Annotated in this window: 54 protein-coding genes, 2 tRNA genes and 2 pseudogenes; 35 read left to right on the forward strand and 23 right to left on the reverse strand. The window is 41.9% G+C overall.

Annotation, left to right across the window (positions count from 1 at the left end; translation table 11 throughout):
* Window positions 1–387, reverse strand: a 387-nt coding sequence (locus ACFFAP_RS01965; RefSeq protein ID WP_375509648.1) for a glycogen debranching enzyme N-terminal domain-containing protein, incomplete at its 3' end; no start/stop codon positions are given.
* A gap of 131 nt (window positions 388–518) precedes the next feature.
* On the opposite strand from ACFFAP_RS01965, the gene ACFFAP_RS01970 reads away from it, so the two are divergent.
* From ACFFAP_RS01970 to ACFFAP_RS01980, 3 genes are all read left to right on the forward strand, one after another.
* Window positions 519–1,130, forward strand: a complete 612-nt coding sequence (locus ACFFAP_RS01970; protein ID WP_322651784.1) for a peroxiredoxin — start codon at window positions 519–521, stop codon at window positions 1,128–1,130.
* 332 nt (window positions 1,131–1,462) lie between these two features.
* Window positions 1,463–2,005: a peroxiredoxin family protein gene (locus ACFFAP_RS01975; RefSeq protein WP_375509649.1), complete on the forward strand. Its 543-nt coding sequence runs from the start codon at window positions 1,463–1,465 to the stop codon at window positions 2,003–2,005.
* Between the two features lie 49 nt (window positions 2,006–2,054).
* Window positions 2,055–2,720 (forward strand): glutathione S-transferase family protein, encoded by a 666-nt coding sequence (locus tag ACFFAP_RS01980; RefSeq protein ID WP_375509700.1) that lies wholly within the window; start codon window positions 2,055–2,057, stop codon window positions 2,718–2,720.
* A gap of 45 nt (window positions 2,721–2,765) precedes the next feature.
* Here the strand turns inward: ACFFAP_RS01980 and ACFFAP_RS01985 are convergent, their stop codons facing one another.
* The 3 genes from ACFFAP_RS01985 to ACFFAP_RS01995 all read right to left on the reverse strand — a co-directional run bounded on the left by ACFFAP_RS01985 (window position 2,766) and on the right by ACFFAP_RS01995 (window position 5,823).
* Window positions 2,766–3,806, reverse strand: a complete 1,041-nt coding sequence (locus ACFFAP_RS01985; protein ID WP_375509650.1) for a DnaJ C-terminal domain-containing protein — start codon at window positions 3,804–3,806, stop codon at window positions 2,766–2,768.
* 144 nt (window positions 3,807–3,950) lie between these two features.
* Window positions 3,951–4,499, reverse strand: coding sequence for an AAA family ATPase (locus tag ACFFAP_RS01990; protein ID WP_375509651.1), 549 nt, complete (start codon window positions 4,497–4,499; stop codon window positions 3,951–3,953).
* Window positions 4,500–4,533: 34 nt separating this feature from the next.
* Window positions 4,534–5,823, reverse strand: a complete 1,290-nt coding sequence (locus ACFFAP_RS01995; RefSeq protein ID WP_375509652.1) for a glucose-1-phosphate adenylyltransferase — start codon at window positions 5,821–5,823, stop codon at window positions 4,534–4,536.
* A 102-nt stretch (window positions 5,824–5,925) separates the two neighbouring features.
* On the opposite strand from ACFFAP_RS01995, the gene ACFFAP_RS02000 reads away from it, so the two are divergent.
* Window positions 5,926–6,051, forward strand: a complete 126-nt coding sequence (locus ACFFAP_RS02000) for a hypothetical protein (protein ID WP_375509653.1) — start codon at window positions 5,926–5,928, stop codon at window positions 6,049–6,051.
* A 27-nt stretch (window positions 6,052–6,078) separates the two neighbouring features.
* Here ACFFAP_RS02000 and ACFFAP_RS02005 read toward each other — a convergent pair whose 3' ends face one another.
* From ACFFAP_RS02005 to ACFFAP_RS02015, 3 genes are all read right to left on the reverse strand, one after another.
* Window positions 6,079–6,378, reverse strand: coding sequence for a hypothetical protein (locus ACFFAP_RS02005; RefSeq protein ID WP_375509654.1), 300 nt, complete (start codon window positions 6,376–6,378; stop codon window positions 6,079–6,081).
* A 113-nt stretch (window positions 6,379–6,491) separates the two neighbouring features.
* Entirely contained in the window at window positions 6,492–8,219 is a 1,728-nt protein-coding gene (locus ACFFAP_RS02010; RefSeq protein ID WP_375509655.1) for a S8 family serine peptidase, read from the reverse strand.
* A gap of 902 nt (window positions 8,220–9,121) precedes the next feature.
* Entirely contained in the window at window positions 9,122–10,048 is a 927-nt protein-coding gene (locus tag ACFFAP_RS02015; protein ID WP_375509656.1) for an NADP-dependent oxidoreductase, read from the reverse strand.
* A gap of 551 nt (window positions 10,049–10,599) precedes the next feature.
* Here ACFFAP_RS02015 and ACFFAP_RS02020 point away from each other — a divergent pair.
* Both ACFFAP_RS02020 and ACFFAP_RS02025 read left to right on the forward strand, forming a co-directional pair.
* Window positions 10,600–10,995: a hypothetical protein gene (locus ACFFAP_RS02020; RefSeq protein ID WP_375509657.1), complete on the forward strand. Its 396-nt coding sequence runs from the start codon at window positions 10,600–10,602 to the stop codon at window positions 10,993–10,995.
* A gap of 441 nt (window positions 10,996–11,436) precedes the next feature.
* The gene (locus ACFFAP_RS02025; RefSeq protein WP_375509658.1) at window positions 11,437–12,903 is read left to right on the forward strand and encodes a glycoside hydrolase family 13 protein; all 1,467 of its coding nucleotides are present in this window, start codon (window positions 11,437–11,439) and stop codon (window positions 12,901–12,903) included.
* A 112-nt stretch (window positions 12,904–13,015) separates the two neighbouring features.
* Here the strand turns inward: ACFFAP_RS02025 and ACFFAP_RS02030 are convergent, their stop codons facing one another.
* The gene (locus tag ACFFAP_RS02030; protein ID WP_375509659.1) at window positions 13,016–13,435 is read right to left on the reverse strand and encodes a fasciclin domain-containing protein; all 420 of its coding nucleotides are present in this window, start codon (window positions 13,433–13,435) and stop codon (window positions 13,016–13,018) included.
* A 157-nt stretch (window positions 13,436–13,592) separates the two neighbouring features.
* Here ACFFAP_RS02030 and ACFFAP_RS02035 point away from each other — a divergent pair, with 157 nt between their 5' ends.
* The 5 genes from ACFFAP_RS02035 to ACFFAP_RS02055 all read left to right on the forward strand — a co-directional run bounded on the left by ACFFAP_RS02035 (window position 13,593) and on the right by ACFFAP_RS02055 (window position 17,088).
* Window positions 13,593–13,829 (forward strand): DNA-directed RNA polymerase subunit omega, encoded by a 237-nt coding sequence (locus tag ACFFAP_RS02035; protein WP_100900204.1) that lies wholly within the window; start codon window positions 13,593–13,595, stop codon window positions 13,827–13,829.
* Between the two features lie 23 nt (window positions 13,830–13,852).
* Window positions 13,853–14,461, forward strand: coding sequence for a hypothetical protein (locus tag ACFFAP_RS02040; RefSeq protein WP_375509660.1), 609 nt, complete (start codon window positions 13,853–13,855; stop codon window positions 14,459–14,461).
* Window positions 14,462–14,541: 80 nt separating this feature from the next.
* Window positions 14,542–14,907 carry a DUF1818 family protein gene (locus ACFFAP_RS02045; protein WP_375509661.1) on the forward strand — a complete coding sequence of 122 codons (366 nt, stop codon included), beginning with the start codon at window positions 14,542–14,544 and terminating at the stop codon, window positions 14,905–14,907.
* A gap of 50 nt (window positions 14,908–14,957) precedes the next feature.
* Window positions 14,958–15,031: transfer RNA gene (locus ACFFAP_RS02050), tRNA-Pro, on the forward strand.
* A gap of 416 nt (window positions 15,032–15,447) precedes the next feature.
* The gene (locus ACFFAP_RS02055; RefSeq protein ID WP_375509662.1) at window positions 15,448–17,088 is read left to right on the forward strand and encodes a metallophosphoesterase; all 1,641 of its coding nucleotides are present in this window, start codon (window positions 15,448–15,450) and stop codon (window positions 17,086–17,088) included.
* A gap of 178 nt (window positions 17,089–17,266) precedes the next feature.
* On the opposite strand, the gene ACFFAP_RS02060 is transcribed toward ACFFAP_RS02055, so the two are convergent.
* The gene (locus tag ACFFAP_RS02060; RefSeq protein WP_375509663.1) at window positions 17,267–18,199 is read right to left on the reverse strand and encodes a serine hydrolase; all 933 of its coding nucleotides are present in this window, start codon (window positions 18,197–18,199) and stop codon (window positions 17,267–17,269) included.
* 9 nt (window positions 18,200–18,208) lie between these two features.
* On the opposite strand from ACFFAP_RS02060, the gene ACFFAP_RS02065 reads away from it, so the two are divergent.
* The 3 genes from ACFFAP_RS02065 (at window position 18,209) to ACFFAP_RS02075 (ending at window position 21,520) form a co-directional block, all read left to right on the forward strand.
* A complete protein-coding gene (locus ACFFAP_RS02065; protein ID WP_375509664.1) occupies window positions 18,209–18,961 on the forward strand; it encodes an NlpC/P60 family protein in 753 nt (250 codons plus the stop codon).
* Between the two features lie 14 nt (window positions 18,962–18,975).
* Complete coding sequence (locus tag ACFFAP_RS02070) at window positions 18,976–19,989, forward strand: glycosyltransferase family 2 protein (RefSeq protein WP_375509665.1); 1,014 nt, start codon at window positions 18,976–18,978, stop codon at window positions 19,987–19,989.
* Window positions 19,990–20,266: 277 nt separating this feature from the next.
* Complete coding sequence (locus tag ACFFAP_RS02075) at window positions 20,267–21,520, forward strand: MFS transporter (RefSeq protein WP_375509666.1); 1,254 nt, start codon at window positions 20,267–20,269, stop codon at window positions 21,518–21,520.
* A 29-nt stretch (window positions 21,521–21,549) separates the two neighbouring features.
* On the opposite strand, the gene ACFFAP_RS02080 is transcribed toward ACFFAP_RS02075, so the two are convergent.
* Window positions 21,550–21,623: transfer RNA gene (locus ACFFAP_RS02080), tRNA-Arg, on the reverse strand.
* 34 nt (window positions 21,624–21,657) lie between these two features.
* On the opposite strand from ACFFAP_RS02080, the gene moaC reads away from it, so the two are divergent.
* Window positions 21,658–22,167 carry a cyclic pyranopterin monophosphate synthase MoaC gene (gene moaC / locus ACFFAP_RS02085; protein ID WP_375509667.1) on the forward strand — a complete coding sequence of 170 codons (510 nt, stop codon included), beginning with the start codon at window positions 21,658–21,660 and terminating at the stop codon, window positions 22,165–22,167.
* Between the two features lie 65 nt (window positions 22,168–22,232).
* Here moaC and ACFFAP_RS02090 read toward each other — a convergent pair whose 3' ends face one another.
* Window positions 22,233–22,925 (reverse strand): Uma2 family endonuclease, encoded by a 693-nt coding sequence (locus ACFFAP_RS02090; protein WP_375509668.1) that lies wholly within the window; start codon window positions 22,923–22,925, stop codon window positions 22,233–22,235.
* Between the two features lie 124 nt (window positions 22,926–23,049).
* Between ACFFAP_RS02090 and ACFFAP_RS02095 the strand changes: the two genes are divergently transcribed.
* The 3 genes from ACFFAP_RS02095 to ACFFAP_RS02105 all read left to right on the forward strand — a co-directional run bounded on the left by ACFFAP_RS02095 (window position 23,050) and on the right by ACFFAP_RS02105 (window position 24,235).
* Window positions 23,050–23,307, forward strand: a complete 258-nt coding sequence (locus tag ACFFAP_RS02095) for a hypothetical protein (protein WP_375509669.1) — start codon at window positions 23,050–23,052, stop codon at window positions 23,305–23,307.
* 119 nt (window positions 23,308–23,426) lie between these two features.
* Window positions 23,427–23,735, forward strand: a complete 309-nt coding sequence (locus ACFFAP_RS02100; RefSeq protein WP_375509670.1) for a DUF3181 family protein — start codon at window positions 23,427–23,429, stop codon at window positions 23,733–23,735.
* A gap of 284 nt (window positions 23,736–24,019) precedes the next feature.
* Complete coding sequence (locus tag ACFFAP_RS02105) at window positions 24,020–24,235, forward strand: acetyltransferase (protein ID WP_375509671.1); 216 nt, start codon at window positions 24,020–24,022, stop codon at window positions 24,233–24,235.
* Window positions 24,236–24,302: 67 nt separating this feature from the next.
* Here ACFFAP_RS02105 and ACFFAP_RS02110 read toward each other — a convergent pair whose 3' ends face one another.
* From ACFFAP_RS02110 to ACFFAP_RS02120, 3 genes are all read right to left on the reverse strand, one after another.
* On the reverse strand, window positions 24,303–24,773 hold the full coding sequence (locus ACFFAP_RS02110) for an ABA4-like family protein (protein WP_375509672.1): 471 nt from the start codon (window positions 24,771–24,773) through the stop codon (window positions 24,303–24,305).
* A gap of 125 nt (window positions 24,774–24,898) precedes the next feature.
* A complete protein-coding gene (gene cobW, locus ACFFAP_RS02115) occupies window positions 24,899–25,960 on the reverse strand; it encodes a cobalamin biosynthesis protein CobW (RefSeq protein WP_375509673.1) in 1,062 nt (353 codons plus the stop codon).
* Between the two features lie 612 nt (window positions 25,961–26,572).
* Window positions 26,573–27,289 (reverse strand): heme oxygenase (biliverdin-producing), encoded by a 717-nt coding sequence (locus tag ACFFAP_RS02120; RefSeq protein WP_375509701.1) that lies wholly within the window; start codon window positions 27,287–27,289, stop codon window positions 26,573–26,575.
* 574 nt (window positions 27,290–27,863) lie between these two features.
* Between ACFFAP_RS02120 and glmM the strand changes: the two genes are divergently transcribed.
* From glmM to hpsP, 7 genes are all read left to right on the forward strand, one after another.
* Window positions 27,864–29,336 (forward strand): phosphoglucosamine mutase, encoded by a 1,473-nt coding sequence (glmM, locus tag ACFFAP_RS02125; RefSeq protein WP_375509674.1) that lies wholly within the window; start codon window positions 27,864–27,866, stop codon window positions 29,334–29,336.
* Between the two features lie 453 nt (window positions 29,337–29,789).
* Window positions 29,790–30,530, forward strand: a complete 741-nt coding sequence (locus ACFFAP_RS02130) for a glycosyltransferase family 2 protein (RefSeq protein ID WP_375509675.1) — start codon at window positions 29,790–29,792, stop codon at window positions 30,528–30,530.
* 66 nt (window positions 30,531–30,596) lie between these two features.
* On the forward strand, window positions 30,597–32,243 hold the full coding sequence (hpsL, locus tag ACFFAP_RS02135) for a hormogonium polysaccharide biosynthesis protein HpsL (protein ID WP_375509676.1): 1,647 nt from the start codon (window positions 30,597–30,599) through the stop codon (window positions 32,241–32,243).
* Window positions 32,244–32,254: 11 nt separating this feature from the next.
* The gene (locus ACFFAP_RS02140) at window positions 32,255–33,409 is read left to right on the forward strand and encodes a glycosyltransferase family 4 protein (RefSeq protein WP_375509677.1); all 1,155 of its coding nucleotides are present in this window, start codon (window positions 32,255–32,257) and stop codon (window positions 33,407–33,409) included.
* 250 nt (window positions 33,410–33,659) lie between these two features.
* Window positions 33,660–34,640 (forward strand): hormogonium polysaccharide biosynthesis glycosyltransferase HpsN, encoded by a 981-nt coding sequence (gene hpsN, locus ACFFAP_RS02145; RefSeq protein WP_375509678.1) that lies wholly within the window; start codon window positions 33,660–33,662, stop codon window positions 34,638–34,640.
* Between the two features lie 83 nt (window positions 34,641–34,723).
* On the forward strand, window positions 34,724–35,899 hold the full coding sequence (gene hpsO, locus ACFFAP_RS02150) for a hormogonium polysaccharide biosynthesis glycosyltransferase HpsO (protein ID WP_375509679.1): 1,176 nt from the start codon (window positions 34,724–34,726) through the stop codon (window positions 35,897–35,899).
* Between the two features lie 63 nt (window positions 35,900–35,962).
* Window positions 35,963–37,147 carry a hormogonium polysaccharide biosynthesis glycosyltransferase HpsP gene (gene hpsP / locus ACFFAP_RS02155; protein ID WP_375509702.1) on the forward strand — a complete coding sequence of 395 codons (1,185 nt, stop codon included), beginning with the start codon at window positions 35,963–35,965 and terminating at the stop codon, window positions 37,145–37,147.
* Between the two features lie 120 nt (window positions 37,148–37,267).
* Here hpsP and ACFFAP_RS02160 read toward each other — a convergent pair whose 3' ends face one another.
* The gene (locus tag ACFFAP_RS02160) at window positions 37,268–37,885 is read right to left on the reverse strand and encodes a hypothetical protein (protein ID WP_375509680.1); all 618 of its coding nucleotides are present in this window, start codon (window positions 37,883–37,885) and stop codon (window positions 37,268–37,270) included.
* A 404-nt stretch (window positions 37,886–38,289) separates the two neighbouring features.
* Here ACFFAP_RS02160 and ACFFAP_RS02165 point away from each other — a divergent pair, with 404 nt between their 5' ends.
* Both ACFFAP_RS02165 and ACFFAP_RS02170 read left to right on the forward strand, forming a co-directional pair.
* Window positions 38,290–38,928, forward strand: a complete 639-nt coding sequence (locus ACFFAP_RS02165; RefSeq protein ID WP_229457775.1) for a peroxiredoxin — start codon at window positions 38,290–38,292, stop codon at window positions 38,926–38,928.
* 110 nt (window positions 38,929–39,038) lie between these two features.
* The gene (locus ACFFAP_RS02170) at window positions 39,039–39,623 is read left to right on the forward strand and encodes a Uma2 family endonuclease (RefSeq protein ID WP_375509681.1); all 585 of its coding nucleotides are present in this window, start codon (window positions 39,039–39,041) and stop codon (window positions 39,621–39,623) included.
* A gap of 7 nt (window positions 39,624–39,630) precedes the next feature.
* Here the strand turns inward: ACFFAP_RS02170 and rppB are convergent.
* From rppB to ACFFAP_RS02200, 6 genes and pseudogenes are all read right to left on the reverse strand, one after another.
* Window positions 39,631–40,623 (reverse strand): annotated as a pseudogene (rppB, locus tag ACFFAP_RS02175) (two-component system sensor histidine kinase RppB); the annotation flags it as partial.
* Window positions 40,617–40,811, reverse strand: a pseudogene (locus ACFFAP_RS02180) (efflux RND transporter permease subunit); the annotation flags it as partial. The pseudogenes rppB and ACFFAP_RS02180, both read right to left, overlap by 7 nt.
* A 315-nt stretch (window positions 40,812–41,126) precedes the next feature.
* Window positions 41,127–41,822 (reverse strand): DUF305 domain-containing protein, encoded by a 696-nt coding sequence (locus tag ACFFAP_RS02185; protein ID WP_375509682.1) that lies wholly within the window; start codon window positions 41,820–41,822, stop codon window positions 41,127–41,129.
* A gap of 118 nt (window positions 41,823–41,940) precedes the next feature.
* Entirely contained in the window at window positions 41,941–44,184 is a 2,244-nt protein-coding gene (locus ACFFAP_RS02190; RefSeq protein ID WP_375509683.1) for a dynamin family protein, read from the reverse strand.
* Window positions 44,185–44,421: 237 nt separating this feature from the next.
* Entirely contained in the window at window positions 44,422–46,503 is a 2,082-nt protein-coding gene (locus tag ACFFAP_RS02195; protein ID WP_375509684.1) for a dynamin family protein, read from the reverse strand.
* A 15-nt stretch (window positions 46,504–46,518) separates the two neighbouring features.
* Window positions 46,519–46,845: a DUF3040 domain-containing protein gene (locus ACFFAP_RS02200; RefSeq protein ID WP_375509685.1), complete on the reverse strand. Its 327-nt coding sequence runs from the start codon at window positions 46,843–46,845 to the stop codon at window positions 46,519–46,521.
* A 279-nt stretch (window positions 46,846–47,124) separates the two neighbouring features.
* Between ACFFAP_RS02200 and ACFFAP_RS02205 the strand changes: the two genes are divergently transcribed.
* From ACFFAP_RS02205 to ACFFAP_RS02230, 6 genes are all read left to right on the forward strand, one after another.
* Window positions 47,125–47,709: a Uma2 family endonuclease gene (locus tag ACFFAP_RS02205; protein WP_375509686.1), complete on the forward strand. Its 585-nt coding sequence runs from the start codon at window positions 47,125–47,127 to the stop codon at window positions 47,707–47,709.
* 212 nt (window positions 47,710–47,921) lie between these two features.
* Window positions 47,922–48,896, forward strand: coding sequence for a cysteine synthase A (locus ACFFAP_RS02210; RefSeq protein ID WP_375509687.1), 975 nt, complete (start codon window positions 47,922–47,924; stop codon window positions 48,894–48,896).
* Between the two features lie 101 nt (window positions 48,897–48,997).
* Window positions 48,998–49,336 carry a ferredoxin gene (locus ACFFAP_RS02215; RefSeq protein ID WP_375509688.1) on the forward strand — a complete coding sequence of 113 codons (339 nt, stop codon included), beginning with the start codon at window positions 48,998–49,000 and terminating at the stop codon, window positions 49,334–49,336.
* Between the two features lie 48 nt (window positions 49,337–49,384).
* Window positions 49,385–50,344 carry a DUF5331 domain-containing protein gene (locus ACFFAP_RS02220; protein ID WP_375509689.1) on the forward strand — a complete coding sequence of 320 codons (960 nt, stop codon included), beginning with the start codon at window positions 49,385–49,387 and terminating at the stop codon, window positions 50,342–50,344.
* A 54-nt stretch (window positions 50,345–50,398) separates the two neighbouring features.
* A complete protein-coding gene (locus ACFFAP_RS02225; protein WP_375509690.1) occupies window positions 50,399–50,599 on the forward strand; it encodes a hypothetical protein in 201 nt (66 codons plus the stop codon).
* Window positions 50,596–50,838 (forward strand): hypothetical protein, encoded by a 243-nt coding sequence (locus tag ACFFAP_RS02230; protein ID WP_375509691.1) that lies wholly within the window; start codon window positions 50,596–50,598, stop codon window positions 50,836–50,838. The genes ACFFAP_RS02225 and ACFFAP_RS02230 overlap by 4 nt, the downstream gene beginning before the upstream one ends.
* A 111-nt stretch (window positions 50,839–50,949) precedes the next feature.
* On the opposite strand, the gene ACFFAP_RS02235 is transcribed toward ACFFAP_RS02230, so the two are convergent.
* Together ACFFAP_RS02235 and ltrA are read right to left on the reverse strand one after the other, a co-directional pair.
* Window positions 50,950–51,945 (reverse strand): YgfZ/GcvT domain-containing protein, encoded by a 996-nt coding sequence (locus ACFFAP_RS02235; RefSeq protein ID WP_375509692.1) that lies wholly within the window; start codon window positions 51,943–51,945, stop codon window positions 50,950–50,952.
* A gap of 167 nt (window positions 51,946–52,112) precedes the next feature.
* The gene (gene ltrA / locus ACFFAP_RS02240; RefSeq protein WP_375509693.1) at window positions 52,113–53,966 is read right to left on the reverse strand and encodes a group II intron reverse transcriptase/maturase; all 1,854 of its coding nucleotides are present in this window, start codon (window positions 53,964–53,966) and stop codon (window positions 52,113–52,115) included.
* Between the two features lie 1,042 nt (window positions 53,967–55,008).
* Here ltrA and ACFFAP_RS02245 point away from each other — a divergent pair.
* Both ACFFAP_RS02245 and ACFFAP_RS02250 read left to right on the forward strand, forming a co-directional pair.
* Window positions 55,009–55,143: a hypothetical protein gene (locus tag ACFFAP_RS02245; RefSeq protein ID WP_375509694.1), complete on the forward strand. Its 135-nt coding sequence runs from the start codon at window positions 55,009–55,011 to the stop codon at window positions 55,141–55,143.
* Window positions 55,144–55,302: 159 nt separating this feature from the next.
* A complete protein-coding gene (locus tag ACFFAP_RS02250; RefSeq protein ID WP_104907206.1) occupies window positions 55,303–55,791 on the forward strand; it encodes a pentapeptide repeat-containing protein in 489 nt (162 codons plus the stop codon).
* The last annotated feature ends 81 nt before the right edge of the window (window positions 55,792–55,872 follow it).

Genomic DNA, 55,872 nt, shown 5'->3' on the forward strand with positions numbered 1-55,872 from the left:
AATCCCCACTCCGTGGGGGCCCCGAGTTCCCCAGCCTCCAGTCCCCACCAAACCATAGGGCATCAGCAATTGTCTAGTTAACTCCCAGTTATCTTGACCCCAAATCCATTTTGGAACTGGGTTAATATCAAAACAGCGTAGCAGTTCGTAGCCTGTCGGCTCAATCTGACCGTTACCCCAAAAATTTGTCCCTAGTGCGACAACGCTCCCTAATACTTCCAAGCTAGCTTCTAGGTGCGAAAACAGCAGAGTCCGCTCACAAGGAGGGTTTGTAGCGGCAAACAGCCAACCGTGATAAGTACGCGTGCGGACATCCGAAATTGTACCACTGGCAAAACTTCCTAAGCCATTGGTAAGCAACCATTCTCTTGTATCTAAATCAAGCATTTGCTACTCAAAATCGTTATGAGTATGATATATTCGTAACAGATCGTAATTAAACTGTGAGAGCGTGGATGGGTGAGTTTTACTTGACCCAGATTCCAACGCTACTAAACCGATAAAGGAGAATTAGGTTAATGTCCCTTACTTACGGAACCGAAGGAAGCCTCCGCGTTGGTCAACAAGCTCCCGATTTCACAGCAACGGCTGTGGTAGATCAAGAATTTAAGACAATCAAACTTTCCGATTATCGCGGTAAGTATGTCATCCTGTTTTTCTACCCACTAGACTTTACCTTTGTTTGTCCCACTGAAATCACAGCATTTAGCGATCGCTACGAAGAATTCAAGAAAATCAATACTGAAGTCCTTGGGGCTTCTGTTGATAGTGAATTCTCCCACCTCGCTTGGATTCAAACAGATCGTAAGTCTGGTGGCGTCGGCGACCTGAATTATCCTTTAGTCTCCGACATCAAAAAAGAGATTAGCGCCGCTTACAACGTTCTTGATCCAGCAGCAGGCATTGCTTTGCGTGGTCTGTTCATCATAGATAAAGATGGTATCATACAGCACGCCACCATCAACAATCTCGCTTTTGGTCGCAGCGTTGATGAAACCTTGCGGACACTGCAAGCAATTCAGTATGTTCAGTCTCACCCCGATGAAGTTTGCCCAGCTGGTTGGCAACCTGGTGACAAGACAATGAATCCTGATCCAGTCAAGTCTAAAGTCTACTTCTCTGCTGTCTAAGTTTCGCTAGCTATCTAATCCATCCTGTTGGAGTTGAAATCAACGAAAACCACAGATAAACAGAGATACACATTAAACAGTGTCAACCTCGATATCTATCTGTGGTTTTTTAATAAAATGGTATTTAAATAATCATTGTTAAAAATATACCAATCTAAACAATGGTTGTGACAGATAAAATGCCAAAAATGATTACTAAATAATACCAATTCTCTAAAATAAGGCAACAGATGTAAGCAGGGATTGCTTTGCTGCATCTAAATTTTTCAATTGCAAATTGCGAATTGGTATAACTCTTTGACAATCTAAAATCCTAAATCCCAAACGATATTATGCTTACTTCAACTGATTTTAATGGTTTATTAAATGAGCGATTCTTCCGCAATTTTTTACCAGTTCCAGCGACAAATAAACTCAGATTAGGAGTAGGAACGCCAGACTTTCAACTGCCAGATATTACCAACGGAACTTTAGTAAAATTGTCTGATTATAAAGGCAAGCAACCAGTGCTACTCGCCTTAACTCGCATCTTTACTGAAAAACAATATTGCCCCTTTTGTTTTCCTCACATAAAAGCTTTAAATGAAAAATACGAGGAGTTTAAAAATCGCGGTATAGAAGTTTTAATGGTTACTAGTACTGATGAACGGCAGAGTCAAATAGTTGTGAGGGATTTAGGTTTACAAATGCCGTTATTAAGTGATCCCAGTTGTCGTATTTTTCGTAACTATCAAGTAGGACAAGCACTGGGAGCGCCTTTACCAGCCCAGTTTGTATTAGATAAAGAAGGCAAACTCCGCTACTGGCATTTATTTTCTTTTTTGGATCACAATGCTAGTGTTGAAACTTTGTTAGAACAATTCAATAAAGTGTAAGGTGTAAATGGCAATGCCCACCCTACTCATAAAATTGTGAGGTTTTATGGTGCTGACCCTTTATCATTCGTCGATTTCTCCTAACTCCCGCCGCGTCTGGATTACTCTGCTGGAAAAAGGACTTGAGTTTGAATTAATAGAGATAAAACTGGATGGGGAGCAGTTTAAACCAGAGTTTTTGGCAATTAGCCCCTTCCATCACATTCCGGCTTTGGTGGATGATGGCTTTAAGGTAGTGGAATCTTTGGCAATTCTGGACTATTTAGAGGCAAAATATCCCACACCTGCGATGTTGCCTAAAGATGCCAAAGATTTAGCGATCGCACGCATGGTACAACTGGTAACGGTGAATGAGCTTTTGCCAGCAACCACCACCTTTTTACCTCAGATATTAGGCTTACCTGGGGAAAATCCCGAAAAAATCGAGCAGGCAAAGCAAAAAATTTCAACAGTGCTGAACTTTTTGGAAAATTTACTTGACGATCGCCCTTACTTTGGTAGTCAAAACCTAACTCTAGCTGAGGTTGTGGCTGGAACTGTAGTAATATGGTTGCCGGAAATAGGCATTTCCTTAAGTGATTATCCAAAGCTGAATGCTTGGCACGACCGATTAGCTGCACGGACAACATGGCAAGTTACTGAGGCTACACCAGAGGCAATGGAAGCGTTTAAGTCAATCATAGTAGCGAGAAACACGCAGCAAATTCATAACTAGTCAATGTAGAAACGGTAAATTTACCGCCTCTACAAAGCTAAATTTTCAGAGCTTGACTTGCTGTAAATGACTGCGGGGATTATAAGTACGTATAGCCCGGATTTTTTCATAATATTCTCGCTCTTGCTGGCTGAGGTCTTTTGGTGGTGCGATCGCCACCTTCACCAGCTGATCACCACGTCCACCCTTGGCGAGGGGCCAACCTTTGCCACGTAAACGCAGCGATTGACCAGAACGCACTCCTGCTGGTAGCTTGACATTAACTAAACCATCGGGAGTGGGTACATCTATTGATGCTCCCAAGGTAGCTTCATCTGGCGTGATTGCCACTTCGCATACCAAGTTATCGCCTTCCATTTGGAAGAACGAGTGCGGCTGAAATTCTACTTTTAAGTATAAATCCCCTCGTTGTTGAGTCATTGGGTTGATTTGACCTTTGCCCCGCACGCGCAGACGAGTACCAGGTTTAGCGCCAGATGGGATACGAACATCAATTGTTTCGTTACCTAAACTAAAGCGCTTTTGCACACCATTAAATGCTTCAGCAAAAGTTAAACTGATCGCAGCTTCACTATCTTGGGAAGTACCTGTACTTGCATCACCAAACCCATAATCGTTAAAGCCGCTAAAACCACTCGTCGTACCTGTAGAACTGCGGTAAGAGTAATTTTGTGAGTAATTATTTTGTGAGTAATTATTTTGTTGTGAGTAACTTTGTCGCCCACCGCGAGGGGTAGCACCACCAAAGCGTCCTAGCAACTCATTAATGAACTCATCAAAATTTCCGTATTGACTGAAGTCAAAGCCACCCATATCAACACCAGCGCCGCCAGATGGGAAACCTTCACCAGCTTGTTTCCAATATTGACCGAATTGGTCGTATTTTTTGCGTTTATCTACATCTGACACAACTTCGTAGGCTTCGCTAACTTCTTTAAAGCGTGCTTCTGCCTGTTTGTTATTTGGGTTGACATCAGGGTGATATTTACGGGCTAGTTTACGAAAGGCTTGCTTAATCTCATCTTGAGTGGCATTCTTACTAACTCCCAAAATTGCGTAATAGTCTTTGAAGTCGGTTGCAGCCATCTATCTACCAGCCTCCTATAGAAATTCCTGTTATGTTTTTTTGTAAGATAAAAGATGTTACTTTACTGGGTATAGTGCCAAGCAAAGAGAATCTGACTTTAAATTAACAAAGAATATAGAAATTCAAGTGTGGTTCTCGCTCAACTAGCGATCGCAATTTCCGTACTCCGATTTTTCTGATAAGCGGATCAGCCTGTCTAGTCCTTCTTCCAGACTTGGGGGAGCATCTCGGAGTTGACGGTGCATCCGCAACATGATTTCTTCAGGAACCTGGCGTGATCGCCTTTTATTACGTGCTAGACACAGCCAAACAGGCGTATCCACCCAAATTCCCGTAATGTGTGTAAAGCCCAAGTCACGGGCTAAAGCAATGACTTCACGACGATGGCGGCGCTGGGCATTGGTGGCATCGAAAATAGCTGTATTCTTTGTAGAAATAGCTTGCTGAAATTGCCGTTCTACTTCTTGCCAAATCAGCAGCCACGGCCCCTGAATGGCTTGGGAACCAAACAGTTGCCCCCGGATGCCATCCGTAGAAATCAGTGGCATCTGGGGGCATTCTGTCAGTAATTGTCTTGCCAAAGTTGACTTCCCGCTACCTGGAAGGCCAATCAACAAAAAAAGTGAGGAGTGAGAAGTTAGGAGTGAAGAATTAAAAGTGAGAAGTGAGGAGTAATCATAATTTTTATTCATTAACTCCTAACTCCTAACTCCTAACTCCTAACTATTAAATGATGGTTCCATCGGGAATTACAGCATTTTTCAGCACAACGACGATCCCACTGCGGATATAGAAACCTTGACTTTCGCGGTCAGCTTCTTGCACGTTATCTTTATTGATAATTTTGACATCGTGACCGATACTGGCGTTTTTATCGATGATGGCACCGCGAATAATCGAGTCAGCACCAATACCTACAGGAATGTCACCTTGTTCTACGTTGGATTGGCGTTCTACAGAAGCTTGGTAAAAATCTGCACCCATGAGCAAAGATTCTTCGATGAGGCAGCCAGATTCAATTCGCGATCGCACTCCCAACACTGAATGTTGAATGCGGCAATTTTTCAAAATACAACCTTCGCCGATAATTGATTCTGTTACCTGGCAATCTAATAGTTTACTTGGAGGTAAGTAGCGGGCACGGGTATAAATTGGTGCCTTTTCATCGTAAAAACTAAAAGGTGGCTGAGGCTGCTGAGTTAGGGCTAAATTGGCATGGTAAAATGCTTCGATTGTTCCAATATCTTCCCAGTAGTCATCAAAAAGGTAAGCTTGAACGTTGTAATCTTTAGAGGCATCAGGAATAATTTCTTTACCGAAATCAGTCCTTTCTATACCTTCTCTCAACAACTTGAACAAAACCTCTTTTTTAAAGACATAAATCCCCATTGAAGCGATGTAGGGCTGTTGCTGGGCTTGTTCTTTTGATAATCCCAGTACACTTGTATCAACTTGCATTTGGAGTAACGCTTCACCTTTGGGTTTTTCGCTAAAATCGATTACCCTACCAGAATCGTCAATTTTCATCAAGCCAAAATCTGAGGCGCGGCGCTCATCAATGGGGATGACTGAGAGAGTAATATCAGCCCCCGTTTCCCTATGGCGGTGGATAAACTGGCGATAATCCATGCGGTAGAGGTGATCGCCTGAGAGAATTAAATATTCTTCTACATCCCATTCTTCCATTAACCACAGATACTGACGCACAGCATCGGCTGTACCTTGGAACCAGTTCGGGTTTTCTGGGGTTTGTTGTGCTGCTAACACTTCCACAAAGCCTTCATTGAAGCCAGTAAAGTTATAGGTACGGGCGATGTGACGATTCAGGGAAGCTGAGTTGAATTGTGTCAGGACGTAGATTTTGAATATTTCGGAATTGATGCAGTTACTAACAGGGATATCGATTAGGCGGTATTTCCCCGCTACTGGTACTGCTGGTTTAGCGCGGAGTTTGGTTAGTGGGTAAAGCCGAGTACCCGCGCCACCACCAAGAATGATTGATAAAACTTTTTTCACAAAATTTCTCCCGACTGCCTTTCAACTCTCATATTCAGTTTAGGACTGTCTGCCACCACAGGTAAGGGGGGAGCAAATATTCTCAAGGATGAATTTTACAGAATGCTGTTGGTGATAGATAGTGCGGCTGATAAGGAGATAAATAGAACATTTGTATTAATTGGTATGAGCAATGGGGAGGCGATCGCTGCGCCAACTCCTTTGGCGATCGCTATACCCAGCAAATAAACAAAGAATTATTTTTAGAAAATCATATCAAACACTGAAGCTACCTAAACTTTTGCTCTGATTTCCCAAACGCAATTGCTGCGATCGCTTCAAATATTTCACCCAAGGTTGCTCTGACAACTGGGAAATAGCATTTGCTGACACTGTAGCCGTGAAAATATCTTTGCCACTGGTAACACCACTAACCCCTAAACTTTCTAAAACAGCAGTTGCAGCAGAGCCTAAAATTGGTTCAGTATGAATGAAAACCGTCAAACTCGGTTCTTCTGAATTTTGAACATCATTTAGCGCTGTAGCAAGAGCGGCATCTAGTTTCTGATAATTCATCAGTAATTTCTTGGTAAAAGGGCAGGCAAAAATTGCCTATCCTAACTTATCAAATTTATAGGTTTTTATTGCCTACCCTTGTACAGAAATAATATCCACCTTTCTCAGTCTAATTACAGATTTAAAGCGTTAATCACTCCATAACCCCATTTCTCATCAAATGTGCCTGGGGGTTTTCCGGGAATAGCACTATTTTTACGTAGCAAGTCTTTCACCGCAGCCGGATCAAGGTTAGGATCGCGCTGCAACAGCAGTGCCACTAACCCACTAACGAACGGTGTCGCCATACTCGTACCAGCCCGTACCACAAACTTGGAATTAATCATCGACGAGCGGTCAAAATTTGCATCGGCGGAAAGGGTGGAAATAATCATCGCTCCTGGTGCTGCTACATCAGGCTTGTGTCCATTATTCCGTAGTGGGCCTTCACTACTGAACTCCGAAATAGTATGCAATTCTAACCCCATTTCTTGCTCTTTGTTATCAATATCTGTGTACTTGGTTTTAGTAGTATAGGCAGCAACTGTAATTGCACTGCTGGCGGCTCCCGGCGAACCAATTTTTACCGCATCTTTCACACTTTTACCTGTGAAAAACACTGATGAACTGTCATCTAATGTCCACACATTCAAACATGTGTCAGTTGAAGAACAGTTACGGACTCGCAGCTGCCAAATACCTCCTATGACTGGCGAGGGTTCAATACCGCGTATTTGCACAAAGAAATTATGATCGCCGTTGGCTTTATCTGGCGCTGGTGTCGCTAATTGCACCCGTGCATCTGGTAATTGATAATCTTGTGCGGCATTACCCTCAGTAATTATTTTTTGGAAGGGGGTGACAAAACCATTAGGACTTCGCAGCGACACTTCCAATTCGCTGTCTTTGGAATACCAACCGTTTAACCAAACTATGCTTATTTGATTAAAAGGAACATTAAAGCGCATACTATGAGTACATCCACAAGGTATCGTCGCTTCTCCATGAATGTTATCGTTCCCTTCGTTACCCGCAGCACAGCAAACAATTCTTCCAGGGCCAGTTTCAGCATCAATAACTTTGGATAAAGAATCACTACCATCATGAGCATCAGCGTGTCCACCAACGCTGAGATTCAGCACTGCGGGGCGTCCCAACTCTCTAGCAACTCGGAAAATGTAACGCACACTATCAGCAATGTGGGCATCCTGTAAATCTGACCTGACGACAACTAATTCCGCTTCTGGTGCGACACCGCCATATCTAGCATCGGCACCGGCGGCAATTCCCGCAACATGAGTACCATGACCGTCAGTATCCTGAGAAATTGTCAGTTGCGCTCCCGTCAATTCAGCCCCATAGCGGCCTTCCGTCACTCCTGGCCCTGGCATTGTTTGATCCCAAATGTGTAAAATTCGTCCGGCAAAGGCGGGGTGTTTCGGATCAATGCCACTGTCTATAATGCCGATGATTACTCCTTTACCAGTCAGTCCGGTTTTATTCTTGAACTCCGGCAATTTAACTGTTTCTAGTGCAGTGTCCATCCTCAAATGAAGTTTGCGTGATGGCTTAATGCGTTGGATAATATCTTCTTCAGATAAGACTTTTAAACTCTCTATCGGTAAAAAAGCCGTCCGCACACTTCCAGAGGTTTGATTGACTTCAATATTATATTGTGATAGATAACTTAAGTCTGCATCATGGTCGCAGTAGATAAAAACGACGCTCTTAGTGGGCTTGACTGGGCTTTTGTGGGCAATAATACCAAGCGATCGCTTGTGTGTAACTAAAGCTTGCTCTCCTTCACTTTGATAGTCTTGAAATGCCAAAAGTAATCCAGGAGAAAGTTTTTCGTGCCTCATTTTTACCTCAAATTCAATTCCTTTTCTGAAAGTAAAATAGTGATTTTAACAAGATAAGTCACTCTAGCATTGATGCAGACAATGTAGTTTTTTAGCGTTTATTATTTGATGCGACTATGTTATATAGCAATCCGATTTGATTCGGTGAATTACTCGTAGGGACTGGGGACTGGGGACTGGGAAGAAGGAATAAAGGTGTACTGAGTTTTTTTTCAAAAATCAAATATGAGTCCTATATCAAGTTCAGGTGATTACTTATAATAAAATCTATCAATGTAAGTTGGGTTGTAGCAAGATCCCCGTAGGGGTACGGCAGTAAAACCCAACATGAGCAAGGATCAAATATTGGGTTTTGTTCCTCAAACGCCACTTGCTTCTCCTGTTAAAGACGCTGCGCGAACAAGCAGGTGTTCCCGTCCAACGCAGTGGCTCCCCAACCTACGCTTACGACAAAGGTAAAGCGGATGACCCCATTACAGCAATTTTCAGGTAATTGAACCACAGACTCAGGTAGACTGAAAATATAGCATTGTTTGAATAGATGCCAGTATCTTACTCAAAGGATTTACGTGAGCGTGTGATTATGGCTTATGTTGCAAAAGAAGGCTCTTAACGCCAGTTGGCTCAAAGATTTAAGGTTAGCTTGTCATTTGTGCGAAACCTACTGCGTCAGTATCGGACAAATGGACTCTTTTGAGGCGAAACGACCTGGAGGATACCAAAAGCCGACAATAATAAATAAACGAGCATCTATTGCTTATCCAGTCTTTGATTGAGGGAAAAAATGTTTGCTGTAGGGTAGGAATTTTACACTGGGAATAAATTCTTGATCTTTATATGCATTATCTTGCTCAAACGTCCTCCATTTGCCCGCCACCATTCACAGCACCGGGGTGTGAGCCTTACTGAGCCGCTCCAATTTGCAAAACAATTTTGCCGCGTGTGCGCCCACTTTCAGAAAGTTGGAATGCCTTTTTCACTTCTACGAGCGGCAAAACGGTTGCGACGTGCGCTTTTAATCTGCCTTCGTCAACCAATGCGCTGATGGGAGCTAATTGTTTTGCGTTTGGCTTGCAATAGACCCGTGCGGACTTGACGCCAAATTCCTGCGCTTTTTCTTCGGACGGAAACTCCACTGACGTTACCAGAAAGCCACCTTTTTTCAAAGTTTGGAACGCTCTTTCAAACGTGTCGCCGCCGACCGCATCGAAGACGACATCAACGTCTTTAACGACTTCTTCAAAGTTTTGCTTCGTGTAATCAACGAATTCATCCGCGCCTAAATCTCTGACGAACTCTTCATTGCGTCCCGAAGCCGTACCGATGACGTATGCGCCTTTTGCTTTGGCAAGTTGAACAGCCAGCGAACCGACTCCGCCTGAGGCGCCGGTTATCAAAATTCTTTGCCCACTGCTGAGATGGGCTAAATCAAAAATTGCCTGCCATGCGGTCAACGCGCCGAGTGGAACCGCCGCCGCGTTCTCGAAATCGAGACTTTGGGGTTTAGACGCAATATCCCCCATATTGGCAACCGCGTATTCGGCGAAACCTCCAGAGCGGATGATACCGTAAACCGCATCGCCTTCTTTGAAAGCTCTGACATCATCGCCAATTCTTTCGATTGTTCCAGCAATCTCGCCGCCGAGCATGATGGGTAGTTTCAAACCGAGCCTTTCGCCCAAACCGTTACGGATTTTCCAGTCAACCGGATTAACCCCCGCGACGTGAACTTTCACTAAAACTTCGTCCGCCTTCGGCTTTGGGCGTTCGACATCAGCATAATTTAGAACGTCATCATTGCCGTATTCTTTGATTACTATTGCTTTCATTTTCCTCGCCCCTGCTTAATTCAATGGATATGGCAGAATTGGCTCATCACTCATAAGAATCTGCGGCGCTTACCGACATATGGAAACCCCATACTTACTTTTTAACTCTTCTATAGTAACTTTTCACTCCCCCTCTCAAGCAACAACTTGAAAAGCAATGGGAATCGAAGGGGGTAATATTCCCTTACGACCTTGAGCAATCACTTGGGCAAAGTGCGATCGCCTGTTAGGTTTTGCCTACGCAGCAATATTTACTAATAAATTGCTTTGCGTCTACGCACTCTCCAACAAGCGGGAGCGCTCTACATTCAAGCGGGAGCGGTCTACCTTCAAGTGGGAGCGGTCTACCTTTAAGCGGGAGCGGTCTACCTTTAAGCTTTTATCAAGATTAAACATATTATTTCTATAAATGCCAACATCTAGTAATTAAATTCCGAAAAATTACTGCTATAGCTTGAAAATTTTATTGAAAAAACTGCGAGTTTTGCTGAACCGGAATCCAGTTGAATTGAGGCAATCTAGCTCTAGAACCATCTTAAAGGAGTAAATCTATGTCTCGGAGAAAACGTACCTCCCGCATTCTAGAAAAAGCGGAGTTAGGATCCTCTGGACTGAAATCGATTGTTCCAAGCATCAAATTTGATGATGATAATAATATAGAAAAACTCATTGCATCAATTGAGCAGTTACGTACAAAACTTGATAGTTATAATACCGCTCTGTCAGTGATTGACTCTTCTCAAGCTGAGATTGAAGAAATGGAAAAAAACTTAAGCACTCTTTCAGAAAAGATGCTAATGGTGGTTGCCATAAAATACGGCAAAAACAGCCGCGAATATGAGATGGGGGGTGGTGTTCGTAATAGCGAACGTATTCGCAAAATCAGCTCGAGCCGCTTGAAAGCTAGGGCAGCGCAGGTATCAGATGAAAATGCAAAAACCACCTAGTACCGCTTTGCGTAATTCGTAATTCCTGTTCCGTAAGGGTTTCAGCCCGATTTTCCGGGCTGGAGCTGCTGACTATGAGCCAATTTAATTAATTTTACATTGCGTAACATAGTTTTAGGACTTACACATTGACAGGAAAGGCTAAATATGGATGATTTGAAAAACCACATCTTTCGTAGGGGCATAGCAATGCTGTGCCCCTATAGCGCGGGTGTATTTACGATCAAAGAATGATTAATAAAACCCTGAAACGACCTATTTTAGTCAATGCATACCATGATGAATTTGTACAGTGCGTAAGTCTTAAGTTTGATTTATTCTTGCCTACTTAATCCAAGTTGCTAATGACTACTGATAAATGACAGATTTTCTATCATAAGTAAGAGCCATAAAGAAGCTAATATTTGCAACGATCGCTTCTGAAGGTACAAAAAGTTATTCATGCAAATTCAAACACCAGACTGGGTAAAACACGCAATTTTCTACCAAATCTTCCCAGATCGCTTTGCTAGAAGCAAAAAGCCGCGCAAACGGTTATTGCAGGAAGCCCGTTGGGAAGATTGGGACTCTATGCCAACACTCCAAGGTTATAAAGGCGGCGACTTATGGGGCATCATGGAGGGTTTAGACTACATCCAGGATTTGGGAATTAATGCGATTTACTTCACACCCATTTTTCAATCCGCTAGCAATCATCGCTATCATACCCACGATTATTATCAAGTTGACCCGATGCTGGGGGGCAATGAGGCTTTTAAAGAATTGCTAGATGCAGCCCATCAACGAAATATCAAAGTTGTTCTCGATGGCGTGTTTAACCATTCCAGCCGTGGTTTTTTCTTCTTCCATGACGTTTTAGAGAATGGCCCACATTCACCTTGGGTAAATTGGTTCAAAATTGAAGGCTGGCCCCTTTCAGCATACAATGGGGAATTCCCTGCAAATTACGTGGGTTGGGCAGGAAATCGTGCCTTACCAGAATTTAACCACGACAATCCAGAAGTGCGGGAATACATTATGGAAATTGCCGAATATTGGCTTAAATTCGGCATCGATGGTTGGCGATTAGATGTACCATTTGAAATAAAAACTCCTGGATTTTGGCAGGAATTCCGCGATCGCGTCAAAGCAGTCAATCCCGAAGCTTACATTGTCGGCGAAGTCTGGGGAGATTCCCGCGAGTGGTTGGATGGAACACAATTTGACGGCGTGATGAATTATCTATTTGCTGGGCCGACAATTGCCTTTGCGGCAGGCGATCGCGTAGTCTTAGAACAAGTCCAAAGCCGCGACTATCAACCCTACCCACCCTTATTTGCTACCGAGTACGCCACCAAAATTCAAGAAGTACTGCAACTTTACCCTTGGGAAATTCAGCTAACTCAACTCAATTTGCTAGCAAGTCATGATACAGCCCGATTGATGAGTATTGCAGGCGGTGATATAGGTAGTATCGAATTGTCAACTTTACTGCTACTCACCTTTCCCGGTGCGCCCAGCATTTACTATGGTGATGAAGTTGGCTTACCTGGTGCAATAGATCCAGACTCACGTCGTGGTTTTCCTTTAGAGAGTAATTGGAATCAAGAAATTTTCAATACTCATCGTCAATTAATTGCTCTGCGCCACACATACCCAGCCTTGCGTACAGGTGATTACCAAGTCCTCCATGCTCAAGGACAAATTTATATCTTTGCGCGAACTTTAGGGACAGAGGAATTGATAATTGCCGTCAATGCTGGTACAAGTTCGGCCACAGCGAATACAGATATCGGCAGTTTGCGTACTCAACCCAACAAGCTGTTATATGGTACTGCCGAAGTTGAGTGGAATGGTGAAGGAGAAACTCAGCAGTTGTCATTAACTCTTCCCTCACGCAGTGGCTGTATTCTGGGGACTGGGGATTAGGGACTGGGGACTGGGGACTAGGGGACAAGGAGAATAACCAATGCCCAATACTTCTCTACGAGAGGCTGCACCAACGACTTCGCTCAGTACAAGTACCCCATGCCCAATGCCCTTATTTCCCTGCCACCATTGCAGGCATCAACACCGCATCAATAATATGGATCACGCCATTGTCTGTCAAAATGTCTGTTTTGATGACATTGGCGTTATTTACCTTAAATTTACCGTTGGCAGATTCAATGGCGACAATTGACCCTTCAAGCGTCTCTGCCTCATTAATCTGTACCAAATCATCAGAGCGAACATCCCCACTAGCGATATGATATGCGACAATTTTCTGGAGCTTGGGGATATCTTGTAGTAGCGAGTCTAAGGTTCCCTCCGGCAGATTGGCAAAAGCTTCGTCAGTTGGTGCAAATAGCGTGAAGGAACCAGGACTTTTTAGAGTTTCTATGAAATTTGCAGCTTCAGCAGCCTTCACCAGGGTATTGAAGTTTCCCGCGTTGATAGCAGTTTCCACGAGGTCAGCCATAAGGGTGTGTGACTTTAGTCAGGTAGTATTATAAGTAACTTATATTGATTAGAAAGCTCTTAGCCTCTATCAACAGAGAGGTTGCTAGCGATTAAATACACAGCAGCAGATTTATCAGTACTGCTACACTGGGGAATGACCCCAAGAACCACTGATTATGCTAAAGCGTTCTAAGTTCGAGACAACTCAGTCTCAGATTATGCACCGTTCTGAGGAGCTGATTAGTGCAGCCTCAAATCGTTACCGCATTACGGTTCAGGTGGCAAATCGTGCTAAACGTCGGCGTTATGAAGACTTTGAAAATAACGAAGATGCGATGATGAAGCCAGTGCTAAGGGCAATTATCGAAATGTCCGATGAATTGACTCAGCCAGAAATTATTGGCGAACTATAAAAAAAGGCTTTAGAGAAGGTAGGATGAGCAAAAATTTATCGTTCATTCAACCCCTACTCAAACCCTGGCAGACACTCACTGCTTTAATGGTAGTGGGTGTATTCGTTTTGGGTTCAGGGGCGGGCAAATCGCTATATACAACTTTATTTAGTATCCAACCTGCTGATGCTCAAAGAATCACACCTAGCGATGTTTGGCAGTTAGTGTACCAGCAATTGCCAGATTTCCCACGGGAAAATAAGTATATCAGCAAAGAAAATGGTCAAGTTGCCGAAAACAACACCTTAGTAAGTCGCCTGATTACATATCACATTTATACCAAAGGGCGGGCCCCAATTTATCGCTTGGATTGGAAGCTGACTTTAGCTGATTACCTGGGTGCGAACGAAATTATGTATGATACTAGCTATCCAGGCAACGAAACACTACGGGAAAATCCTATAGAAGGCGATCGCAAAGCCATCACTCGTCTCACCCGCAGCCAGCGAGATGCCTTAGTCCAAGTCTTAGTCAATATATTTAATCCTACTTCTCAAAATACCCCACCCCCTAGCTCCAACAACACACCCAGTCCTAATACATCAACTACCCCACAGCCACCCCAACGCGGAGGTGCTGAACTACTAAAATGACCAAACCCAGAGTTCAAAATCTTCCTCAGCGTCCCTCTGCGTTAAACCTCAGCGTCCCTCTGCGTTTAAAAAACTAAGCTATGGAACGCCTTCTAAAAACCGGATTTGGCTGGCGTATAGGCCAGAACCCCGAGAAAACTGAATTTAAAGGTTTAGTCGGTACAGATGATTGGGCTATTGAGTTAACCGAAGCCGAGTTGAATGATTTTTGCCGTCTACTAGCACAGTTAGCAGACACGATGAAGCAACTCGCAACAGAATTAATGGAAGAGGAAAAAATTGCTTGTGAAGCCGAAAGCGATTTATTATGGATGGAGGTAGAAGGCTATCCTCATGCTTACACTCTCCGCTTCATCTTGAATACAGGGCGATGTGTAGAAGGTAAATGGGATGCTTCTGCTGTTCCCGATTTGCTGCAAGCGACTGGGATGCTTAAGGTGTTTTAAATTAGCCTCTTGCTTATCCTAAAGTTTTGCTGTATGATAGTGATTCTGACCGGGGCGTAGCGCAGCTTGGTAGCGCGCCACTTTGGGGTAGTGGAGGTCGTGGGTTCGAATCCCGCCGCTCCGATTAATGATAAGCCATGCCTGCTAGTCTTTTCAAAAGATTGGCAGGTTTTTCAATTATGTCTACGAGATGATAGCAAATTCTTAGCACAAAATCATTCCAAAACTTCACTCATTGGCTCAAAAAAGACTTGTGTGTACACCGTAGCCCTACTAGCGTTGGGGAGTAAAATACTAAAGCTTCTTTCCTAAAACACGAGAGGTCAGGGTGTATTGCATATAAACGAGAAACGCTATAGGTAAACTTGTAGCGGGAAGCGAGTAATAATAAAATTGCGTTTAGTCGGTGAATTCCCTAAAAAACTTGGTGTGTTACTCATGCTCAGACGCAAAAGCAGCCGTAAAATTTTCTCGGTGGCTATGCTTGTGCTTGTTATATGCTTTACTCTGTTAACTGTGCGTTCATTTGGGCAAAGAATTATGACATCAGCACCCCAATTACTCACCGACCCATTTTTACAACTGCCAACTGAAACCTCAGTGCAAGTAGTTTGGTTTACTGAGTTTGCTGGTGTTAATCATACAGTAACCTACGGTGAAAATCTTAAACAAACAGCTAAGGCAAATACTATCAAACTCAGTCGCACTCGTGAAGACCAACACTCAAGAGTTGCAAACCAAACCAAAGATGGACAAGTTTATCAAAAACCCGTCTGGCGCGATATTTGGCGACATGAGGCTGAGGTGACTGGGTTAACTCCTGGTTTGCGGGTAAATTATCGCATTACGAGTGTGCGAGAAGACGGCGAAACTGTTAGCAGTGATGTTTTTAGCCTCGCAGCTACTCCAAAACAGGATACACTACTAAAAATTTTACTCACCTCTGACCATCAGTTAAAGCCGATGACATCTGCAAATCTGCAAAAGGTGGTAGAAACAGTTGGACGGGTTGATGGAGTGTGGTTTGCCGGTGATTTGGTCAATGTCAGTGATCGCGCCTCAGAATGGTTTGATAATAATAGTGGTGGTGCGTTGTTTCCGGGTTTACAAGGTCGTGCTAAATATGAAATGACGCACGACGGTGTTAAGACAACCTACACTGGTGGACAAATAATTCAACATGCACCCATGTTTACTTGTATTGGTAATCATGAGGTAATGGGGCGATTTGCCAGGATGGAAAGTTTAGATGGTGAATTTGATGATACAATTCCCCGTACAGTTGCTCAAAAAATCTCCCAGGACAAATCTTTAATAGATAATTCTTTTAATACTAATACCTACGAAGAGATTTTCTCTTTACCAAAAAGTAAAGAAGGTGGAAAAAGATATTATGCAGTCAGTTTTGGTGATGTGCGTTTGGTGGTACTGTACATTACGAATATGTGGCGGACTCCCAGTTTAAATGGAAAGTATAAGGGTAGATATCGAGAAGCAGAAAAGGATTTAAATAATCCTGAAGATTGGGGTTATGGACAGGTGATTTATGAGCCAATTGCTAAAGGCAGCAAGCAATATAATTGGCTAGAGACAGAACTTAATAGCCCTGAGTTTAAACAAGCAAAATACAAAGTTGTAATGTTCCATCATCCGCCGCACACTCTGGGTGATAATATAGTTCCTGCTTATACAGACCCAGTACAGATAATTGAACGGGATGATAATAATATAAAAGCAGTGCGTTATGAGTACCCAAAATCCGCAGATTACATTATCCGCGATGTTGTCCCAATACTTGAAGCAGCTAATGTGCAATTGGTATTCTATGGGCATTCCCATTTGTGGAACCGCTTTGTTAGTCCCAGTGGAATGCACTTTCTAGAAACATCTAATGTGGGCAATACTTACGGCGCTGCTTGGGGTGATAGAAAGCGAGAAGTGCCAATTGGATATCAAGAGGATTATGTTAAACTTGGTGATCCTAATGGGTTAGAACCGATAGTGCCAACAATTGCTCCTATGCTGGGCGAAGATGCAAAGCCGATGCCTTATATTGCGAGTAATGATATCACGGTTTTCAGTATCTTTGATACAGGGACAGGTACGATAAGTAGTTATCGTTTTGATACTCGTAAGCCTGATTCGGAAGTATTAAAGTTTGATGAATTTAAGTTGAAATAGTTGAAATAGCAGGAGTGAAGGGAATTGCCTGCGGCACACTGCGTAGAACGCAGCTACACAAACAAAGTCCGCCTCCGCGGACTAAGAAAAAATTGAGGGTTTGAACCCACGGAGGTGGGCAATGCCAGTTTAGGTGCGGTTTCTAACCGCCAATTTCACTTAAGTTCACAGGAGTAGATTATAGACTAGCGATCGCTTCGGCAACTAGCTTAGAAACAAAGGGCAAAATAGCCCGACTCTTAGCCTGCGCTTTGCCTTCAGTAAATACCACTAAGAGGTAAGGGCGCTGTTCTGGTAGCTCGATATACGCGGCATCATGGTGAACTTGACTTGTCCAACCTGCTTTTGACCAAATTTGAGCATTTTCAGGGAGTCCGCCGCCTAAAAAACCTGTTACCTGATCTTCGTCTCTGTCAGTGGGCAAATCGTTGAGAGTCCGTTTGAGCAAAGCCATCATTGCTTGCGATCGCCCACTTGAAACCGCCACTCCACCTACAATACTATGCAGTAACCTGGTGATCGCATTTGTTGTCAACATATTGCGATTTTCCAGTAACTCTCCCACAAACGCCCGTTCTCGTCCATAGGGGCCATCACCCCAAGTTTTTTGACAGACGTTAATCGTCTCCATTTCTTCCCAACCCAAGGATTGGTAATAGCGGTTAACAATATTACGCTGATATTTCCAGGTTTCAAAAGGCCCAGTTGGTAATTCTGGCCCTGATGTGGTACCGGTCAGAATATCCACAACCAAGCTGGTAGCATCATTGCTGGAATCCACAATCATATCGCGCAAAGCTCGCTCCAACTCTTTGGAAGTGTGAGTCATCCCTTTTTCTAGCCATTCGTTTACCGTCACTAGGTAAAATAGCTTGACTACACTCGCAGGATAAATCCGCTCAACACCGCGATAAGTGAAACCACGAACTGGATGATCCCAAAAAGCCTTGGGAGTCAGCGCCCCACCAGTATTTACTAACACTGGTGGATCGTAAACAACCCAAGTCAGGGCAATTTGATTACGGGCTAAAGTTGGAAATGCTGCCCAAGTTGCATCTAAAATGCCATTACCAACATTTTCGAGTTGTTCGTCTTTATTAAAAAAAATCATTCTCGAATCATGTCCTTTAATCTAAAATCCAAAATCGTTCGACTGAGCCAAGCCGAAGTCCAAAATTGTTCGACTGAGCCAAGCCGAAGTCCAAAATCAGGGGAGTATCAGTGTTTAGCTGACCTGAATTTATATGATTCTCCTGAATGTACACGCTTGGCAACTCAAGCCGCATCTGGGCGACATTTGTGGGTAACATCAAATCATCAAAATTCTGCGGTTGAGGTGTATTTGTGTGAAGATGACTATCCGGGATGGATATCGCTTTCAGATTTTGATTCATTACAATCTGCTACTGTACCTTATCAGGCTGCAACATTTTCGGAATCTGAGATTAAAAAACTGCTAGCAGAGATTATCGCCTTTACCCAAAAAGCGATGCAACAATCAAATTATTACCTTTGGGGTGGTACGGTTGGGCCAAATTATGACTGTTCTGGGTTGATGCAGGCGGCGTTTGCTTCGGTGGGTATTTGGCTACCTAGAGATGCCTATCAGCAGGAAGGATTCACTCAACCAATTACTATTGCAGAATTAACAGCCGGGGATTTGGTCTTTTTTGGAACTAGCCAAAAAGCAACCCATGTCGGGCTTTATTTGGCGGATGGTTATTACATCCATAGTTCTGGGAAAGAGCAGGGACGGGATGGTATTGGGATTGATGTTCTCTCGGAACAGGGAGATGCGGTTAGTCAGTCGTACTATCAGCAGGTGCGAGGTGCTGGTAGAGTTTTTAAGAGTTACGAACCACAGAGACGCTGAGGGCGCTGAGGCTTATGAGGAGTGGGTTGGTTTATCAAGGGTTAACTGAGGAGAATGGGGTGATTTCAGCAATTGTCCCAGATGTTTCAGTGGTGCTACCGATACATGACGAGGTGGAAAGTTTGCCGCTTTTACTAGAAGCGATCGCATCTACTTTATCTTCTAGTCAGATAAATTATGAAATTATTTGTGTGGATGATGGTTCTACAGATGGTTCCGGGGATTTTCTCAAAGAACAGGCGCAAATCCGCACTGATTTAAAGGCGGTGATTTTGCGTCGCAACTACGGACAAACTGCGGCGATGGCTGCTGGGTTTGATTATGCAGTCGGGAAAGCGATCGTCACTTTAGATGCTGATCTCCAGAATGACCCGGCTGATATCCCCATGTTATTAGCAAAGCTGGATGAGGGTTACGATTTGGTAAGTGGTTGGCGGCAAAAACGCCAAGATGGTGCTGTAAATCGGTTACTTCCTTCCAAAATTGCCAATTGGCTAATTCGCCGCACCACTAGCGTAAATATTCATGACTATGGCTGTTCGCTGAAAGCTTATCGTGCAGAACTGTTGGCAGATATGAATCTCTACGGGGAATTACACCGATTTTTACCTGCTTTGGCGTACATTGAAGGAGCTAGAATCACCGAAATACCTGTGCGTCATCACGCGCGTCGCTTTGGTCGCAGTAAATATGGGATTTGGCGGACATTCCGGGTGTTGATGGATTTGTTAACCATTCTGTTTATGAAAAGATTCCTCACCCGCCCGATGCATGTTTTTGGGCTGTTGGGCTTGATTTCAATGGTTTCGGGGACAGCGATCGGAATTCACTTGACGTTCGTTAAATTTGCTTTCCATGAGGACATTGGCAATCGCCCTTTGCTGATTTTGGCGGTTCTCCTCCTATTAACTGGAGTGCAGTTGTTTTGCTTCGGTCTTTTGGCAGAATTGCTCATGCGTACATACCATGAATCCCAAGGACGCCCTATCTATCGCGTGCGAGAGGTGGTAGCAAAAAAGGTTAACTAAAGTAACAATAGTAGTCATTGGTCATTGGTCATTAGTCATTAGTCATTGGTCATTAGTAAATAAGTAAGTTGGTGCAATAAAACTAAACTGTGTGAATAAAAGTAAATAAGTCTCAAACTCTTTCTCCCCCAGCTAATAGCTCCCAGCAAGAACTGCCTTATCCCAACAATAATTATTTACGCCGACCTACTTAGTTAAGGGTAAATATTGGTTGACTCTAGACAAACGACAAAGGACAAATGACAAATGACAAAAACCTCATTAAATTGCATCTACTTTGAAAGCATTTAATACCTTTGATACCGAACTGCGGCGCAACCTGCTGATTTTATTTACGGCAGGTTTATTATTCTGGTCGAGCATATCTTCGCTCTTACCAACTTTACCGCTTTACATTGATGATGTAGGCGCAAGCAAGCAAGAGATTGGGATTGTGATGGGCAGTTTCGCCATCGGGTTATTGCTATCTCGCCCGATGCTAGGACGGTTAGCCGATGAACGTGGTCGAAAAATTGTCTTGTTGATTGGTACGATAGTAGCTGCGATCGCACCTTTTGGTTACTTGGCAACCCAATCAATTGGGCTATTAATCCTGGTGCGGATTTTTCACGGCATTAGTGTTGCCGCTTTTACCACTGGCTACAGTGCCTTAATCGCAGATTTAGCTCCCGGCGAAACTCGTGGCGAAATCATTGGTTACATGACTCTGGCAACTCCCCTTGGTTTAGCAATTGGCCCTGCCTTGGGTGGGTATTTGGAAGCTACAAGTGGTTACGGGATATTATTTCTCTTCTGTGCCGAATTGGGTTTTGTCGCTCTCTTGGAGATTGTACAAGTCACGAATCCGCCAGTGCAGACACAACAGCAAACAGAGGGAAACGATCGCAACTTTTGGCAAATTTTGAGCAGTCCACGGGTAAAAGTTCCAACGATAGTTATGTTGTTGGTTGGTTTGTCCCTTGGTGCTGTACATACTTTTGTGTCGTTGTTCCTCAAATCCACTGATGTGGACTTCAATGGCGGACTGTTTTTTACAGCTTCGGCAATTTCTAGTTTTAGTATCAGAGTGTTTGCTGGTAAGGCAAGCGATCGCTTTGGTCGTGGTTTGTTTATTACCTTTGGTATTTTTTGCTACGTTTTAGCGTTAATACTGCTGTGGCAGGCTCACAGCGTAATCTTTTTCTTACTGGCTGCGATCGCTGAAGGTGCTGGTGGTGGTACACTGATCTCCATGATGGTTACGATGATGGCAGACCGCTCACTGCCGCAAGAACGGGGGCAAATTTTTGCTATATGCATAGCTGGACTTGACCTGGGAATTGCGATCGCTGCTCCTCTTCTGGGTATCATCGCTGAACAGGTAGGCTACCGCGATATGTTTGGCTACGGTGCTGCGATCACTTCTGTTGCACTTGTCCTTTTCCTCACCCAGTCGAGCAAAAATTTATCCAACTCCCTGCGCTTTGCAGTAGGTCTAGCTCCAGATGCCTACGCCTTGAACAACCTAAAAGTTAGGAGCGAGGAACTTTAATTCCTCACTCCTAACTTAATCTTTAAAAACGGGCGAGGAGGGATTCGAACCCCCGACACCGTGGTCCGTAGCCACGTGCTCTAGTCCACTGAGCTACACGCCCTCACCGACAATCTATATTAACACGTTCTAACTAAATGGCGCAAGATAATTTTCCATCTAATTTTGCTAACTTAACCCATCTGGATCGCCAAGGACAGGCGCAGATGGTAGATGTGTCTGATAAAGCACCCACCATCCGCCAAGCAGTAGCCGCAGCCAATGTGCGGATGCTGCCAGCCACCTTCGCCGCCATTCAAGCCGGAAATGTCCCAAAAGGGGATGTGTTGGCAACTGCAAGATTGGCTGGGATTATGGCAGCCAAGCAAACAGCCAGTTTAATTCCTCTGTGTCATCCGTTGCCTTTGCAAAAAATCGCAGTCGAGATTATACCCGATCCGCAACTACCTGGTTATCAAATTCAAGCCACAGTCAAAACCAAAGCTGAAACTGGTGTAGAGATGGAAGCCTTAACTGCCGTTTCTGTGGCTGCCCTGACTTTATACGATATGGCAAAAGCCTTAGAAAAGTCGATTGAAATTGAATCAATTCGTTTAATAAGTAAAAGTGGCGGGAAATCAGGAGATTATTCTTTGCCAGAGCAATAGCCTATATTATTTTGGGGCATTGGGCATTGGTTATTAATTCTTCTCCTTTACTCCTTCATCCCCAGTTATGGGAGATTGTCAGGATCAATGCCGAGATTACGCAAATATGCTGCTAACTGTTCAGCGCGTTGGCGTTCTTGTTCAGCGCGTTGGCGTTCTTGTTCTAGCAATAACTCAGCCTGTTCTGCTCGTTGATTGAGTTCCAGGGAATTCAAAAATCTCTGTTCATCTGGACGGTAAATTACTAACTCTCCAAGGCCCGTTTGAAATCTAATTCCTAAGCGGGGACTGAGCCAACCATCCATTTGCCATAGCTTATTCAAATGGTTGTTTTGCCGCAACCAGCCATCTAGTTGAAAACTTTCAGGGTCGTATAAATAGTATTCTTCAACACCATAGGTATCGTAAAACTCCAGCTTCCGCTCCATCTCCTTGGTATCATTACTATAAGAAAGAATCTCAAAGACTACTTGCGGTGGAATATTATCTTCTTGCCACTGACGATAAGAACGACGTTTTCCCTTTGCTCTACCGAAGACAACCATTACATCAGGTGCAGTTGGTGTAATCAGCCGAGAACGGACGGGATACCAAAGTAAATCTCCCGCAATCAAAATATTGTCATTATTAGCAAACAGAATCTCTAAATTCTCCTTAATCAGGACAATCCAACGATATTGCTCTGTATTGTCTGCCATTGGTTTGCCGTCACTATCTGGATAGAGGAGATCGGGGTCTATTTGCTCAAAGATCGTCATCTGATTTAACCCAGTGGCTCTGGACTTCCAATTCAATTATGACTGGTTGTAAGGGTCTAATAGCAACCACTGCCACAAAAACCTTAGAATAAATAGAGTGTATTTAAATCTGTAACAAATATTTATGCCTCCTCGTTGGCCTCGTAAACCCGATCGCAAAGACCCTGATTACCGCAAGATCGATGACAGAATGAATTTTGCTATGCATGTGGCGATCGCTGCTACTATTAATTCTGGCTTGTGGTTTTTCCACATCTTGAAAGGCACTACTTGGGAGTGGCTGCCTTGGGTGACTTTAAGTTGGACAGGAATATTGTTGGTGCATCTGATTTATATTAGTGCGATCGCTAACTACACCGAAACTCCACCAAAATCCACCTGAAGATGGATTACTCATGCTGGGGCGATTGTAACCTCTGGTAGTAGGATTAGGCTGTTAATTGAGCCATAATCTAAAAAAGTCTGAGATTTCGCACTTTTTCTTAATGTAGGGTTATTTTTATGGCTAAGACTAACACCACAGAACTACTAGAAGCCCTAGCAGCTGAAATTGGCGAAAACGTTTACATAGACGTTGCTAAATGGCATCTTTATTTATCAAATGCCAAACTGCATACAGTTGTTGCCGAGCAACTGTATCCCTTAATTACTTCCAACGCTGTCAATGAAGACCGAGTTTTACAAGTTTTGGGATCGATTCTAATAAAAATTGGCGGTGGTAAACGTGAGGTTCCTTTAATCGATTTACTACCCCTGCAATGCCAAGTAACTTTAGTAGATATTTTGGAAAAATATCAACGTGATTTCTAATCGCTAAAACTAATATTATCTTAGTTGGAGAATTTTATTAATCAGCATTCCCTGATTCGATTTTAGCTTCGGGATTAGGTATCTATTTGCTGTGTCTATTTTATAAAAATTAACTTTACAGATACACAGAGATAAATCTTGTGTAATTTATGTGTGGATATCTAATAAAAATTTCCTTTAATAATTAAAGAATCTCCGCGTTCAAAATCGGTTAAGATTTGAGCGAGTTTATCTTTATTGAGACTCGCTTTGAACTTCCATGCAAACTCATTGAGGCAATTTCTATGCTTTTACAAGTCAAAGATAGTGGCGAATTGGTAAAAATTGTTGAAATTCAGGAATTACTTGACCCGAATAGTGATGTTGTTAAGGCAAAAGACCAAGAAGGTCAAGAAGAACAGCAACCTGAGACTTTTAAAAAAGAAAATCTTGTTTTTCCTTCAGGTGAAGTTCTACCGCGCTGTTGGTTAGATGCCGACTATAGACACGACAACGCTTAATGATTTTAAAATCAGGTAATTTGTAATAGGAGGGTAGCACAGATGTGCTACCCTCCGATGCGTCAGATTATGACGCAGCTTTTTCTCCTACCGTCACTGTTTCATTCTGCTGAAATTTAGGGAAAAATGTCTTAGTAATCCAGTCAGTCAAGATGTGAGACAGTAATCCCATAGGCCCAGCAAACAAACACAGTCCAAGGGAGTGAATTGTCCAAATACCTGTTTTTTGCCCTTCCCAATAAATCCAGCGCCCGACGAATAAATCCATCACTAAAAAATGAATCCAACCCGTTGCAGCAGCCGTTTCATCTGTAAAAAATCGCGCAATATCGGCTAATTGGGGATTCGATAAAGCTTGGGCATTTTCTGGCGTAATGCTGTTGATAAACAAATACACATACGCCCCAGCTAAAATCACAAAGGGCAGATATGATGACATAATCTGCCGTGTAATTTTCCAATTTGGCAATAAAATCATCAACGCCCAAAAAGGCAATGCGAAAAGGTTAGCAACGTTAAATAGTTGAGAGATAGTCATAGTTTTGTAAAGTGCAAGGTTTTCAGTTATTATTTTTTACTTAGAATTAACTAATTATTCATAACTCGCAACTTTTTGAAGATAAATCCCGACAACATTTTACGAAGTCGGGGATCTGCGTATATTTATAAAGCTACAAGTTGTGATTCAATTTCTGAAGACTTCAAATCACGACCGATGAAAACTAAGCGGGTTTGCCTGGCCTCTTTGGGTTTCCAGGGGCGATCGTAAAATTTATCAAATCGAGTTCCCACGCCTTGCATCACTAAGCGCATGGATTTATTTGGCACTGCCACAAAGCCTTTAATCCGGTAAATTTCTTGTTGTTGTGCTAATTTCTCTAACTGCTGTTGCAGCTTTTCTGGATCAAATGTACGATCCAAAATCAAATTAGCTGAGGTAATTTCTTCGTCGTGATTGTGATCTTCTTCGGTATCGTGATGACTAGGACGAGAATCTAAATTGTCTTCCACTGCGGCTTGGAATCCTAATAATATAGATGCATCGAGTTGAGAACGTAGGCGTAGCCCGCCGCAGGCATCGCTCTCGACAATCTTCACCACTCTGGGCAACTCTTGCTTAATCAATTCCTCAACTCTTGCTTTTGTCTCGGCATCTACCAAGTCAATTTTATTTAATACCACTAAGTCTGCACAAGCAAGTTGGTCTTCAAACAGTTCTTGCAAGGGTGTTTCATGTTCTAGATTCTCATCTGCTTGGCGCTGGGCTGCGATCGCCTCTGGATCGCTAGCAAATGTCCCTGCTGCTACCGCCGCACAATCTACCACGGTAATTACAGCATCCACAGTAGCGGCGTTGCGAATTTCTTGCCAGCGAAAAGCTTTTATTAGTGGTTTTGGCAAGGCTAAACCAGAGGTTTCAATCAAAATGCAGTCGATGCTATCACGCCGCTTGATTAACTCTTGCATCATCGGGTAAAACTCTTCCTGTACAGTGCAACATAAGCAGCCGTTAGTTAATTCAAAGATATTAGTGTCGCCCTCACCATCTTCTGGGCAAACTTGACAGGATTTTAACAATTCGCCATCAATACCGAGTTCGCCAAATTCATTTACTAAAACGGCAATGCGGCGTCCTTGATTGTTTTGTAGCAGGTGGCGAATTAGGCTGGTTTTTCCACTACCTAAGAAGCCTGTGATCACTGTAACAGGAATTTTCGTAGCCATATTTTTGCCTGATTTACTCAGTATTGTTTTTACGGGTTACAAACTTAAATACTGAGATTAAGCTTGGTTTGAAGATTGACTTAGTTATTTTACAGCTATTTTTAGGTAAATAGATTCGCGGGGTAGGGGCACAGCAATAGCCTATTTGGTACAGCAATTTAATACGGTAGAACAAGGGTTTGAAACCCTTAAATTTCAGGGACTTCAATTAATACAGTTTAAAACCTGGCGATCACCCCAATCTCCAACACCCAATGCGGTCAAGCCAGGGTCGATGGAGTCAGCAGTAAAGGAGTAGGAACGATCACTCATTGCCCTACCTCAGATAAACCCATAAGTGCGATCGCGTGCATCCGCCCTCTTCAACTCTGCTGTAAGTTGAAAATTTATGCAAAACCCCAAAATATTGGTGTTAATAACTACTAACTCTTAAAAATAATTGAGGGGCAATCTCCCCATGCTTGCTTTCACGAATTAAAAAGCAGTCACAGGGCTATTGCCCCCATTTTGAGCGTAGGCATCGCTCTTTCCCCAGAAACACCTATGAATTATCCTTCATCAGGCTATCTGAATTTCTCACTCCACACATCATACTCCGCAATCTCAACACAGTTACTCAGCTGTGACCAGTTCAGTACTGCCGCGTGTACGACGCCGTGTGAGGCTATTGTAAAGCATTACACCAATCGCCTTGATCAAATTGCCTTCCAATTCTTGGAACATCGTCATGTTCATGCCAAAGGCGGCGTTAGCTTCATCAACGATGCGATCTGTTGTAGCATCGTCGAGGGGTAATTCATCCAAAGTTTGACGATATTTGGCTTTGAATGCCTTTTCATCAGGAATCTCTGGAAATTCATAAAAGGCTGTTCCTTGCCCATCAGACAAATTCATCGCCGTTACAGCAATATTTTTGAGAATTTGTCCCCCGGATAAGTCACCCAAGTAACGAGTATATGAATGAGCAATTAACAGTTCCGGTTCTGTAGCAGATATTTCTCGGATGCGCTTTACATAAGCTTCACCTGCGGGAGATAGCTTGATTTGCTCTCTCCAGTTAGCACCAAAGTAATAACTCAGGTCTTGCTCTAAGGTACACTTGCGGTTTAGCTGCGGAAAGTTAATTTTAGAGAGAATTGGGTGTTGGCGATGCTTTTCCATTTCCTCTTCCATCGCTGAGTAGACGAAGTAGAAATTAGCAACAAGTTTCCGGTAAGAGTTTTTCTCGACTACTCCTCTTAAAAAGCACTTGACAAAACCTACATTTTCTGCCATTGTGTGGGCTTTTTTAGTGCCTACACGTAATTTGGTTGCTAAATTGCTGCTCATGCTAAACTTCTCAACTTTTAATAAAGTTAACTGCCGGAGTTTTAATTCACTAACGGCTAAAAAAGCCATTAAAACGTTACCTTAAAACTATTTGATGAGAATTTATATTAAAATTTTTTAAGCTCTAATAATTTTGTGCTTTTTTACACATATAATAAGCTCAGTGGATATAATTTTACATTCTAGCGTTTTGAGATTTTTGTTGGTATTAGCTAAATTTCGCTTTTATTGTCAGCTTTACTGAAAAACTCTTCTCATGAAACACGGAGAATATTTATTACAGCTTGTTCTTGGTTAGTAGCATTGCAAAGTGTGAACTAATACAGATAAAAATCAAACCTAAAGTTAAGCGCATAAAAGGAATAATCAGCTAAAATATGGTGACTTTACTGATAACGTAAAAACCAATACTGAATTCATGAAAGATTTACAATAACAGAGGCATAAATTACGTAATACTACGTAATAGGAGCTTGATTTAGAATGAATTTCTAAAGATAAAAAGCATGTCGAAATTGCTGAATAAAGTCTTAAGTGTTATTTTTCTGTGTAATTGTGTGGAGTGTTTAAAAATATGGTTTCATCTATAACTCGGACACCGGGCATTCCTGGGGGTTCTGCTTCGGAAGTTGATGCATTGGGCAAAGGGATTGAGAGCAGTTTTGCACTGAATTTAATCCCATTACCAGCAAATCCCTTATTTGGTACAGATGGGATTCGCGGACGAGTCGGAGAATTACTAAGTGCGCCCCTAGCATTACAAGTTGGTTTTTGGACGGGGATTGTTTTACGTAATCATACTACTAAAGTAGGGCCAATCATTCTCGGACAGGACTCTAGAAACTCCAGTGATATGCTGGCAATGGCTTTGAGTGCAGGGTTAACAGCAGCAGGATTAGAGGTTTGGTATTTGGGATTATGTCCCACTCCTTGCATAGCCTATCTCACCAGCATCAGTGATGCCATCGGTGGAGTGATGATTTCTGCCAGCCACAATCCCCCAGAAGACAATGGGATTAAGATTTTTAGTGCCAATGGTGGCAAGTTACCGCAAATATTGCAGGCAGAAATTGAAGCGGGACTGCGTGGCAAGATATCACCGATTGCTAAAGTTAGTAATTGCGGACGGCATTACTCACGTTTTGAGTTAGTGGGGCATTATGGTGAGGCGTTGAAAAAACCCTTAAACGGTGCGCTAAATCTTCAAGGAATGAAGATTGTTTTAGACTTGGCATGGGGGGCAGCAGTCGGGTTAGCACCATCAGTATTTACAGAAATGGGGGCAGAGGTGATCTGCTTACATAATGAAGCAGATGGCGATCGCATTAATGTTAATTGCGGTTCCACCCACCTAGATATTCTTGCCACCACAGTACAAGAACACAACGCCGACATCGGCTTTGCCTTCGATGGCGATGCTGATCGCGTCTTAGCAGTAGACAATACTGGCAGGCAAGTTAACGGCGATTACATTCTCTACCTATGGGGACGCCGCTTACAACAAAACCACCAACTGCCAGACAACCTAATTGTATCTACAGTCATGGCCAACTTAGGTTTTGAGAAAGCTTGGCAGCAAATTGGAGGTAACTTAATTCGTACCGCAGTCGGCGACCAATATGTGCAAGCCGAAATGTTGCGGACTGGGGGAATGCTAGGCGGCGAACAATCAGGTCATATTCTTTGCCGTCATTATGCTGTTACTGGAGATGGCTTGTTAACAGCATTACATATAGCAGCTTTGGTGAAAGAGGCGGGTGTTCCCTTTAGCGAATTAGTAGATCAAAGCTTCCAGACCTATCCACAATTATTGCGGAACGTGCGAGTTGTAGATCGCGATCGCCGTTTAGGATGGCAAGATTGCCAACCTGTGCAACAAGCGATCGCTCTTGCTGAAGCTGCAATGGGTGATTCCGGCAGAATTTTGGTTCGCGCCTCTGGCACAGAACCAGTGATCAGGGTTATGGTGGAAGCTGTCAATGCTGAACTCACCAGCTACTGGACAAATGAATTAGTTTCAAAAGTCCAGCAACACATAGCAGTCTAAGTTACTCCCTTCCCCGTGTAAGATTACTTAATTTTCTGTCCTTCGTGTCTTCATGGTTCATTTAATTAAGTAGTCTTTGCGGGGAAGGGGGTAGCTACTATCTCACCTTTCAAAAATGCAACTTTTTCGTAATCACAGCTTCTGCAAATTAACCAGCTTTGGTCATCTGCGGAAAATTTAGTATTTGCATTTGCACTTTTACATACTATTGTAAACCTCCTTATATAACAAAGAGGTCTGTGTATGTTCATTGATTATAGAGGTTCTCATAAAGAGCGGGAAGCCGCTAGGCGTCTATGGATGCAATACACTTTGACCTGACTTCCATTCCTTTCTCCTAAAACGAGAAAGGCTTTAAATCTTACTCCCCAACGCTACAAGGGTTGGGGCTGTTCTTGTTAGGTCTGTATTACACTCAACAGAGAAGCGCTATATCTTCTATAAGGTAATAAAATGCTTGTTTTTGTTATCCCACTTAAAAGTCCGCAAGTTTCCAATTCCTGGGAGCGTGTCACCCAATCATTTGAAAGATGCATCAAATCAATTTGTAATCAAACCTCTCTTGATTTTCACGCTATTGTCGTTTGCCATGAACAGCCAAAAATAGAATTTAATCATCCCCAAATTACGTACATTACAGTTGACTTTCCTCCTCCCAATGAGACAAACCCTATCGCAAGAGGAGACACAGATAAAGGGCGGAAAATATTGAAGGGATTAATGTATGCTCGTCAATTTTCTCCAACTCACACGATGGCAGTTGATGCAGATGATTGCATCAGTAAAAACTTAGCTGCATTTATTAAGCAACATCCTAACTCTAATGGATGGTTTATCAATAAAGGTTATAAATATAAAGAAGGTAGTAAATATATATATATTAAAAGAAAAAATTTTTATTCAATGTGTGGTACATCCAATCTTATCCGATATGACTTAAATTTTTTACCAGAAAACGCCGAATATAATCGGGGCTATGGATACTACAAATATTATATAGACCACGCAAAAGTCAGAGGCGTATTAGAAAACAAAGCTAAACCTATAGAACCATTACCATTTACGGGAGCAGTTTATATTGTAGAAACAGGAGAAAATATGTTTTATGGTTCAATGAAGTTAAACTTCAATATTTTTGATCGAAAATTCCTAACTCAATCAGTTAAAGATGAATTTGGCTTGTACACGCTATAGCCATTTTAATCCATTTGTATGTAAGCTATAGATTGTTTTTTAAGGCTGATAGGCTACAGCGCCACTATGCCAAAATCCAAGTTAAAAAATAAAAAATCAAAAAAACAGGCTGAAAAAGAAACTCCTACTCTTAGCCTCAAAGAACAGTTAGCCCAAAAGCGCAAAGCAGCCCAAGCACGTAAAGAACTCATTAGCTTACTCACCACCGCCACCTTTGGCAGTGTCTTAGTTGGCATTATACTTTTTTTCGTAGGTGGAATTAAAGTAGCAGTCCCTGGCGTCTTAGGGATATTCGTTATATCCCTTTCCTACAAATACCCGCGTCAAGCGCTATATGCCTTCATCATTTACGTACCTATTGGGGGTACTATCACCTACTACTTGGGCAATAGTCCCATACTCCAATTAGCTAAAGATGCTTTTTATGTTCCAGCGCTAATTGGACTCTGGCAAACTTGTCACAAGCAAGGGCTACCCCTAATTATTCCCCAAGGCATTAAAACCCCACTTTATATTGTCTTGGGTTGTAGTCTGCTAACGCTGTTATTTATTAATGGTGGACAGCAGTTTAACCCGCCTAGTGTGGGACTATTGGAAAAAGCACCCAAAGAAATACCTTTAGGCATGGGAATTCTGGGACTGAAAGTATTTTTAGGGTATGTTCCGCTAATTGGTTGTGCCTACTATCTAATTCGAGATAAGCGAGATTTTCTATTTTTATCACGCCTCCAGATTGTCCTCACACTGATTTGCTGTGTGCTGGGATTTATTCAATACCTGTTACTCCTAACTGGTGTATGTCAAGGCACTAGAGGTCTTGAAGGAAATGCCCTATTTGTCACATCATTAGAAGCCCGATGTTATTTTGGTGGAGCGCTCTTATATAGTCCTGAAGAAGGCGTCATTCGCCTACCAGGGACATTTGTAGCCCCTTGGCAGTGGGCATGGTTCTTAATTTCCAGCACCTTTTTTACCTTTGCCACCGGCTTCACCGACCCCTCCCCAATATGGCGACTGATCGGTTTAGGTTCTTTAGTAACAGTTTTTATCGATGCTGTAATCTCTGGACAAAGAATCGCCTTAGCTTTAGTACCAATTTGCTTCGGGATTTTGCTATTGCTCACTGGTCAACTTGGCAACCTTAAACGATTTATCCCCATAGGGATAGGACTTGCCCTAGTTCTGGGAATAGCAATGGTGACTAACCCTGATGTCGTGCAACAGAGAACCGAGAGTTTTACAGGTCGATGGGAGGCTTCACCACCTCAAGATTTTATCGTCCAGCAATTTGAAGACAATTGGAAAAATGTAGACGGACCACTGGGAAGTGGCTTAGGTCGAGCAACTAACTCTGCCCGCGTCATGGGTAAAACTAAGCTGGTGGAAACCTACTACCCCAAAGTCCTTTTTGAAGTTGGAATTCTTGGAGTGCTAGCTTTTCTGGCTTTGGTCACTAGTTTAACAATTATTGGCTTTAAAACCTATCGCTCCATAAAGAACCGTAATTTCCGCAGTTACGGAGCAGCTTTGTGGGTGTTTATATTGTTTATTAGCTACAACACCTACTACTATCCTCTAGATGTTGATCCAGTTGCTGTCTATTATTGGTTTTATGCGGGAGTTCTTTTTAAATTGCCAGAACTGGAGAAACAAGATATAGAAGATGCCAACCCTGAGCAAAAAAACCAGAAAAAACGTCTAAAAACAATTTAAATGAAATAAAAATGGCAAAAGTTATCATAGGAGGTCAAAAACACCTCAGCATTCCAAACCTACCTCGAAATTCTCGGCATACACTTATCCGCCCCAAGCCTTTCCCCGCAGGTAGATATCCTATAGAAAAAATTTGGTATCCTTTAGGCAGCTTTATGGCCTGGCAACCTGTATGGGGAGGATACCAAGCTATTCATTCTTTCAACAAAATTTTATATACAAACAAACCTTGGTTTCTCACCTTTGAGGATCATCGTGTTTTATATAGAAATCCTCAAAATCAAGGCGAAGCTGCAATTTTTGAATTATTAAATAATCGTTTAGCGCTAGATAATTGCAGAAAAATAATTGCTATTTCTGATTATGCCAAGCTGAGATTAATTAATCGGATACAAGGTTGGAAGATAGAACCAAAAGTAAGTAAGAAATTAGATGTTATTCATCCAAATTTCCCCGTCAGGGTTAACCAATCAAAGCTTTATCAGCAACAGCAAAATCTTCAGCTTGTATTTATAGGAAATCACATTGCTCGCAAAGGCGGATTTGTTGCTTTAAGACTCGCTAAAAAAGCGGAAAAATTAGGTTTACCTATTACTTTACATATAATTTCCGAACTGGGACATGGTTCAGGAGTGCCGACTGATTTCCCCGATCGCACCAAATATGTAGAGGATTTAAAGTTATTGAATTTGAATAACGTTGTTTTTCATAAAAGTATTCCTAATGAGAAAGTTCTTGAGTTATTATCGCAAAGTCATTTTCAATTAATGGCGACATTACATGATACTTACGGCTATAGTATCATCGAAGGTTTTTCAGTTGCAACTCCTGCAATTACAACAAATGTATGCGCCTTACCAGAGTTTATTCGTCATGGCGAAAATGGCTATATTTTAGAGTTACCAATTAATGAAATTAGACATTGGAGTAATTGGCTGCATGGAGAAAAAACTAAAACTAATGAATATTGGGAAATTTTAAATAGCACTTATGATGATTTGGTAGAGCAAGCATTGCAACAAATCATTCAATTTCTTGATAGAAGTGATAAACGAGAACATTACGAATTTTTAAGTGCAGGAGCGTTAGCTCAAGCGCAACTTGTGCATAACTCTGAAAAGCAAAATGAATTATTTGATGATCTTTATGCAGCAGCCGGAGTTTGAAGAAAAATTCAGAAGTCAGAATTCAGAATTTAAGGACTAAAGTCCTCTCTACGAGACGCACTCGCGTTCACTACGAACCTTTAATTATTTACGCCGTTCTACTGAAATCTGCATATTTAGTGGGGGTGCAAAAACGCCGCTTATTCATCCACCAGTCATACAGAATACCTTACTGAATTCTGATTCCTGACTCCTAAATTCTGTTCCGATAAAGTTATTATCAAAGTAGAGAAATCACTTAATAAAAATCATGGATAATTGGCCATTACTTACTGTAGTTATCCCGACCTATGGTCGAGAGGAAGCGCTACGGGATAGCATTGTAGATGTTTTGAAACAAGACTATCCAAATTTTGAAGTTTTAGTGGTAGACCAAACCACAAAACACCAACCAGAAATTCAAGCCTATCTAGAAGAGATGGCGGAGGCAGGTAAAATTAAGTGGTTGCGCTTAGATTGGGCAAGTTTGCCAGGAGCGCGAAATTATGCTGTGCGACGGTCATCTGGTGAAATAATATTATTTATTGATGATGATGTTCAGCTAACTCCAGAATTGTTAGCAGCCCATGCGAAAAATTATTTGCAAAATCCAGAAGTGGGGGCTGTAGCCGGTCGGGTATTTGACAGAATGAAATTGGGTGATTCTGGAGGAGATTTACAGATTGAATATCTGCCTCCCCAAGCTATGGACCCAGGAATTGCTTGGTATCATATTGATTTAGTACATACCATCAAACCTCAACAAGTACTGACAGCCAGGGGTTGCAATATGTCATTTCGCCGCGAAATTTTTACTAAGTACGGACTGAGGTTTGATGAAAGGTTTCGCGGTAGTGCTGTGCGCGAAGAGTCAGATTTTTGTTTGCGGGTGCGACAGACGGGGTATAAAATTTGGTACGACCCAGAGGCCCATTTGGTACATTTAGGCGAAGAAACAGGGGGTTGTCATGATATTAGTATGCGATCGCTCAAATATCAACTCACCTTTTATCACAACCATTTCCTACTAGGGCTGAAAAACCTTACTCCTACTCAAGCTTTACGCTTATACGCCCGTTTATTTGATTGTCACGTTCTCGGACACCCACCTTGTAACAAAAGCGGTTCCCCCATCAAAATTGCCACTCGTGCTATTTTCTACACTTTGGGTTTTTTCAAAGCCTTGGGTACTGTCATTCAATCACTTTGGAACGATGGTCAAATTTACAGCCGATTGGATGAACAAGTTTAGTTATAAGTTAAAAGTTAGAAGTTAGGAGTTAGTGAATAATAAAGAATAGCTGACAAAGAATAAATATAAATTAATAAATATCAATGAAAATTTTAATTGCTAGTCACACTTATATCGTAGACCTCAACTGTGAAAAACTACGTGCCTTATCTCAACTAGAAGCCGACATTGAAGTTACAGTTGTAGTTCCAAAGCGCTGGAAACCAGGCGGTGTACAAAATAGAATTATTGAAACTGAATACCGTGATGAAGGGACATTTAGAATAGTTCCCGTTTCTAATTTTAGTCAAAATCATCAGGGACTCCTTACCTTTGGTGCTGATTTAATATCTTTGTTAAAAGAATTTCGTCCCCAAATCATCCAAGTGGAACAAGGGTCTAGAGGGCTAGCTTATACTCAGATGATTGCCTTAAATCAGCTATTAGGACTCAAGGCAAAAAATGTATTTTTTACCTGGTGGAATTTACCATATAATCTGAAATTACCAGTTGCTTTATTAGAAAAATATAACCTCAATCACAGCCATGGGATTATTTCTGGCAATCAAGATGGAGCAGAAGTTTTGCGGCAACGGGGATATAAAGGGGCAATTAAAGTCATGCCGCAACTGGGTGTAGATGAATTTTTATTTACTCCTAAAGCCCAACCAGAGTTAGTAGCTAAGTTAGACATTAAAAAAGGAGATTTTGTTGTAGGTTTTGTTGGGCGATTTGTGCAAGAAAAGGGCTTATTAACGCTTTTACAAGCCTTAATTACTTTGAAAAATAAACGTTGGAAATTCCTGTTGTTGGGACGAGGAGAATTGCAAAGTCAATTAATCAAAATCGCCTCAGAAAACAATATTGAAGAACGATTAATTTTGGTAGAAAGTGTTCCCCATAATGAAGTTGAAAACTATATCAATTTAATGAGTACTTTAGTACTGCCTTCCGAAACAACTTACAAGTTTAAAACCTTAACTTCTGTTGGCTGGAAAGAACAATTTGGTCATGTGTTAATTGAGGCGATGGCTTGCAAAGTACCTGTGATTGGTTCTGATTCTGGTGAAATTCCCTATGTAATTGGCGATGCTGGTTTAGTATTTCCTGAAGGTGATGTTCAAGCCCTTGCTAATTGCTTACTTCAATTAATGGATAAACCAGATTTTGCTTATACTCTGGGTGAAATGGGCTATCAAAAAGCAATGATTAAATATACAAATAAAGCCTTGGCTAAACAGCAATTAGAGTTTTATCAAGATTTAGTTATTAGTCATTAGTCATTGGTCATTAGTGAATAACAAAAGACAAAGAACAAATGACAAATGACAAATGATGAAAAAATGAAAATATTACAAATTGTTCCCTCAATTTCTCTGATTTACGGCGGCCCTAGTCAAATGGTACTAGGATTAGCTCCAGCTTTGGTAAAAGAGGGAGCGGAAGTTACAATTATCACAACTGATAGTAATGGTGATAATGGTCAAACATCTCTGGATGTTCCTTTAAATCGCTCAATAAAACAAGATGGTTATGAAATAATTTACTTTCGTTGCGCCCCATTTCGTCGCTATAAATTTTCCCTCGATTTATTAAACTGGCTAAAACTTCATGCTCACGAATTTGACATAGCACATATTCATGCTCTATTCTCTCCCATAAGTAGTGCTGCTGCTATTGTGTGTCGTCAGCAAAAGCTACCTTATATTTTCCGTCCTTTGGGTACTCTCGATCCGGCTGATTTACGCAAGAAAAAACAATTAAAACAGCTTTATGTCGCAATTATAGAACGTCAAAATTTAGCTGGTGCAGCAGCTATTCATTTTACCAGCGATCAAGAAGCTAAAATATCAGAAAGATTTGGAGTATCTACGCCAGATTTGGTGATTCCGTTGGGTGTGATCCCCCCTCAATCCCCCCTTCAAAAGGAGGGAAGTGTTGTATATAGTCAGTTAAAAATACCAGAGGATGTACCTTTAGTATTGTTTATGTCACGGATTGACCCAAAAAAGGGGTTAAATTTGTTGATTCCGGCGCTAGAGAAGTTATTAGCGATTGGTTATAAGTTTCATTTTGCTTTAGCTGGAACAAATCCCCAAGATCCAGATTACGAAAAAAAGATAATATCCCAAATTCAAAATTCACCCTTGCGATCGCACACTACAATTACTGGCTTTGTTACTGGTGAACTCAAAGTTAGTTTACTACAAGCTGCTGATTTATTTGTCTTGCCTTCCTACTACGAAAATTTTGGGATTGCTGTAGCTGAAGCAATGGTAGCAGGTATACCCGTAGTCATTTCTGACCAAGTACATATTTGTCAACAGATAGGTGATAGTGAGTCGGGTTGGGTGGGTGCAACAGATGTTCAAGAACTGTTAGAGTTACTGCAAGAAGCTTTGCAAAATCCCGCAGAACGCCAACGACGGGGATTAAACGCCCAAAAATATGCATTGGAAAATTTTAGCTGGGATGCGATCGCCAAGCAAACAATCCAAGCCTACCATAAAATTCTGGCAAATAAATGAATTTAACCCAACGCAGACAACAGCAGTTTTTGCCAAATAGGTGCTAGAACCGCTTTGACAACGATATCCGCAATCACAAAACCAATTGCAATCAACATATAAGTTTTCGGAAAGGGAGATTTAGGAACTTCGCCTCTGATGCGAGTTACTAGATTTAATCCTAAAGCAGCTAAAGCTACCCCAGTTGCAATAAACCCGATTATCCGCAGAATTGACCAAGGATACCACCCTAAAATAGCTGCTAAACCTTGGTTTAGTACTAACTTTTACCAATTCTGCAACATAAAAATTCATGTAATTCAGCATCCAAGTGCCGAATATCAATGCAATGCTACTAATAGTTACAATACAGAGAATACAAAAAATACCGTAGTGCAATAAATGGTCTGGTAAAAATAAATTTAGTGAACCTTCTGAACCTTCTCCCGTGCGAATCCAGTGCAACATTTCCATAGTGTATGACTGTCCACGAAGAATATTTTTTGCTGCTGTTTGTGGTGCGTAGGCGTAGCCCGTCGTAGACATCGCTGTTGCTACAATTACGGCAATACTCTGCAAAACTCCCCACAATAACATCCACCAAAAAGCACTTTTATATTGTTGACGACGCACTTTTAAAAATAAAATGGGGTAGGGAACAGCAGCACCTAAAATCGGCATCAACCAGGGAATTCCAAAAATAAAACTCGCAGTTGTGCTGAGGATAACACCGACAATGAAAAATATTACTATCATCATAAGTAATTCAAAATTTAAAAATAATAAACATATTTGTAGTCTTTATTCTCATTACTTGCTTTATGAAAATTAAATTTGTAACAGCTTAGAAACTTCTCACAATAAATATTGCATCTATACTAAGAAAGTTTCTGGGAATTCTGTATGTTTAAAAAAGTTCAGGCAAAAATTTAATGATTTAATTAACCTCTATGTAAAGAAAAACCTGTAGGGAAAACATACTAATTGAGAGCATATATGTGTACTTTAGTCAATAATTTTTACCTCCCCCTCGTCCCTTATGCAAAAGTGGTGACAACCTAAAATTTTGTTTCAAACCCCTATTGCCCGATTGGGCAATAGGGGTTTTATGTCATGATGGCAAAGTAGAACACATATGCTTTTCTAACTACAGGGAATCTCACATGGCTCTCCGTCTAGGTGACACAGTACCCAACTTTACGCAAGCCTCAACACACGGCGACATTGATTTTTACGAATGGGCAGGTGACAGCTGGGTTGTGCTGTTTTCTCACCCTGCTGATTTTACACCTGTTTGCACAACAGAACTCGGCACAGTTGCCAAGCTAAAACCAGAATTTGATAAGCGGAATGTCAAAGCGATCGCACTCAGTGTTGATGATGTTGAATCCCACAAAGGCTGGGTAGGAGACATTGAAGAAACTCAAAGCACCACCCTCAACTACCCAATTTTGGCAGATGCGGATCGCAAGGTTTCTGAGCTTTACGACATGATCCACCCCAATGCTAATGCGGCTGTGACAGTGCGATCGGTTTTCGTGATTGACCCCAATAAGAAACTCCGTCTCTCTTTCACTTATCCTCCCAGCACGGGACGTAACTTTGATGAACTTTTGCGGGTAATTGATTCTCTGCAATTGACTGATAATTACAGCGTGGCGACACCAGCTGACTGGAAAGATGGAGAGGATGTTGTAATTGTCCCCTCACTGAAAGATCCAGAAGTACTCAAAGAAAAATTCCCCAAAGGTTACGAGGAAGTAAAACCCTATCTGCGGCTAACTCCTCAGCCTAACAAGTAAATCTGAAAATGATTTCGTGTATTAGACGCAAAGTTATATCTTGGCGTCTTTTCTTCTTTGCGTGAGAATATAGTCAGTGGGCTAGGCATCCGAACCTGGAGGAAATCCCGATGTTTTCATCTCCTTTGGTTTTGCAAATTCCGTCATCAATGCAAATGACAGACGAACAATTTTTTGAATTCTGTCAGGTGAATCGTGACTTACGCATTGAGCGAAATAAATTTGGAGAGATATCAATTATGCCACCTACAGGTGGGACAACAGGCAACCGTGGAGGCAACATCTTTGGACAGCTGTGGGTGTGGTCGGAACAAGATGGTACAGGTATAACTTTTGACTCTAGTACCGGATTTAAGCTATCAACAGGTGCAAACAGATCGCCAGACGCTTCCTGGATTAAACTACAACGGTGGAATACTCTGTCTCCAAAACAACAAGAAAGATTTGTCCCCATTTGTCCAGATTTTGTAGTCGAACTCAAATCTCCCAGCGACAACCTTCAGACTTTGAAGGAAAAAATGGAAGAATATATGAATGAGCCAGAAATACAGTTAGGCTGGTTAATTGACCGTAAGCAGCGTAGAGTCTATATTTCTCGTCCTGGATTGCCAGAGGAATGTTTAGATAATCCTGCGACTGTTAGCGGTGAGTCGGTATTGCCTGGGTTTATTTTGAATATGAGTAAAGTTTGGTAAGAAAATTTTACTTAAATTTAGGCTGGCGACAATACAGCAATTGAAATTGGTAAATTCGTGTGGTATCTAAAGGTAATTGAATGGTAAAAGTGCTACCTTTACCTAATTGACTCTGCACGTTTAAACTACCTTGGTGTGCCTGAATAATTGCCTGAGCGATCGCTAATCCTAATCCAGAACCGCCAGTTTTACGAGAGCGTAGGCGCAGCCCGCCGTAGGCATCGCTATTCACTCGGTAAAAGCGATCAAAAATCCGAGTCAGTTCCTGGTGGGGAATACCAATACCTGTATCTTGAACCTGAATCACAGCATAATTTTCACTGCGATCTAAGACAACAGTCACCTTTTTGAATTGTGGCGTGTATTGAATTGCATTGATAATTAAATTAGAAACCAGACGATAAAGCTGCTCAGAATCACCAACGATATTTAGAGGTTGCTCGACTCTGATTGCAGATGTCAGTGTTACTTTGGCAGAAAAGGCGATCGCTGCAAATTCCTCTATTAAGTCACTGACAATATCATTTAAGCAACATTCATGTCGTAATGGCAGAGGTTGCCGATCTAGGCGAGCCAAGAGGAGCAAATCAACAACTAAAGAAGTAAGTCGATGATTCTGACACTGTATAGTTCTTAGAATGTCTTGTGCTTCGATTTCATCCAATTTCGGCATCAACAAGGCTGATTCCACTGTTGCTTGTGTTGCAGCTAAAGGTGTTCGCAATTCATGTGCTACATCTGCTGTAAATTGTTGGATTTGTCTATAAGATTGATAGATATATTGCATTGCTAATCCTGCTAACCACCAACTAGCAACACTAACCACAGCGATCGTTGTAGGCAATCCCACAGCTAAAATTAATTTCACAGCATCCAGATAACCATTAAAATCTTCCAGACTTCGCCCCACTTGAATGTATCCCCAATCACGATTGTCTTGAGTGTGTAGTACAAAGGAAATTTGGTAATATGGGTTGCCTTTACTGTCTTTAAGAGCGCGTCTTGAATTGCTTCTCCAGCTACATTGGTAGTTTCCAAAGATACACCAGGATAGAGAGTGAGGGTATTCACCAAAGTTTGCTCTTGAAATTCTGGTAAAAACACTCTTCCAAAGGAGGGAGCAATCACAGCAGCTGCTACCAAACTGGCAGCAGCTAAGATTAAAATAATTCCAGAATGCGGCAGAGAAGATACAGTGGTTCGTTTCACTGCTGAGGCATTTTCAAAAGAAAATACCTCCTGCAATTCCTTTGGAATCATAGCCACTTGATGTAGCTGGGTAGTAGACGCGCAAACGCGCTTGGATACACTTATTACTCAGTCTTTCATTAATAAATGAAATTAGGATCAAATGATGCTGCGACGCCGATAGCGAAGCGTTAGCGAGTCTTCGAGCGTCATAGCCCGTCGTAGACATCGCTCCTGAAATAACCAAACACCTAGCTAAAATTGCTACCTACAAATGCATATCAGTTGCTTGCATATCTACATAGAGAGTTAGGTTTATTGGTTGTACCAGGCTTTTCGCCACTGTTGCATTTGTTTAATTTCTACATCTTGGGCTTTAACAATTTCTTGGGCTAATTGCTTAATTTCAGGGCGCTTAGACTTACTTAAGGCATCTTTTGCCATTGTTACAGCCCCTTCATGGTGAGGAATCATCGCATTGATAAAGCGCAGATCAAATTCAGCATCAGCTGCACCTAAGTCTTGACTCATCATCATGGCTTTCATTTGGTCAGAAGACATCTCCATCATGTGACCCATTTGGCTGTTGTAAGCCATTGGTTTATTTCCCGCGTTAGGATACCAAGCTTGTCGCCACTGCTTCATCTGAGTGATTTCTGAGTTTTGCGATTTGATGATATTGTCTGCTAGCTTTTTGATTTCAGGACGTTTTGATTTCTGCTGTGCAACATTCGCCATTTCCACAGCCCCTTGATGGTGCGGTGTCATAGCATCGATAAACCGTAAATCCAAATTAGCATCGGCTGGGCCTAAATCCATTGCCATGCTGTGATTCATACCACTACCGTGGTTCATCTGCTGCTTGTCGTTAGCATTGGTGGCGGTTACCTCCGGCGCTTGGGTTTGGTTCTGGGAAGCAGTATTGGTACAGCCTGTGATTAACCCACCGGAGGTAGCGATCGCAGTCAAGGTTAACGCCAAAAACCCATTTCTCAAAGGTAGCAGTTGCATAAGTATTACCTAATAGTTTCCTAATTCTATATTTACTTCTTAGCTTTGCAGCCATAAATGAAATTAGGATGAAATCTAAAGATACCCAACTTAATAAAAAAGTCGGGTATCTTATGGTTCATTTTTCACTCAAAATTGTGTAAGCTTCATTAACTAAGTGCATTTTCTCTTGTGCTTGTTTTTGCAGTTGTGGCTTCCCAACAAACAAATCTGGATGCCATTTTTTTACTAAAGTTCGATAAGCCTGCTTTACCTCAGCCAAAGAAGCATTTGTTTGCAATCCTAAAATGCCGTAGGCGCGAGTAATCTTATCTTTTTCTGTCTGGGTTTTTGCTTGGTTGGGTGTTTTGTGGCTTTGAGTTGTATTTTGCTGTTTACCAGTTTGAGAACCAGGCGATGTCTGACGACAAGCCTTAGGGCTACGCATCTCTGCTTTCATTCGCGCTATTTCCTCATTGATTTCCCAATCACGAAATTTCGCCTCTAAATCTTCGGGACGCGGAGAGGGAGAAGCTTTTGGCGGTGGTGGAGAAACAGATTTTACCCTTGTCTGAGTATTCTTAGCAGGATTTTCCTGTTGTTGCTTAACACCAGTATCTTTTTTAGGGGAAGTTTGAACTCTCTCTGGCTGTGGCGAATATTTTCTATTAGTGTTGCTTTCTTTGGGTATTTCTTTATAAAATTGATTATTTGAGGATATTTTAACTTTTTCTAACTCTCGTAGCAACTGATTAAAACCGTTTTGCAACTGCTGCAAAGTTTCACGTTTTTTCGTAATTTCTAGCGGTTCTTGACTAACTTCAAAACAAATTACTTTTTCGGCTTTATGTTCATATTCAGTCAAAATAGATAACCCTTGACTACTGAAGATAGATAAATAATCTTCAATTGCAGTTATACAAAGTTTAGCAACTTCCTGATGATAAGATTCCTTTGCTAATTGTTCGTCTTGTTTTTGGATATTCTTGTTTAGCAAATAAGAAATACTCCCGACGACAGCAGCACCAACTGGCCCGCCTAACAACCAACCAATACCACCACCAACAGCAATGGAACCAGGTTCACTCAAATCATCAGTATTGCTTGGCTTTGATGGTAATATTACTTGTGGTTCGCTAGGAAAGAGAATTGTTAAATCTTGCGGTCGTTCTTCTTGGAAAAATTCGTAAGCTTGATAAAGCCATTTTACCGCCGCCAATTGCAATTGAATCAAGTCTTTTTTAAGAATATTTGTATGCCAAGCTTTAAAGTTATTTTCAGCCAATGCAACTGCTGCATCAGCTTGATATTTTGTGAGTAACTTGGGTAATGTTAGCCAATCGCGTAACTCTCCCACGCTAGTAGCAAAACCTTTATAAATTAAGTTAGCTGCTTTTCGTTTAATTTCAATTTTGCTATTTTCTTTATCATCAAAGGATTTGATTTCAATAGCAATCGGGTCAATTTTAGCTTTTAATGAGAGTTGGATTTGAGAAGCGATCGCTTGCACTCTTGGCAAACGCACACTACCACGATTTGGTTGCAAAATCCCCACAATGTTTTGCAAAGCTGTTTCAAAAGCCGCTAACCCGCTACTATTAGCAGCAGCAACATCGCCTTTTAACCTCGCTCTTAAAGCAGGTAAAGCATCAACGCGATATAAATTACTAAAACTTGGAGGTAATTCGGCTCGAAAGCTTTCTGCAACAAACCGCAAGCGATTTTGGACTTGTTTTTGCTCGTCTGGTTCGAGTAAGTTAAGAAAATTGGCAACAAATACAACTGTTTTAATACCGCGATCTAATAGCCAATCTCGTAAGTTTTCCCGCTCACCTAAAGTCATTAACTTACGTGCATCTAATAATTGGATAACTAAATCTGCACTTAATAGTTGTTCTCGGATTAAATTATCTTGTTCATCTCTATCATTCGTTCCTGGTAAATCGAGAAATTCTACACCCGTTTCTAAGAAGGGATGGGGACAAAAAACTTCCACAGATGCTACATCTTTTCGCATCTGCCTATTGCCATCAAGAATTGCAAATTGTTGTAAAACTTCTGTGCCACTACGATAGATTTCTCTACCATCCGCCAACATGATGCGAGTCCGCACATCAGAACCATACCTGACAGTAATCGCTGCGCCTGTAGTGGGAATTAAATCAATTGGTAAGGTGCGATTCCCTAGCATGGCATTCAGTAAGGTAGATTTACCATGATTAAAAGGCCCAAATACCGCAATCCGAAAGCTAGGATTAACTAGATGATTGCAAATGGTAATTATATCTTGATGCAGTTGCGATTTGCGTTCTAAATTCAATAACGCAGATGCAGATTTGAGAGAATCTGCTAAATCTTTATAACCTTCATACTGTTGTTGCATAGTTTTTATTTTCCAGGCTCAGACTCACATTATTATGTTTATGCTACGCATAATTAAACATTCAATAAAATCCTAGTTTTTAGTGATAAATGAATCGCTCATAGCAAAGTTAACCAGGACTAAAGTCCTTACTACAAACTTTAATTTATTTGCCTTTAGCTACTTATAGTTATGGGAGGCAGAGCCTCCCTATAGGAATTTACAGCTATAAGCTGGGAACCAGAGTAATGAGATTTATCAACTATAATAAGCTAATAAATTGCTATATGCTGCCTCGATTTTTTGCAACTGAGCTATTACATCCTCCTGTAAATCTTTTAAACGGTTGAACTCACTTTCACGATTTATTTCACGGGTTTGTTTCTGCTTGACTAGATTATCTAATTCAGATTTACGAAATACAATATCATCGTTAATCCGCTTATTCACTTCTCTTTCGTAAGAGTCAAAACACTCTTTAACAGCATTGTATACAACCTGAGATTGCTCATGTGCCACTTGTGGTAAATGTTTAATTAACTCTTTCTTCGCCGTTTTAACTAACTCTTTACGCGCTTGATCTGCTTGCAAAAATCCAACTCCCAACCCTAGCAGTGCAAACCCGATGGGGCCAAGAAAAATACCTGTCACTGCTGTAATTATCCCACCAATACCAATTACAGTGAAGTAGTTTAACAAGATATTTTTCCAATCAAATCCAGCGCCAGCTAGTGCTACGCCAGCAAGATTTCCCTTAGACAGGGATAACAATCCCATTGCCCATTTTGCCCATCCGGGAGAGTTATCTTCTTCAACAGTAGTAGTGGTATTTACCTTTACCTCTTGTCCGGTGAGCTTTTCTGTAATTTGGTCTGTGATTTGATTATAAGACGCGCCATATTGTGCAGCACTGCGAGAAAGTTCTTTAAAAGCTGCATTGATATCTTTTTCAGCAGTTAATGTCCAAGCAGCAGATTTGTCAGTGATATATTGCTCAAAGGCTTTTTGCAATGCAGTGTTAAATGCTTCTCGTTTACCACTACTGAGAAAATCAAACAGATTTAATTCCGGCTGATAGCGCAAGAAATCGGTTTCAAAGGTATTACCTAAGTTTAAAACGTAGCTGCGAAAAGATTCGGAAATTGTTCTTGCTTGAGTGTCTCTGGTATTGATAATTTCTTTTTGGAATTCATCTCGAATACCCGTGAGTTTATTAAACTCTGGTTCTACTGAATCAATCCGTTTTTTTAATTCATTTACATCTTGGTCAAGTAATGGTAGGCGTCTAGCAACTGCTTCGCAGATATGATTGCAGGCAAGTCTTGCTAAGGTTCTGACTTGACGAAGTTCTGCGATCGCACGTTCTCTGGTAAGAAAAGTATTAAGCGCTTCCATAAACTTCGGAAAGCCAGTCCCCTCTAAATCAGCTTGGGAATTTTTTAACCGTCGTCTCAGTGCTTGAATCGACGAAAGCTCAAACACTCGTTCGTCATAAATATTCTGACCTTCTACAGTACAATATTCTGCTAAATTCGCATTAAATACTTGCCGTAATCTATTCTCAGACGCTTGTAATTCTTCTACATCATCAGGATCAATCAATGATTCCCGCACTTGATCCCAAGCATTAACTAAGAAGAAAACTGTCAATCCTCGACCTTTGATATAATTTTCTAGGTAGCGACGCTCACCCAAGGTACAAGGTTGAGAAGCTCTCATCACAAACAAAATTGCATGGCAGTTATTTACATAACCCAAAGATAATTCATTTCGCGCTTCTGTATCATTCAATCCTGGACTATCGACAATTTCAATTCCCTTTTCTAGTAGCGTTAAGGGATATTCAACTACTGCATAATCAACATCGGGAAATGCTTGTTTTTTCTCCTGCTCTAGTTTTTTAGCTTCAGCTGGATCAATGGTATATTTATATTTAAAGTTCTGAAAGTCAAGCTGTTGCGGACTTTTTCCATCATTAAAATGAATGGTAACTTTTTTCTCTGGGCCATAGCGTAAAACTGTTAACACTGCGGTACAAGGGTTAACATCGCTCGGCAATAAGTTTTCCCCAATTAAGGCATTGAGAAACGTACTTTTTCCGCGCTTCATATCGCCCAATACTAAAAGACGAAATACACCTTGGCGGAGGTTTTTACTAGCTACTTGAATATCTTCAATATCTCGCTCTAAACTGAGTTTTCCTGATGAAGAGTCTCCAGCAAACTCAGCTTGATTAATTGTTTCAGCTAGTTTACTCAAACATACAGAAATCTCCGATCGCACTTGAGCAACGCGCTCTAAATCTTGGATAAATTTGTCAGTTGCTACCTGATTACTCATAACAGTACACCTTTATTAAAAATTGGTTTTTTTAGATTCTAAAAATAATTTGTAAGACATCCACCCCAGCGCACCAACAATAATAAACCCAGCCAGCACTGAGGCTATCCTCACTGCAACCAGCGCTACCACACCAAGAGCAAACAGTTTCCCACCCAGAATCACTTTGTTCATCCAAGGTTTCTGGGAATTTTCTGGTTGATGCTTCACAGTTTGATGAAAAGCTATATCGGTAGCATGGATGTTACTTTCCATTTCCCGAAGACGCAATTCAACTTCTCGTTCTCGTAATATACGTTCTCGATGTTCAAGTTCTTTTTGGCGATTGCTTTCAGATGTCATCGGTATCCATCCCGTCTAAGACAAAGAAAAAATGTCAGTATTTACTTTGAATTTATTCTGTATCGTAACTTACGTATATATTTAACAACCCCAGTAAAATTACTATTTTAATTTTCATTGCCTGCTAAACTTAAGCTGGAGTTAGATACCACAAAATGCACCTGCTTTCCAGAAAATTGTGGTGAAAACGAATATTACCGTCTCACTAAAAGAATGACTTGCGTAAGAATAAGAAATACAAGCCAGTCGGGTAGACAGCAAAACCTAGAGGAAATCATCATGTTTTCATCCCCTTTAGTTGTGCAAATTCCTCCCTCAATGCAAATGACAGACGAGCAGTTTTTTGACTTTTGTCAGGTTAATCGTGAATTACGCATTGAGCGGAATCAATTTGGAGAAATATCAATTATGCCCCCCACTGGTTCAGAGACAGGTAATCGTAACTTCAGCATCGCTGGTCAATTATATGTTTGGGCAGAAAAAGACGGGAGAGGTATTTGTTTTGACTCCAGCACAGGATTTAAGCTATCAACAGGTGCAGATAGATCACCTGATGTTTCCTGGATTAAACTGGAACGGTGGAATGCTCTCTCCCCAGAACAACAGCAAAGATTTGCCCCCATCTGTCCAGATTTTGTAGTTGAACTGAGGTCGCCTTCTGATAACCTCCAACCGTTGAAGGAAAAAACGGAGGAATATATGAGCGAGCCAGGAGTACAGCTAGGCTTGCTAATTGACCGCAAGCATCGCCGAGTCTATATTTATCGTCCTGGTGTACCAGAGGAATGTCTGGAAAATCCCGCGACTGTTAGCGGTGAATCAGTATTACCTGGGTTTGTTCTGAATATGAGTAAAGTTTGGTAGTGTACGCCTGTGTTCTCTGTGCCTAATAAGATTAAATAAAAGACTTTTGAACCGCCCAGACGCGGAGGGTGCAGGGGGAAAAAAATAGATTTTACCAGTCACCTTGAAAAGGCTGGTCTATAGGCATCATAGGATTTTAGGCAAATAAGTTGTAAATTCTGCCACCCCAATAAGCCAAAATTTTTATAGATACTCACACAGGTATAGTCAAAATGGATATTAAGAATGGCTTCGTCGGTGCTGTTGGCAACACACCCCTAATTCGCTTAAACAGTTTCAGTGAAGAAACAGGATGTGAAATCCTCGCTAAAGCTGAATTTCTCAATCCTGGCGGTTCCGTCAAAGACCGTGCCGCACTTTATATCATCGAAGACGCAGAAGAGAAAGGTTTACTCAAACCCGGTGGCACAGTTGTAGAAGGAACTGCTGGTAATACTGGCATTGGGCTGGCGCATATTTGCAACGCCAAAGGCTACAAATGCCTAATTATTATTCCCGATACTCAGTCACAAGAAAAAATAGACGCGCTAACAGCACTAGGCGCAGAAGTTCGTCCCATCCCTGCTGTACCCTACAAAGACCCAAATAACTATGTCAAACTATCTGGCAGAGTCGCTGCTGAGTTGGAAAACGCTATCTGGGCGAATCAGTTTGATAACTTAGCCAACCGTCGCGCCCACTACGAAACCACAGGGCCAGAAATTTGGACACAGACAGATGGTAAAATAGATGCATGGACAACTGCAACTGGTACTGGTGGTACTTATGCTGGTGTGGCGTTGTACTTGAAAGAACAAAATCCGGCAATTAAATGCGTTGTTGCCGATCCATTGGGTAGTGGACTTTATAGCTATGTCAAAACCGGCGAAATCAATATAGAAGGAAATTCCATCACCGAAGGTATCGGTAATGGTCGTGTCACAGCCAATATGGAAGGCGCACCTGCTGATGATGCCATTCAAATCGATGACCAAGAAGCTTTACGGGTAGTTTACCAACTGCTGAGGAAAGATGGACTCTTAATGGGCGGTTCAACGGGTATTAATGTTGGCGCAGCTGTTGCCCTAGCGAAGCAGTTGGGACCAGGACATACCATTGTCACCATCTTATGTGATAGTGGTTCCCGCTATCAGTCGCGGATATTCAACCCTGAATGGCTAGCCTCAAAAGGACTTTCAATAGATTAGTCATTAGTCATTAGTCATTAGTCATTAGTCATTAGCTTCCGACTTTTGACAAAGGACAAATGACAAAGGACAAATGACAAAGAACAAAGAACAAAGGACAAATGTCAAACATAACTCAACCATCAAACTTCCCCACAATAGACCAACCCTCTTCTCCCAGATGTGTGCGGGTTTGTCAAAATCGCACTTGCAAAAAGCAAGGTGCAACCAAGGTATTAGCAGCATTTGCAGCTTTGCCAATCCCTGGTGTAACGGTAACGGCTAGCAGCTGTTTGGGACAATGCGGCAATGGGCCGATGGTACTGGTATTACCCGATATGGTCTGGTATAGCGGTGTTCAACCCGATGAAGTATCTCTACTGATAGAAAATCATTTGCTAGGTGGTCAAACAGTCCAACAGATGCTCTATTATCGGTTTCATCCCCAGAAATCAAACTAATTAACAATATCAATGTCTGCAATCCTGTTGACTGAAGTGAGGCATTCAATGAATATCCAACAGCTGCGTCAATCCTTAAAACAAAAGTGGCTGAGTTACTACGAGCAAAATATTTCCTGGCTGGTCAAAATGCGAATTTGGGGCACTTACGATGGTCTGCGCCGTCCTTTGTCCGGTTTTATTTTGGCAACACTCTCTGTTTTAGAACCCCAGTTTGATGAAATACTTGCTTTTATGCTGGATCTGAATAACGATCCAGATAAAATAGTCGCCGCTTTAGGTCTTAACTTCAATCCTGATGAAGAGTTACGTTTAATAAAATTAGACCATTCTACGGCTATAAGCCAAGTTGAAAGCGAGTCGCCAGATGAGAAGCATTCTGAGAATAAATATCTGTCATCGGCTGTAACTGCCAGCAAGATTGCGCTTCATTCTCTTGCCAAGACTCTAAATTCCAACTTGTTACGCGCTGAGAAACTTATGCCATTAATTACAGCTATCAAGGAGGTAGTTCGCATACGCAAACCGAAGTTGGTAGTTGCATTTGCTACTAAAATTGCTCCAGACACTCCGGTAAAAACGCCATCCTCCGGTTTTTTAAGCGAATATCAACCACTACATAGCGGCTTTGCAGCTTGTCGTCAGACATCACACTCTGCGCTAACAATGACTCCTGAGGTTAACAGCAAAGCCAAAACTATGCCATCTATGGCATTAGCTAGTGAGCTTAAAAGTAACGCGCCATCTGTCCGAATCCCTGTGGGCGCATCATTGGCAAATACCACTGAGATTAACAGTAATGGTAAACCAGTGCGATCGCTAGCAATTACTACTGAGGTTAAAAGCAACAGCAAACAACCGAATATTCAACCAGAAGATGTTAAGAGCAAAGTGAATCTAGCAACCACTAATGCCCGTAGTATAGTTTCTTGGGTAGATGAATTTTGTTATGGCGCTAGGAATAAAGAAGAAGATATTTTATTGGAATCTCCGATGCAAAATAGATAAAGGAGGCGCTAGAGCAGATTGCTAATAATTCCAGAAGCAGGAAAAAACAGAGGCGTGAGCAATGACACCCCATCAGAGAACCCAGACCAAGAAGAATTTGACCCGATAACGGATGAAAGAGATTGGTCAGCAGCAGAAACAGAATTAGCCTGTTTTGCGCTAGCCAGAAGGAAAGGTAAGCGGTTGGTTAAAATCATCAATACCAAAAAACCACCTATGCCATTTATTTGTATTTTTGAGGATTACCCTGGATGATACCTGTAGCTACCCAAATCCCAATCACCACAATCATTCCCATGCTGACCGCTATTGGCGATCGCCAGTGGCAACAGTTTAAAGAACTGGAGGCGAATTTTGTATCCCAGTATGGGGTGGAAGTGTGGCAAGAAGTTTTTAACTTCCGTGTCCTACCAGCATTGGATAAGGATTCTAATCGTTGGTTGCTGGTTCACTGGTGTGGAGAGGGAATTAACTGGGTTAAAGATGTGGCCTAGTGACAGGGGATTGCTAAACAATTGCAAGTCACAGTAGTGGCAGCAATCCTTAGCTTTCACAGCAAAATATTAATGTGAGCAGCTAATACTAGATTTTGAATTTGGAATTACTTATGGGTAATCGTGAGAAACAAACGGGATTTCTATGACTTCACCCTCAGTTTCTCCCACTTGCACTTTCAACCCCACGCCACCAGCTTTGGTGCGAATGTAACCTAGTCCAAAGTAACCATCAGCCGTTTGGGTGTAACTGGTAAGTTTGCCGACCTTTTCATCTCCAACTGCGATCGCACTTCCAACTGACGCAGGAGCAGTGAGTCTTATACCCAAAAGGTGTTGTTTTACACCTTTGTATGTATTTAACCGAGCAATAGTTTCTTGCCCAATATAGCAACCTTTATTAAAAGAAATTGTTTGCCACAAACCAACTTCTAGAGGATTGTAATCATCTGTGAGTTCCGCATCTGGGGCGGGGCGGCCTTGTAAGATTCGCAAAGCATCCCAGGCGCGATCGCTCATCTCTACCGCCCCAGCTTCTAACAATTTGTTCCACACCGAAGATTTATCAGTATAGGGGAAAGTAAAAGTGTATCCGGGTGCAGCTAACCCGCTACCCACAGCAATCCGCACGCCCTCAGCCGGAGCGATCGTGTATACTTGGTGACTACCATAAGGTTGGCCGATGAGTTCGCCAATACCCAACTTTTCTAAAACAGCATCGCTTCCTGGGCCAATCAGGCTGAAGGTGTTGGTGTATTGGGTAATATCAGATAATTCCACCTTATCTGCATAGAAAATATATTTATCCAGCCATTCCATCAAAAACTGGCGACGGTTAGGTGAAACCAGCAAGATTACCGCATCTTCTCTAACGTAGGCGGTTACTAAATCAATTGTTCTGGCTGTGGAAGTGACAAAAACCGTATCACAACCTTGTCCTGGTTTGAGTATTTGGAAATTGTTAGTACTTTGGTTGTGTAAGAAATTGAGGCGATCGTCGCCAGCTACTTTGATCCGTCCCCAGGCGGTGCGATCGCAAATTGCAACCCCAACTCTGGCGGCTTGGATAGCTGCTGCGTCTTTATCGTCAAGTGTAGATGTTGGCATAGCGATCAGAAGTTGCCCTGTTTGAATGTTGTCGCACTGGAAATCTTAGGTAGGGTCGAGGTGTGCATTACTGCATCACCCCTCCCATTCGGAACCGTGCTTGCGACTTTCACCGCACACGGCTACTCAGTGTGTTATCCATTTTGTCATATCGGACTCCCTGACCTTTAACTCTTTTTGTAAGACGGAATATCATTTATCCACTCCCAGTCAACTTTTTCCCAGAATTGAGATAATTTCTCAAGGAATTTAGAGTGGTCTTTCTTCCGAATTTCTTTTAAGTCAATTGCGGTCTTTTTGTCGTGACAATGCCGATGCAATAGTTGTAGATTTTTGTATTCATCCTTGCCGCCTAATGCTCTGGGGATGATGTGGTCTTCTTCTATCACATCCCATTCCTGGAAGTATAATCCACACCAAGGACATTTACCCTTTTGTCGTTTTAACAACTTAGCCTTACGATTAGGCATTTGGGGGTGTGTTCCTAGTCTTTTACTCCAATAAACTGTATCGCCATCGTAGGGGCTTTTATCGCTTTTAACTTTTACATAGTCAGTGCTACTGCATTCAACCTGTCTATGTTTTAGTAACCGGAAGGTGTTCGCAGTTCCTTCCCTGGTTGCAAATACCCAGTTATCACCTTTTATGGAACTCCAATATTTGATGTGACCATCATTAATGTTTCCACAACGGTTTTTTGCCCATCGTCGAAGTTTCAGGTATGTGAGGTTGTCTTGTTTTGCTAATTCTCCGACCGTTGCGGCATCGGATTTTGAATAATAGGAAGTCCATCCCCTTATAACAGGGTTGAGGTCTTTTATTAGTGTCACTTGGGGAGAAAACCTATGTTTTGTGATGATTCTTCCTACATCCTCAAGGTGAACCTTACTCGCCTTCTTGGATGGGATGATGAGAGTATTAAAACCTAATATTTTACCTTCGGCGGTTTTATTGCTTCGGTATATTCCGGCAGGGTATTGCTGGATATGATGACCTAAAAAGTCAAATCCTGCTTTACCATCCTCGCTTAACTCTGAATTAAATGTGTGGGTTAAGCGTGTTTTTTCAGGTTTTAATTCAAGTCCTATGCCACTTAACCATTCCGAGATAATTTCTCGGCATCTTTGGACAACGGCTTTGTTTTCATGAAGTATCACAAAATCATCAGCATAGCGGATAATATTGGGGGACTTAAATTCCGTACCCTTTTTGTGATACCAGGTTTCCCTTCTTGTATGTGACATTTCGGGGAATGCCTGTTTTATTCTTTCTTCTATGCCGTGGAGAGCTATGTTTGCCAATAATGGAGAGATGACCCCACCTTGTGGCGTGCCCTCAGATGTAGCAGTAAAGGCACTTTTGTCTATCACCCCGGATTTTAACCAAGCTTTTATTTGTCGCCTGATTTTCCCCTTGATGTTCAACTTTTGGAGCAGTGCCTCATGATTGATACGGTCAAAGCACTTGGCTATATCTGCGTCTAATACGTATTTAGCCTTGCTCTGAATACAGAGTTTAATCTGTCTTATCGCATCGTGGCATGACCTTCCGGGTCTAAAGCCATAAGAATTTGGTTCAAAGACTGCTTCCCATTCTGGCTCAAGCGCAGCTTTTACTACGGCTTGTAGTGCGCGGTCGTACATTACGGGTATTCCTAATGGGCGTTTTTCTTCTCCTCCTGGTTTTGGAATCCATACTCTACGAGTAGGTTTGGATTCTCCAGTAAGTTTTAGTTGCCCTGCCAGTTCAAGACGTGCTTTTGGGGGCAGTGATTTAATACCGTCCACACCTGCCGTCTTTTTACCTTGGTTATCTTGTGTAACCCGTCGTACCGCTAACACCCTATTAGACCAAGACCTCATCAACGTCTTTTGGAGCTTACGGCATTGCTTGACATCACCACGGCAAGAAGCAGCATAGATGCGTTTTTGCAACTTAAAAACAAATCTTTCGGCTTGTCGCCAATTGATTGTTTTCCATCCCTTGGTATTCATTATTGAATCCGAATTAGGCTTGTTCATGGCTACTTATACCTCCAGCTATTTCCACACTGCGGTTCACGTCTGCTTATCCCGGCAGTTACGCCATCCCTTTTTAGGCATTACCCGTTAATTCGGGTTAGGCTTTTGCTTTTTGAACCATCCTGCTCCATCGTTGCTTGTGGCTTGACACCTACCTGTTACCATTATCAGGAGCATACGAGGGAGTTACTTCGTTCCCACTATCCATTTCAAGTCGTTAGGGTGTGTCTTTCCATCGAGGGTAAGAGTGGTGCGCTATCACGGTTTTGTAATCCTGATAGTCTCTACCTTTGTCGGTTATTTCCGACCCAAGGGCGTGGATTGTTTACCACTAGCTTATTACCCTTGGCAACGCTTAACGGTGGTTCATACGACACTTCGTTCTTTCTACCCATAGACTCTTGCTAGCAGCTTGCGCTTTCAGTTATTACCGCCTTAACTGCTTTCACTCCCGCTTCTGTCTCTGGGTTGTCAGTCCAGATACAGGGGAAACTCCTCATCTACCTTGCGGTAGAGGGCGCTGTGTGCTTTAAATCCCGCACCGAGACAGTAGGACTTGGTGTATTTTGGATTAGGTTATAATTCAAGTTCAGTCACTTAAATCTTTTTTCCCTTTATCCTCTAGCTGTCTGAGCTAATGCTCGGCTAGATTTCCTCACCTACATGGATAGTGAGTTGTCATTGGTTGAGGATTAAAGTGCGAACTCTACCCATAGTGGGTTACTCAACCATTGCCAGTCATCCCCCTATTCAGGTTTCGACTGAACGAATCGCACGCAAATAAGCGTTTGCGGCTTCAATCTACCTCCGGTTTTCTTCTAACGTCTAATCAAAATCTTATCAACATCACGATTTTGTGAAGAAAATTAAAGCTGTGGTTAGCAAAATCATTCTTTTGTTGATGAAAATCGCGATTTTGTAAAGAACATTTAAGCTGTGGTTAGCAAAATCATTCTTTTGTTAATGAAAATCGTTATTTTGTGAAGAATGTTAAAGCTGTGGTTAGCAAAATCATTTTTTTATTGATGAAAATTGTGATTTTGTGAAAAATATTAAAGCTGTCGCGACTTACTTAACTTTAGCAAGGCTTGAGGTGATATATCTCGATTATCTGCAACTTTTTCGAGCGATCGCAATGTATCTGTTGGTATCTTTATTAGTACTGCCTCTGTTCTAGTTCTTCAGGCTTGTTCATATAGCTTTCTTTCAATGCGAGTAGTGTGATGATTGGTTGATTAGGATGGGGTGCGATCGCCTTGATTATGACAGTGCAATTACTGAGGCAAATATTTTATAGGAAAGTCCTATACAGGTTAATTGATGTAGGAGTTGAACTATGGATAAAAAAGAACTGCTCAGGCGTTATGCAGCCGGAGAGCGGAACTTCTCTGGGATTGAAATCAGTGCGGACGACTTGTACGCTGTTGACCTTAGTGGTGCCGACTTGAGTGGTACTAGGCTGGAACAATTCGAGATATCTCGTGCCATCTTGATAGGTGTTAATTTGTGGAATACTTATTTGACCGATTCCAGCCTTAATAGTGTTGATTTGAGCCGAGCTGATCTCAGGGGAACTGACTTGCGTGGAGCTAGTCTCAATTGTGCTAACTTGACCGAAGCCGATTTGAGAGAAGCTAGATTTGGAAACACTACGTTCTACAGGGCTAATCTGACTAGAGCTAACTTGGAAGGCGTTGATTTTAGGGATACTAGCTTGCGACAGGCTAATTTGACTGGAGCCAATCTTGAAGGAGCTAACCTTAGCAGAGTTATTTTCCACAACACCATCATGCCAGACGGCAGTATTAGGAATAGCAGCAGTTAAAACTTCCATAAAGCAAGTTCCATATCAAGCTACTATTCAATAGACCTCTTGCAAAAGTCCCTAATACCCCAACCCCAACAC

Origin of the sequence: uncultured Nostoc sp. (genome assembly GCF_964245575.1) — a bacterium.
Lineage (GTDB): Bacteria > Cyanobacteriota > Cyanobacteriia > Cyanobacteriales > Nostocaceae > Nostoc.

Coding starts and splice junctions, on each gene's coding strand:
- ACFFAP_RS02065 (WP_375509664.1), top strand. CDS start 18,209: ATGTCCTTTAATCTAAAATCCAAAATCGTTCGACTGAGCCAAGCCGAA.
- ACFFAP_RS02200 (WP_375509685.1), bottom strand. CDS start 46,845: ATGACATCTGAAAGCAATCGCCAAAAAGAACTTGAACATCGAGAACGT.
- ACFFAP_RS02105 (WP_375509671.1), top strand. CDS start 24,020: ATGCTTTTACAAGTCAAAGATAGTGGCGAATTGGTAAAAATTGTTGAA.
- hpsO (WP_375509679.1), top strand. CDS start 34,724: ATGAAAATTTTAATTGCTAGTCACACTTATATCGTAGACCTCAACTGT.
- ACFFAP_RS02025 (WP_375509658.1), top strand. CDS start 11,437: ATGCAAATTCAAACACCAGACTGGGTAAAACACGCAATTTTCTACCAA.
- hpsP (WP_375509702.1), top strand. CDS start 35,963: ATGAAAATATTACAAATTGTTCCCTCAATTTCTCTGATTTACGGCGGC.
- ACFFAP_RS02165 (WP_229457775.1), top strand. CDS start 38,290: ATGGCTCTCCGTCTAGGTGACACAGTACCCAACTTTACGCAAGCCTCA.
- cobW (WP_375509673.1), bottom strand. CDS start 25,960: ATGGCTACGAAAATTCCTGTTACAGTGATCACAGGCTTCTTAGGTAGT.
- ACFFAP_RS02035 (WP_100900204.1), top strand. CDS start 13,593: ATGCTAAAGCGTTCTAAGTTCGAGACAACTCAGTCTCAGATTATGCAC.
- ACFFAP_RS02030 (WP_375509659.1), bottom strand. CDS start 13,435: ATGGCTGACCTCGTGGAAACTGCTATCAACGCGGGAAACTTCAATACC.
- ACFFAP_RS02090 (WP_375509668.1), bottom strand. CDS start 22,925: ATGACGATCTTTGAGCAAATAGACCCCGATCTCCTCTATCCAGATAGT.
- ACFFAP_RS02235 (WP_375509692.1), bottom strand. CDS start 51,945: ATGCCAACATCTACACTTGACGATAAAGACGCAGCAGCTATCCAAGCC.
- moaC (WP_375509667.1), top strand. CDS start 21,658: ATGGCGCAAGATAATTTTCCATCTAATTTTGCTAACTTAACCCATCTG.
- ACFFAP_RS02250 (WP_104907206.1), top strand. CDS start 55,303: ATGGATAAAAAAGAACTGCTCAGGCGTTATGCAGCCGGAGAGCGGAAC.
- ACFFAP_RS02120 (WP_375509701.1), bottom strand. CDS start 27,289: ATGAGCAGCAATTTAGCAACCAAATTACGTGTAGGCACTAAAAAAGCC.
- ACFFAP_RS02095 (WP_375509669.1), top strand. CDS start 23,050: ATGCCTCCTCGTTGGCCTCGTAAACCCGATCGCAAAGACCCTGATTAC.
- ACFFAP_RS02160 (WP_375509680.1), bottom strand. CDS start 37,885: ATGATGATAGTAATATTTTTCATTGTCGGTGTTATCCTCAGCACAACT.
- ACFFAP_RS01970 (WP_322651784.1), top strand. CDS start 519: ATGTCCCTTACTTACGGAACCGAAGGAAGCCTCCGCGTTGGTCAACAA.
- ACFFAP_RS02020 (WP_375509657.1), top strand. CDS start 10,600: ATGTCTCGGAGAAAACGTACCTCCCGCATTCTAGAAAAAGCGGAGTTA.
- ACFFAP_RS02005 (WP_375509654.1), bottom strand. CDS start 6,378: ATGAATTATCAGAAACTAGATGCCGCTCTTGCTACAGCGCTAAATGAT.
- ACFFAP_RS02215 (WP_375509688.1), top strand. CDS start 48,998: ATGTCAAACATAACTCAACCATCAAACTTCCCCACAATAGACCAACCC.
- ACFFAP_RS02170 (WP_375509681.1), top strand. CDS start 39,039: ATGTTTTCATCTCCTTTGGTTTTGCAAATTCCGTCATCAATGCAAATG.
- ACFFAP_RS02185 (WP_375509682.1), bottom strand. CDS start 41,822: ATGCAACTGCTACCTTTGAGAAATGGGTTTTTGGCGTTAACCTTGACT.
- ACFFAP_RS02190 (WP_375509683.1), bottom strand. CDS start 44,184: ATGCAACAACAGTATGAAGGTTATAAAGATTTAGCAGATTCTCTCAAA.
- ACFFAP_RS01975 (WP_375509649.1), top strand. CDS start 1,463: ATGCTTACTTCAACTGATTTTAATGGTTTATTAAATGAGCGATTCTTC.
- glmM (WP_375509674.1), top strand. CDS start 27,864: ATGGTTTCATCTATAACTCGGACACCGGGCATTCCTGGGGGTTCTGCT.
- ACFFAP_RS01990 (WP_375509651.1), bottom strand. CDS start 4,499: ATGAATAAAAATTATGATTACTCCTCACTTCTCACTTTTAATTCTTCA.
- ACFFAP_RS02205 (WP_375509686.1), top strand. CDS start 47,125: ATGTTTTCATCCCCTTTAGTTGTGCAAATTCCTCCCTCAATGCAAATG.
- ACFFAP_RS02010 (WP_375509655.1), bottom strand. CDS start 8,219: ATGAGGCACGAAAAACTTTCTCCTGGATTACTTTTGGCATTTCAAGAC.
- ACFFAP_RS02100 (WP_375509670.1), top strand. CDS start 23,427: ATGGCTAAGACTAACACCACAGAACTACTAGAAGCCCTAGCAGCTGAA.
- ltrA (WP_375509693.1), bottom strand. CDS start 53,966: ATGAACAAGCCTAATTCGGATTCAATAATGAATACCAAGGGATGGAAA.
- ACFFAP_RS02015 (WP_375509656.1), bottom strand. CDS start 10,048: ATGAAAGCAATAGTAATCAAAGAATACGGCAATGATGACGTTCTAAAT.
- ACFFAP_RS02210 (WP_375509687.1), top strand. CDS start 47,922: ATGGATATTAAGAATGGCTTCGTCGGTGCTGTTGGCAACACACCCCTA.
- ACFFAP_RS01985 (WP_375509650.1), bottom strand. CDS start 3,806: ATGGCTGCAACCGACTTCAAAGACTATTACGCAATTTTGGGAGTTAGT.
- ACFFAP_RS02230 (WP_375509691.1), top strand. CDS start 50,596: ATGATACCTGTAGCTACCCAAATCCCAATCACCACAATCATTCCCATG.
- ACFFAP_RS02055 (WP_375509662.1), top strand. CDS start 15,448: ATGACATCAGCACCCCAATTACTCACCGACCCATTTTTACAACTGCCA.
- ACFFAP_RS02070 (WP_375509665.1), top strand. CDS start 18,976: ATGAGGAGTGGGTTGGTTTATCAAGGGTTAACTGAGGAGAATGGGGTG.
- hpsN (WP_375509678.1), top strand. CDS start 33,660: ATGGATAATTGGCCATTACTTACTGTAGTTATCCCGACCTATGGTCGA.
- ACFFAP_RS02220 (WP_375509689.1), top strand. CDS start 49,385: ATGAATATCCAACAGCTGCGTCAATCCTTAAAACAAAAGTGGCTGAGT.
- ACFFAP_RS02140 (WP_375509677.1), top strand. CDS start 32,255: ATGGCAAAAGTTATCATAGGAGGTCAAAAACACCTCAGCATTCCAAAC.
- ACFFAP_RS02195 (WP_375509684.1), bottom strand. CDS start 46,503: ATGAGTAATCAGGTAGCAACTGACAAATTTATCCAAGATTTAGAGCGC.
- ACFFAP_RS02060 (WP_375509663.1), bottom strand. CDS start 18,199: ATGATTTTTTTTAATAAAGACGAACAACTCGAAAATGTTGGTAATGGC.
- ACFFAP_RS02045 (WP_375509661.1), top strand. CDS start 14,542: ATGGAACGCCTTCTAAAAACCGGATTTGGCTGGCGTATAGGCCAGAAC.
- ACFFAP_RS02110 (WP_375509672.1), bottom strand. CDS start 24,773: ATGACTATCTCTCAACTATTTAACGTTGCTAACCTTTTCGCATTGCCT.
- ACFFAP_RS02000 (WP_375509653.1), top strand. CDS start 5,926: ATGCTGTTGGTGATAGATAGTGCGGCTGATAAGGAGATAAATAGAACA.
- ACFFAP_RS02130 (WP_375509675.1), top strand. CDS start 29,790: ATGCTTGTTTTTGTTATCCCACTTAAAAGTCCGCAAGTTTCCAATTCC.
- hpsL (WP_375509676.1), top strand. CDS start 30,597: ATGCCAAAATCCAAGTTAAAAAATAAAAAATCAAAAAAACAGGCTGAA.
- ACFFAP_RS02040 (WP_375509660.1), top strand. CDS start 13,853: ATGAGCAAAAATTTATCGTTCATTCAACCCCTACTCAAACCCTGGCAG.